This window comes from Aeromonas sp. 600724 (genome assembly GCF_049175135.1).
GTDB classification, from domain to species: domain Bacteria; phylum Pseudomonadota; class Gammaproteobacteria; order Enterobacterales; family Aeromonadaceae; genus Aeromonas; species Aeromonas veronii_A.
The window spans coordinates 57,672-115,342 of record NZ_JAAKUM010000017.1; the positions used below are offsets into that span (position 1 = coordinate 57,672).

At 57.5% G+C, this 57,671-nt stretch carries 55 protein-coding genes and 2 pseudogenes (2 of these 57 cut by a window edge); 40 read left to right on the forward strand and 17 right to left on the reverse strand.

The features are described 5' to 3' along the window. Positions 1-190: the 5' portion of a multidrug effflux MFS transporter gene (locus tag G5168_RS16210; protein ID WP_421252454.1), read on the reverse strand. The gene continues 938 nt to the left of window position 1, outside the view; 190 of the gene's 1,128 nt are visible here — the first part of the coding sequence; the start codon lies at positions 188-190; its stop codon lies off the left edge, out of view. Positions 191-282: 92 nt separating this feature from the next. On the opposite strand from G5168_RS16210, the gene G5168_RS16215 reads away from it, so the two are divergent. Then, positions 283-1,107 carry an AraC family transcriptional regulator gene (locus G5168_RS16215; protein WP_421252455.1) on the forward strand — a complete coding sequence of 275 codons (825 nt, stop codon included), beginning with the start codon at positions 283-285 and terminating at the stop codon, positions 1,105-1,107. Here G5168_RS16215 and G5168_RS16220 read toward each other — a convergent pair. Beyond that, on the reverse strand, positions 1,037-1,270 hold the full coding sequence (locus tag G5168_RS16220) for a hypothetical protein (RefSeq protein ID WP_058056555.1): 234 nt from the start codon (positions 1,268-1,270) through the stop codon (positions 1,037-1,039). The genes G5168_RS16215 and G5168_RS16220 overlap by 71 nt on opposite strands. A 293-nt stretch (positions 1,271-1,563) precedes the next feature. Between G5168_RS16220 and G5168_RS16225 the strand changes: the two genes are divergently transcribed. Further along, a complete protein-coding gene (locus G5168_RS16225; RefSeq protein ID WP_421252456.1) occupies positions 1,564-2,814 on the forward strand; it encodes a valine--pyruvate transaminase in 1,251 nt (416 codons plus the stop codon). Between the two features lie 72 nt (positions 2,815-2,886). Here the strand turns inward: G5168_RS16225 and G5168_RS16230 are convergent, their stop codons facing one another. Both G5168_RS16230 and G5168_RS16235 read right to left on the reverse strand, forming a co-directional pair. Continuing rightward, a complete protein-coding gene (locus G5168_RS16230) occupies positions 2,887-3,327 on the reverse strand; it encodes an Hsp20 family protein (protein ID WP_071914544.1) in 441 nt (146 codons plus the stop codon). Positions 3,328-3,419: 92 nt separating this feature from the next. Then, positions 3,420-3,833: an Hsp20 family protein gene (locus tag G5168_RS16235; protein ID WP_005339298.1), complete on the reverse strand. Its 414-nt coding sequence runs from the start codon at positions 3,831-3,833 to the stop codon at positions 3,420-3,422. 280 nt (positions 3,834-4,113) lie between these two features. On the opposite strand from G5168_RS16235, the gene G5168_RS16240 reads away from it, so the two are divergent. The 4 genes and pseudogenes from G5168_RS16240 (at position 4,114) to G5168_RS16255 (ending at position 7,149) form a co-directional block, all read left to right on the forward strand. Next, entirely contained in the window at positions 4,114-4,884 is a 771-nt protein-coding gene (locus G5168_RS16240) for an MBL fold metallo-hydrolase (protein ID WP_421252457.1), read from the forward strand. A gap of 91 nt (positions 4,885-4,975) precedes the next feature. After that, positions 4,976-5,935, forward strand: a complete 960-nt coding sequence (locus G5168_RS16245) for a helix-turn-helix domain-containing protein (protein WP_421252458.1) — start codon at positions 4,976-4,978, stop codon at positions 5,933-5,935. A 65-nt stretch (positions 5,936-6,000) separates the two neighbouring features. Beyond that, positions 6,001-6,705: pseudogene (locus G5168_RS16250) on the forward strand (helix-turn-helix transcriptional regulator). A 66-nt stretch (positions 6,706-6,771) separates the two neighbouring features. Continuing rightward, positions 6,772-7,149 carry a VOC family protein gene (locus G5168_RS16255; protein ID WP_227341697.1) on the forward strand — a complete coding sequence of 126 codons (378 nt, stop codon included), beginning with the start codon at positions 6,772-6,774 and terminating at the stop codon, positions 7,147-7,149. 100 nt (positions 7,150-7,249) lie between these two features. Here the strand turns inward: G5168_RS16255 and gyrB are convergent, their stop codons facing one another. The 4 genes from gyrB to dnaA form a co-directional block, all read right to left on the reverse strand. Beyond that, positions 7,250-9,661: a DNA topoisomerase (ATP-hydrolyzing) subunit B gene (gyrB, locus tag G5168_RS16260; protein ID WP_158114267.1), complete on the reverse strand. Its 2,412-nt coding sequence runs from the start codon at positions 9,659-9,661 to the stop codon at positions 7,250-7,252. After that, positions 9,658-10,761 (reverse strand): DNA replication/repair protein RecF, encoded by a 1,104-nt coding sequence (recF, locus tag G5168_RS16265; protein ID WP_005339305.1) that lies wholly within the window; start codon positions 10,759-10,761, stop codon positions 9,658-9,660. The genes gyrB and recF overlap by 4 nt, the downstream gene beginning before the upstream one ends. A gap of 2 nt (positions 10,762-10,763) precedes the next feature. Next, the gene (gene dnaN / locus G5168_RS16270; RefSeq protein ID WP_005339306.1) at positions 10,764-11,867 is read right to left on the reverse strand and encodes a DNA polymerase III subunit beta; all 1,104 of its coding nucleotides are present in this window, start codon (positions 11,865-11,867) and stop codon (positions 10,764-10,766) included. Between the two features lie 83 nt (positions 11,868-11,950). Further along, positions 11,951-13,321, reverse strand: coding sequence for a chromosomal replication initiator protein DnaA (dnaA, locus tag G5168_RS16275; RefSeq protein ID WP_005339307.1), 1,371 nt, complete (start codon positions 13,319-13,321; stop codon positions 11,951-11,953). Between the two features lie 311 nt (positions 13,322-13,632). On the opposite strand from dnaA, the gene G5168_RS16280 reads away from it, so the two are divergent. From G5168_RS16280 to G5168_RS16320, 9 genes are all read left to right on the forward strand, one after another. Beyond that, complete coding sequence (locus G5168_RS16280; RefSeq protein ID WP_005339308.1) at positions 13,633-14,391, forward strand: amino acid ABC transporter substrate-binding protein; 759 nt, start codon at positions 13,633-13,635, stop codon at positions 14,389-14,391. Further along, complete coding sequence (locus G5168_RS16285; RefSeq protein WP_019445518.1) at positions 14,392-15,060, forward strand: amino acid ABC transporter permease; 669 nt, start codon at positions 14,392-14,394, stop codon at positions 15,058-15,060. 12 nt (positions 15,061-15,072) lie between these two features. Further along, positions 15,073-15,807 (forward strand): amino acid ABC transporter ATP-binding protein, encoded by a 735-nt coding sequence (locus G5168_RS16290; protein WP_005339311.1) that lies wholly within the window; start codon positions 15,073-15,075, stop codon positions 15,805-15,807. A 270-nt stretch (positions 15,808-16,077) separates the two neighbouring features. Further along, positions 16,078-16,212, forward strand: coding sequence for a 50S ribosomal protein L34 (gene rpmH, locus G5168_RS16295; RefSeq protein WP_005307156.1), 135 nt, complete (start codon positions 16,078-16,080; stop codon positions 16,210-16,212). Further along, positions 16,212-16,571 (forward strand): ribonuclease P protein component, encoded by a 360-nt coding sequence (rnpA, locus tag G5168_RS16300; protein WP_005342318.1) that lies wholly within the window; start codon positions 16,212-16,214, stop codon positions 16,569-16,571. The genes rpmH and rnpA overlap by 1 nt, the downstream gene beginning before the upstream one ends. Then, a complete protein-coding gene (gene yidD / locus G5168_RS16305) occupies positions 16,538-16,786 on the forward strand; it encodes a membrane protein insertion efficiency factor YidD (RefSeq protein ID WP_075116235.1) in 249 nt (82 codons plus the stop codon). Before rnpA ends, yidD begins: the two co-directional genes overlap by 34 nt. 5 nt (positions 16,787-16,791) lie before the next feature. Beyond that, on the forward strand, positions 16,792-18,438 hold the full coding sequence (yidC, locus tag G5168_RS16310) for a membrane protein insertase YidC (RefSeq protein WP_088868083.1): 1,647 nt from the start codon (positions 16,792-16,794) through the stop codon (positions 18,436-18,438). A 99-nt stretch (positions 18,439-18,537) separates the two neighbouring features. Continuing rightward, positions 18,538-19,899, forward strand: a complete 1,362-nt coding sequence (gene mnmE, locus G5168_RS16315) for a tRNA uridine-5-carboxymethylaminomethyl(34) synthesis GTPase MnmE (RefSeq protein ID WP_139459600.1) — start codon at positions 18,538-18,540, stop codon at positions 19,897-19,899. Positions 19,900-20,061: 162 nt separating this feature from the next. After that, complete coding sequence (locus G5168_RS16320) at positions 20,062-20,253, forward strand: hypothetical protein (protein WP_227341694.1); 192 nt, start codon at positions 20,062-20,064, stop codon at positions 20,251-20,253. Here the strand turns inward: G5168_RS16320 and G5168_RS16325 are convergent. The 9 genes and pseudogenes from G5168_RS16325 to G5168_RS16365 form a co-directional block, all read right to left on the reverse strand. After that, positions 20,206-21,186 (reverse strand): hypothetical protein, encoded by a 981-nt coding sequence (locus G5168_RS16325; RefSeq protein ID WP_216952506.1) that lies wholly within the window; start codon positions 21,184-21,186, stop codon positions 20,206-20,208. The genes G5168_RS16320 and G5168_RS16325 overlap by 48 nt on opposite strands. A gap of 16 nt (positions 21,187-21,202) precedes the next feature. Next, positions 21,203-22,477, reverse strand: coding sequence for a hypothetical protein (locus G5168_RS16330; protein WP_227341693.1), 1,275 nt, complete (start codon positions 22,475-22,477; stop codon positions 21,203-21,205). A gap of 40 nt (positions 22,478-22,517) precedes the next feature. Beyond that, entirely contained in the window at positions 22,518-24,392 is a 1,875-nt protein-coding gene (locus G5168_RS16335) for an HAD-IB family phosphatase (RefSeq protein WP_227341692.1), read from the reverse strand. A gap of 189 nt (positions 24,393-24,581) precedes the next feature. Then, positions 24,582-24,815: pseudogene (locus tag G5168_RS16340) on the reverse strand (IS3 family transposase); the annotation flags it as partial. A gap of 24 nt (positions 24,816-24,839) precedes the next feature. Next, a complete protein-coding gene (fhuB, locus tag G5168_RS16345; RefSeq protein ID WP_421252459.1) occupies positions 24,840-26,822 on the reverse strand; it encodes a Fe(3+)-hydroxamate ABC transporter permease FhuB in 1,983 nt (660 codons plus the stop codon). After that, on the reverse strand, positions 26,819-27,745 hold the full coding sequence (locus tag G5168_RS16350; protein WP_227341690.1) for an ABC transporter substrate-binding protein: 927 nt from the start codon (positions 27,743-27,745) through the stop codon (positions 26,819-26,821). The genes fhuB and G5168_RS16350 overlap by 4 nt, the downstream gene beginning before the upstream one ends. 18 nt (positions 27,746-27,763) lie before the next feature. Continuing rightward, the gene (locus G5168_RS16355) at positions 27,764-28,528 is read right to left on the reverse strand and encodes an ATP-binding cassette domain-containing protein (protein WP_421231430.1); all 765 of its coding nucleotides are present in this window, start codon (positions 28,526-28,528) and stop codon (positions 27,764-27,766) included. Beyond that, positions 28,516-30,210: a multidrug ABC transporter permease/ATP-binding protein gene (locus G5168_RS16360; RefSeq protein WP_421252460.1), complete on the reverse strand. Its 1,695-nt coding sequence runs from the start codon at positions 30,208-30,210 to the stop codon at positions 28,516-28,518. The genes G5168_RS16355 and G5168_RS16360 overlap by 13 nt, the downstream gene beginning before the upstream one ends. Positions 30,211-30,289: 79 nt before the next feature. Beyond that, the gene (locus G5168_RS16365) at positions 30,290-32,386 is read right to left on the reverse strand and encodes a TonB-dependent siderophore receptor (RefSeq protein WP_227341687.1); all 2,097 of its coding nucleotides are present in this window, start codon (positions 32,384-32,386) and stop codon (positions 30,290-30,292) included. 396 nt (positions 32,387-32,782) lie between these two features. Here G5168_RS16365 and mioC point away from each other — a divergent pair, with 396 nt between their 5' ends. The 25 genes from mioC to G5168_RS16490 all read left to right on the forward strand — a co-directional run. Beyond that, positions 32,783-33,232, forward strand: coding sequence for an FMN-binding protein MioC (mioC, locus tag G5168_RS16370; protein ID WP_227341686.1), 450 nt, complete (start codon positions 32,783-32,785; stop codon positions 33,230-33,232). Between the two features lie 508 nt (positions 33,233-33,740). After that, a complete protein-coding gene (mnmG, locus tag G5168_RS16375) occupies positions 33,741-35,630 on the forward strand; it encodes a tRNA uridine-5-carboxymethylaminomethyl(34) synthesis enzyme MnmG (RefSeq protein WP_227341685.1) in 1,890 nt (629 codons plus the stop codon). A gap of 8 nt (positions 35,631-35,638) precedes the next feature. Then, positions 35,639-36,265, forward strand: a complete 627-nt coding sequence (gene rsmG, locus G5168_RS16380; RefSeq protein ID WP_227341684.1) for a 16S rRNA (guanine(527)-N(7))-methyltransferase RsmG — start codon at positions 35,639-35,641, stop codon at positions 36,263-36,265. A 26-nt stretch (positions 36,266-36,291) separates the two neighbouring features. Further along, a complete protein-coding gene (locus tag G5168_RS16385; protein ID WP_216952494.1) occupies positions 36,292-37,095 on the forward strand; it encodes a ParA family protein in 804 nt (267 codons plus the stop codon). After that, positions 37,092-38,000: a ParB/RepB/Spo0J family partition protein gene (locus G5168_RS16390; RefSeq protein ID WP_227341683.1), complete on the forward strand. Its 909-nt coding sequence runs from the start codon at positions 37,092-37,094 to the stop codon at positions 37,998-38,000. Before G5168_RS16385 ends, G5168_RS16390 begins: the two co-directional genes overlap by 4 nt. Positions 38,001-38,190: 190 nt before the next feature. Continuing rightward, a complete protein-coding gene (locus G5168_RS16395; protein WP_216952492.1) occupies positions 38,191-38,601 on the forward strand; it encodes an ATP synthase subunit I in 411 nt (136 codons plus the stop codon). 8 nt (positions 38,602-38,609) lie between these two features. Then, complete coding sequence (gene atpB, locus G5168_RS16400) at positions 38,610-39,392, forward strand: F0F1 ATP synthase subunit A (protein ID WP_421252461.1); 783 nt, start codon at positions 38,610-38,612, stop codon at positions 39,390-39,392. 58 nt (positions 39,393-39,450) lie between these two features. Further along, positions 39,451-39,693: a F0F1 ATP synthase subunit C gene (atpE, locus tag G5168_RS16405; RefSeq protein WP_005307205.1), complete on the forward strand. Its 243-nt coding sequence runs from the start codon at positions 39,451-39,453 to the stop codon at positions 39,691-39,693. Positions 39,694-39,748: 55 nt separating this feature from the next. Next, positions 39,749-40,219 carry a F0F1 ATP synthase subunit B gene (gene atpF / locus G5168_RS16410; RefSeq protein WP_204480536.1) on the forward strand — a complete coding sequence of 157 codons (471 nt, stop codon included), beginning with the start codon at positions 39,749-39,751 and terminating at the stop codon, positions 40,217-40,219. 13 nt (positions 40,220-40,232) lie between these two features. Continuing rightward, entirely contained in the window at positions 40,233-40,766 is a 534-nt protein-coding gene (atpH, locus tag G5168_RS16415) for a F0F1 ATP synthase subunit delta (RefSeq protein WP_204480539.1), read from the forward strand. A gap of 15 nt (positions 40,767-40,781) precedes the next feature. Further along, positions 40,782-42,323 carry a F0F1 ATP synthase subunit alpha gene (gene atpA / locus G5168_RS16420; RefSeq protein ID WP_216952485.1) on the forward strand — a complete coding sequence of 514 codons (1,542 nt, stop codon included), beginning with the start codon at positions 40,782-40,784 and terminating at the stop codon, positions 42,321-42,323. 42 nt (positions 42,324-42,365) lie between these two features. Continuing rightward, positions 42,366-43,232, forward strand: coding sequence for a F0F1 ATP synthase subunit gamma (atpG, locus tag G5168_RS16425; protein ID WP_041210471.1), 867 nt, complete (start codon positions 42,366-42,368; stop codon positions 43,230-43,232). Between the two features lie 33 nt (positions 43,233-43,265). Next, positions 43,266-44,654, forward strand: a complete 1,389-nt coding sequence (gene atpD, locus G5168_RS16430; RefSeq protein WP_026455856.1) for a F0F1 ATP synthase subunit beta — start codon at positions 43,266-43,268, stop codon at positions 44,652-44,654. 18 nt (positions 44,655-44,672) lie between these two features. After that, positions 44,673-45,101, forward strand: coding sequence for a F0F1 ATP synthase subunit epsilon (locus G5168_RS16435; RefSeq protein ID WP_005339345.1), 429 nt, complete (start codon positions 44,673-44,675; stop codon positions 45,099-45,101). Positions 45,102-45,194: 93 nt separating this feature from the next. Beyond that, positions 45,195-46,562, forward strand: a complete 1,368-nt coding sequence (gene glmU, locus G5168_RS16440; protein ID WP_227341682.1) for a bifunctional UDP-N-acetylglucosamine diphosphorylase/glucosamine-1-phosphate N-acetyltransferase GlmU — start codon at positions 45,195-45,197, stop codon at positions 46,560-46,562. Between the two features lie 20 nt (positions 46,563-46,582). Beyond that, on the forward strand, positions 46,583-47,986 hold the full coding sequence (locus G5168_RS16445; RefSeq protein ID WP_216952480.1) for an undecaprenyl-phosphate glucose phosphotransferase: 1,404 nt from the start codon (positions 46,583-46,585) through the stop codon (positions 47,984-47,986). Next, on the forward strand, positions 47,970-49,289 hold the full coding sequence (locus G5168_RS16450) for an outer membrane beta-barrel protein (RefSeq protein ID WP_227341681.1): 1,320 nt from the start codon (positions 47,970-47,972) through the stop codon (positions 49,287-49,289). Before G5168_RS16445 ends, G5168_RS16450 begins: the two co-directional genes overlap by 17 nt. Before the next feature lies 1 nt (position 49,290). Next, positions 49,291-49,830, forward strand: coding sequence for a polysaccharide biosynthesis/export family protein (locus tag G5168_RS16455; RefSeq protein ID WP_201963337.1), 540 nt, complete (start codon positions 49,291-49,293; stop codon positions 49,828-49,830). Between the two features lie 15 nt (positions 49,831-49,845). Beyond that, the gene (locus G5168_RS16460) at positions 49,846-51,987 is read left to right on the forward strand and encodes a GumC family protein (protein WP_227341680.1); all 2,142 of its coding nucleotides are present in this window, start codon (positions 49,846-49,848) and stop codon (positions 51,985-51,987) included. Further along, positions 51,984-53,198 (forward strand): lipopolysaccharide biosynthesis protein, encoded by a 1,215-nt coding sequence (locus G5168_RS16465; RefSeq protein ID WP_227341679.1) that lies wholly within the window; start codon positions 51,984-51,986, stop codon positions 53,196-53,198. The genes G5168_RS16460 and G5168_RS16465 overlap by 4 nt, the downstream gene beginning before the upstream one ends. Beyond that, positions 53,195-54,574: a capsular biosynthesis protein gene (locus G5168_RS16470; RefSeq protein ID WP_227341678.1), complete on the forward strand. Its 1,380-nt coding sequence runs from the start codon at positions 53,195-53,197 to the stop codon at positions 54,572-54,574. The genes G5168_RS16465 and G5168_RS16470 overlap by 4 nt, the downstream gene beginning before the upstream one ends. Next, entirely contained in the window at positions 54,571-55,581 is a 1,011-nt protein-coding gene (locus tag G5168_RS16475) for a glycosyltransferase family 2 protein (RefSeq protein WP_227341677.1), read from the forward strand. The genes G5168_RS16470 and G5168_RS16475 overlap by 4 nt, the downstream gene beginning before the upstream one ends. After that, positions 55,578-56,795, forward strand: a complete 1,218-nt coding sequence (locus G5168_RS16480) for a glycosyltransferase family 4 protein (protein ID WP_421252462.1) — start codon at positions 55,578-55,580, stop codon at positions 56,793-56,795. The genes G5168_RS16475 and G5168_RS16480 overlap by 4 nt, the downstream gene beginning before the upstream one ends. Beyond that, a complete protein-coding gene (locus G5168_RS16485) occupies positions 56,792-57,283 on the forward strand; it encodes a serine acetyltransferase (RefSeq protein ID WP_421252463.1) in 492 nt (163 codons plus the stop codon). The genes G5168_RS16480 and G5168_RS16485 overlap by 4 nt, the downstream gene beginning before the upstream one ends. Further along, on the forward strand, positions 57,270-57,671 hold the 5' end (the start) of the coding sequence (locus G5168_RS16490; RefSeq protein ID WP_421252464.1) for a glycosyltransferase family 4 protein. Its footprint extends 726 nt past the window's final position; only the first 402 of its 1,128 coding nucleotides appear in the window; the start codon lies at positions 57,270-57,272; its stop codon lies off the right edge, out of view. The genes G5168_RS16485 and G5168_RS16490 overlap by 14 nt, the downstream gene beginning before the upstream one ends.

The window sequence follows — 57,671 nt, forward strand, 5'->3', positions numbered from 1 at the left end:
GCCGTCCCCAGCAGACCACGCCCACCGCAAACGCCAGAAAATAGACCGACAGGGTCTGGGATGCCTGCCCCTCGCTCACCTGAAACTGGGTAGCGATGTGGGTCAGGACCGGGCTGTAGATGGTCTCCACAATCTGGGGAAACATCATCAATCCCACCACCAGCCAGAACGGTGGCAACTTGTTGTTCATGACAAACCTCCTTCACAAGAGGTCGTCATTCTAGAGAGATGCCGTTTGTCTGATTACAATAAGCAAGACTATAAACATCAAAAATCGGACATATGGCCTTTATTCTTCCCGATCACCCTTTTGACCCCGACCAGCTGACCGGCAGCGTGATCGGCATCGCCTCCGCGCTCGGCTGGCACGACTCGGGCCTGCATCAACATCAACGCCATCAGCTGCTGTTCGCCCAATCCGGCTGCATGACCATGGAGCTGGAAGGTCGGGTCTGCCTGCTGCCGCCCACCCGCGCAGCCTGGCTGCCAGCGGGCACTACCCACCGGGTACTGATGCGTGGTGTGGTGGCCTACCGCTCACTCTACTTCCAGCCGTATCCCGAGTTGCCCGGCACGGTGGAGGTGCTGGCGGTCAATCCGCTGCTGCACGAACTGATCGAGCGGATGGCGCTCTGGCCGTGGGACAAACCGCAAGAGCAGCAGCAACGGACGGTGGCACTGTTTATGGAGGAGTTGGGGCAGGCGCCACGGGAGTCGTGGCAGTTGCCGCTGCCGACGGATCCCAGACTGGGCGACTGGCTACAGCAGTTGAAACGGGGGAATGCCCTGCCCGATCGGCTCAACCGGCTGGCCGAACGGGTGGGTGCCAGTGACAAGACCATTGGCCGCATCTTTATGCGAGAGACCGGCATGAGCTATCAGGCGTGGCGTCAGCAGTGGCGGCTGTTGCGTGCCATGGAGCTGCTGGCAGAAAGCGAGTCCATCAGCCGGATTGCCGCTGCGCTGGAGTTCTCCAGCGACAGCGCCTTTATCAGCTTCTTCAAACAACATACGGGACAGACCCCCCTGCGCTACCTCAGCTCTCGGGGTGAGTCGCCACAGCCTGGCTCGCCTCCACCACCAGGGTATCCAGCGCCAGCGGTTTGAGGTTGTGCAGCGCATCCTGCACCACGGCATGGGATGCCTGTTGCAACTCGCTCTGCACATCCAGCTCCAGCTGGGCACTCTCCAGCTCAGGCCGCGGGTTTTCGTTGGCCATCACGTTCAGGCTCAGGGCACTCACAATCAGGGTAGCGATCAGGCTTTTCATCTGGTTTTCTCCGGTATGGTTGAGATGACCAGATAGCTATTCCAATAGTTGTGCCAATCCTCATACAATTCATAACATGATGATTTTGTTTAAATTAACTATCTTGCGATACCAAATTGAGTCGCAAAATGCATCCCGCCCAGTCATTTTTAAACCAACAGTTGGTGATTTTAACCACGCTTGATTTTTGCACCATGTTCCACGTGGAACGTCCCATCATTTTGATCGACACCCGCTTTTAAACTGAGCTATGGTGCTACATCCCCGTAACTCAAATCTGGATCTGTCACTGAATGGAATTTTCCTTGTTCGGCGAGAAGTTCACTCGCCACGCCGGCATTACCCAACTCATGGATGACCTCAATCAGGGGCTGACCAATCCGGACGCCATCATGCTGGGTGGCGGCAATCCGGCCCCGATCCCCGCCATGCTGGAGCGCTTTCAGGCCGAGGCCAAAACCCTGCTCGACAACGGCGAGCTGGTCAAAGCGATGGCCAACTACGATGGCCCGCAAGGCAAAGACAGGTTCACCAGGGCGCTGGCAGCCCTGCTCAGCAAGGAGCTGGGCTGGGATATCTCGGCCCGCAATATCGCCCTGACCAACGGCAGCCAGAATGCCTTCTTCTACCTGTTCAACCTGCTGGCCGGTGAATTTGCCGATGGCAGCAAGAAGAAGGTGCTGTTCCCGCTCGCCCCCGAATACATCGGCTATGCCGACTCGGCGCTGGCCGACGACTACTTCGTGGCTTACAAGCCCACCATCGAGAAGCTGCCCGATGGCCAGTTCAAGTACCACGTGGATTTCGAGAGCCTGCAGGTGGGTGACGATATCGGGGTGATCTGCGTCTCTCGCCCCACCAACCCCACCGGCAATGTACTGACCGACGAAGAGATCGAACACCTCGATCAGATCGCCCGCGACAAGGGGATCCCGCTGCTGATCGACAACGCCTACGGCGTCCCCTTCCCGGGCATCATCTTCAGCGAAGCCAAGCCATTCTGGAACACCAACACCATCCTCTGCATGAGCCTCTCCAAGCTGGGCTTGCCGGGCACCCGCTGCGGCATCGTCATCGCCGGCGAGAAGATCATCCAGGCCATCACCAACCTGAGCGGCATCATCAATCTGGCGCCGGGCAGTCTGGGACCCGCCATCACCATCCCGATGATCGAGAGCGGCGAGATCATCGCCCTCAGCGAACAGGTGGTGAAGCCCTTCTATCAGCAGAAGGCGGAGCTGGCGGTGCAGCTGCTGCGCGAAGCGATCCCCGACCCGCGCTTCCACATCCACAAGCCGGAAGGCGCCCTCTTCCTCTGGCTCTGGTTCGAGGGTTTACCGATCCACTGTCAGGAGCTGTACGAGCGATTGAAGGCGAAGAACCTGCTGATCGTGCCGGGGCACTACTTCTTCCCCGGCATTGATGACCCCGAGTGGCGCCACAGCCAGGAGTGCATCCGCCTCAACTACTCCCAAAGCGAGGAGCTGGTTCGCCGCGGCATCGCCATTCTGGCCGATGAAATAAACGCCCTCTACGCCGGCTAAGTCAGTCCGGCCAGCCAAAAACAGAAAGGCCTGCAGATGCAGGCCTTTGTTGTCTGTCGCGATCCGGTTTACTTAGCCGGGCAGCGCCAGCTGCTCGGGTTTGCCGATCGGGATGGCGCGGGGCTTGAGCGCCTCCGGCAGTTCGCGTGCCAGATCGATGGTCAGCAGACCATGCTCCAGCTTGGCGCCCTGCACTTCCACGTGCTGGCTCAGCTTGAAGGCGAGCTCGAAGTCACGCTCGGCAATCCCCTGATGGAGGAACTGACGCTCACCGGCCGCAGCCCCTTTGCGCCCCTTCACCTTGAGGGTGCCGTTTTCGGTCTCCAGCTCCAGCTCTTCGCGCTCGAAGCCAGCCACGGCGACCGTGATGCGATAGCCATCCTGATCGCGCTTCTCAATGTTGTACGGGGGGTAAGCGGCGGTCTTCTGCTCAAACAGACCTTCCAGCTCACGGGCCATCCGCTCGAAGCCGATGGCGTTGGAATAGAGATGAGAAAAATCGAGGTTACGCATAATCCTATCCTTCTAATAAGCAACAGGTTCAACTCTCCACAGGCCCGTCATCGGCACCCGGGAAATTTTAAAATTTCAGTGAATTCAGGCTATCAGCCGTTGATCTCGATCTTGCGCGGCTTCATCGCCTCAGGCACTTCACGTACCAGCTCGATGTGCAGCAAGCCGTTTTTCAGGTCGGCCCCTTTCACCCGCACATAGTCGGCCAGCTGGAAGCGGCGCTCGAAACCACGTTCGGCAATTCCCTGATAGAGATAGTTGCGCCCGGTGTCGGCCTGCTTGTTGCCCTTCACCGTCAGCAGATTTTCCTGGAAGCTCAGCTCCAGCTCTTCCTGGGTAAAGCCCGCCACCGCCATGCTGATGCGGTAGTCGTTGTCACCCAACTGCTCGATGTTGTAGGGGGGATAACCGGCATTGCCATTGCTGGCCGCAGATTCGATGAGATTGGCCAGACGATCGAAACCGATGGCAGAACGATAGAGCGGAGAAAAGTCGATAGAACGCATAGTATTACCCTCTTGTGAGCGATAACGGATTTTTTGCCCTCCTTATGGACGGGCGCCTGGTCGAAACCTCTGTCGAGCGTTCCGGCCTTGTTACCTATATAGGGGCTCACTTTTTCCTTTCAAGGGGATTTTTTCAAATTTTTTAAATGGCCGCGCCGACCTGTAGAACATCAACCTGTTGGCCCGATAGTGATGATAATCGACCCGTGGGCCACTGATGGCAACTCGCTCCGTCTCCCATAATTGGTTGCATATCCACCAGCCAACATGGAGCCATCCCATGAAGATTACCCAGGTTCGCAACGCTACCTTGCTGCTCGACTATGGCGGCACCCGCTTTCTGATCGACCCCATGCTCTCGGCCAAAGGGGTCTTCCCCGGCTTTGAGGGCACCGCCAACAGCCAGCTGCGCAATCCGCTGGTCGAGCTGCCGCTACCGATCGATGAGCTGGTCGATGTGGATGCCGTTATCATCACCCACAACCATCCCGACCACTGGGATGACGCCGCCAGAGCCCTGATCCCCAAGCATCTGCCGCTCTTGGTACAACATCAGAAAGATGCCGATGCCATTCGTGCCAGTGGCTTTGAGGATGTGCGCCTGCTGAGCGACCAGCCCGAGTTTGCCGGCATTCGCCTGCAGCAGACCGGTGGTCAGCACGGCAGCGACCAGTTGATGGCGGTACTGGGCGAGCGCATGGGAGAAGTGTGCGGCGTGGTCTTCTCCCACCCCGATGAGCAGTGCCTCTATCTGGCCGGTGATACCATCTGGCATCCCCGGGTCGAGCAAGCCCTGCAACAGCATCAGCCCGAGGTCATCATCCTCAACTGTGGCGATGCACAGGTGCCCGGGCTCGGTTCCATCATCATGGGCAAGGAGGATGTCGCCGCCGTTTATCAGGCCGCACCGCAGGCCACGCTGATCGCCAGCCATATGGAGGCGGTTAACCACGCAGTGCTGTCGCGCCAGGAACTGCGCGACTATCTGGCGGAACGGGGCATGATGGATCGGGTACGGGTGCCGCAAGATGGCGAGGAGATATCGCTGTGACCCGCAGGAGGGCCCATGCCAGACATGGCCCTTCGGCTTTCACAGCCTGACGTTTATGATGAGTGTCTGCGCGCAGAGAGGAGCCAACATAATGCCCACCCCGATCGTTGCCGTGGTGACCTTCGATCACTTCAGTCCTTTTCACTTCGCCGTCCCCTGCCTCATCTTCGGCGACATCCTGCCGGGCCAGCCGCTGTTCGAGCTCAAGATCTGCTGCGGCGATGGCAACCACCACGCACACTCGGCGCATGGCTTCACCATTCAGGCTCCCTATGGGCTGGAGGTGCTGGCCGAGGCGGAGATCATCGTCATCCCCTTCTGGTACGACCCGGCAGCCCGACCACCCGCAGCGCTGCTCGATGCCCTTATCGCCGCCAGAGCCAGAGGTGCCCGACTGGTCGGACTCTGCCTCGGCACCTATGTGCTCGCCTACGCCGGGCTGCTCAATGGTCGCAAAGCGTCGACCCACTGGGAGTACGAACAAGATTTCTGCCGCCGCTTTCCCTGCGTGCAACTCGATACCAATGCTCTCTATGTGGATGACGAGGGGCTGGTCACCTCGGCAGGCACTGCCGCCGGGCTGGATTGCTGCCTCTATCTGGTACGCCAGTACCACGGCTCGGCCATCGCCAACAAGGTGGCGCGGCGGCTGGTGATCCCGCCTCACCGGGAAGGGGGCCAAGCCCAGTTTATCGAACAGCCGGTGCCCGCCTCCACCCGCGATGTCAGGATGAACCAGTTGCTCGATCACCTGCGTGCCCATCTGGCCGAACCCCACACCCTGGATTCTCTGGCGGCCCACACCCTGATGAGCCGCCGCACCTTTACCCGCCGTTTTCATCAGGCTACCGGCCTCTCGGTGGGTGAATGGCTGCTGGCGGAGCGGCTCAGGCGCAGTCAGGAGCTGCTGGAGGTAAGCGGTCATTCAATCGATCGCATTGCCGAGCTGGTTGGCTTCAAGAGTGCCACCTCTTTGCGCAACCACTTCCGCGGCCGCTTTGCCATCTCCCCCAGCGAGTGGCGACGATCTTTTCGCGGAAATAATGTCTGATGACATCCTCTATACCCGCTCACTCCGCTATGGCAGGCTAACCAGAAATCCCGAGGAGTCATCCCATGTCCCGTTCCGAACGCCTGCTGGCCCTGCTCCAGCTGCTGCGCGGCCACCGTTACGCCATAACTGGCGCGGAGCTGGCCAACCAGCTTGGCATCAGCCTGCGCACCCTCTATCGGGATATCGCCACCCTGCAGGCGCAAGGTGCCCATATCGAGGGTGAACCGGGGATCGGCTATGTGCTGCGTCCCGGCTTCATGCTGCCGCCATTGATGTTCAGTGAAGAGGAGCTGGATGCGCTAGTGCTGGGGTCACGTTGGGTCGTCGCCCACGGTGACGGAGCCTTGAGAGCATAGGCCAGCAGTGCGCTGGCCAAGATAGAAGCCGTACTGCCAGCCGACTATCGCCAGCAGCTCCAGAGCAATGCCCTGCTGATCGGCACCTCCCGCAGCGACCGCCTCACCGATGAAGCCCCGCTGCGCTGCGCCATCCGCCAGCAACGCAAGGTGACCCTGAGTTATCGTGACCTCAAAGATAAGGCCTCTGAGCGTACCGTCTGGCCCTTTGCCCTCGGCTACTTCGAACAGGTGCGGGTACTGGTAGCCTGGTGCGAACTGCGTAAGGGCTTTCGCCACTTTCGAGTCGATCGCATCACCCGAATGCAGCAGGAAGAGAGCCGCTACCCCAAAAGCCGGGAGAGCCTGCTGAAAGAGTGGCGCGCCACCCAGCAGATCCCGCAGCCGAAATTCATTGCTGACAGAAACTGACAGCAGGTAGCGCCATGCTGACAGGGTCGGCGCCAATGCGCCATCTCATCAGCAAGGAGCATCACCATGTTAGTCCCCCAATTCACCATCCTCTACGTTGCCAACCCGACCCGCAGCGCGCTCTTCTACCGCGAACTGTTCGGTCGCCAGCCGGTGGAGGAGTCACCTACCTTTGCCATGTTCGTGTTCGAATCGGGCGCCAGACTGGCACTCTGGTCCAGCGCCACAGTTGAACCTGCCGTGACCCAAACGGCCGGAGCGATGGAGCTGGCCTTCGCCCTCCCCGATGATGATGCCGTCGTTCGCCTGTCTGCCGAATGGCTGGCGCGCGGGCTCCCCCTGATCCAGGCGCCGACCAAGATGGAGTTTGGCTACACCAGCATGGCCCTCGATCCGGATGGCCATCGTCTGCGCCTCTACTGCCCGGCACCTGAGCTTGGTTAATCGGGTTCAATGTTCCACGTGGAACGTGCAACTCCTTCCGCCCAAAAACAAAAAGCCGCTCACAGGGAGCGGCTTTTTTATATCGGGCTGACAGCGTCGATTAGACGTCGAGGTTGGCTACGCGCAGAGCGTTGGTCTCGATAAAGTCACGACGGGGCTCAACGGCATCACCCATCAGGGTGGAGAAGAGCTGGTCGGCACCGACGGCATCGTCGATGGTGACGCGCAGCATGCGGCGGGCTTCCGGATCCATGGTGGTTTCCCACAGCTGGTCCGGGTTCATCTCGCCCAGCCCTTTATAGCGCTGGATGTAGATGCCGCGCTTGCCTTCGCCCATCAGCCACTCGACCGCTTCGACGAAGCTGGAGACCGGCTTGACCTTCTCGCCACGCTTGATGTAACCGCCTTCCTCGATCAGGTTGGCGATCTCCTTGCCCAGCGAGACCAGCTGACGGTACTCGGAGGATTGCAGGAAGTCGTAGCTGAGCGGATATTCGCGATCGACACCGTGCTGACGTACCACGGCGTGCGGCACGTACAGGCTGCGCTCTTCGTCACGACGAACCTGGATCTGGTACTGGATACCGTGGTTGCTCTCGTTGAGCACGGCTTCCATACCCTGACACCAGGCCAGCAGATCGCTCTCGCTGTTCAGCAGCGCTTCATTCAACTCCGGCTGATAGATCAGTTGGGTCAGCACGGCTTCCGGCGCACGACGAGACATGCGGGTGATCAGGTGAGTCACCGAGCGGTGCTGGTTGACCAGACGCTCCAGTGCCTCGCCACCGATGGCCGGGGCAGACTCGTTGACGTGCAGGGTGGCACCGTCCAGCGCCATGGCGGTCTGGTACTGCAGCAGCGCGTCTTCGTCTTTCAGATACTGCTCCTGCTTGCCCTTCTTCACTTTGTAGAGCGGCGGCTGGGCGATGTAGACGTAGCCACGTTCGATAATTTCCGGCATCTGACGATAGAAGAAGGTCAACAGCAGAGTTCGGATGTGCGCACCATCGACGTCCGCATCGGTCATGATGATGATGTTGTGATAACGCAGCTTGTCCGGATTGTACTCGTCGCGACCGATACCGCAGCCCAGTGCGGTGATCAGGGTGCCCACCTCTTGCGAGGAGATCATCTTGTCGAAACGGGCCTTCTCTACGTTCAGGATCTTGCCCTTGAGCGGCAGGATGGCCTGGTTCTTCCGGTTGCGACCCTGCTTGGCGGAACCGCCAGCAGAGTCCCCTTCCACTATGTAGAGTTCGGAGAGAGCCGGGTCTTTTTCCTGACAGTCAGCCAGCTTGCCGGGCAGACCGGCGATATCCAGCGCGCCTTTGCGGCGGGTCAGTTCGCGAGCCTTGCGGGCCGCTTCACGGGCACGGGCCGCATCGATGATCTTGTTGACCACGATCTTGGCATCGCCCGGGTTTTCCAGCAGGAAGTCAGCCAGCTTCTCACCCATCGCCTGTTCAACGGCGGTCTTCACTTCGGAAGAGACCAGCTTGTCCTTGGTCTGGGAGGAGAACTTGGGATCCGGCACCTTGACGGAGATAACGGCAATCAGACCTTCACGCACGTCGTCGCCACTGGCGGCAGACTTGGCCTTCTTGCTGTAGTCCTCTTTGTCCATATAGGAGTTCAGAGTACGGGTCAGTGCGGTACGGAAGCCAACAAGGTGAGTACCACCATCCCGCTGCGGGATGTTGTTGGTGAAGCAGTAGACCCCTTCCTGATAGGCGTCGTTCCACTGCATCGCCACTTCAACGCCGATACCATCCTGCTCGGTGGTGAAATGGAACACCTTCGGGTGGATCGGGGTCTTGTTCTGGTTCAGGTACTCAACGAACGCTTTGATGCCGCCTTCGTAACAGAAGTGCGCCTCACGGCCGTCACGCTCATCCATCAGACGGATGGAAACACCGGAGTTGAGGAAGGAGAGCTCGCGCAGGCGCTTGGCCAGGATCTCGTAGTGGAACAGGGTGTCGCTGAAGATGGTCGGGCTCGGCCAGAAGCGAACTTCAGTACCGGTGCCGGTGCTGTCGCCAATCTGCTTGAGCGGCGCTTGCGGCTCACCCAGATGATAGGTCTGTTCGTAGACGTGGCCGTTACGACGAATGGTCAGCAGCAGCTTGTCAGAGAGCGCGTTAACAACGGAGACGCCGACGCCGTGCAGACCACCGGAAACCTTGTAGGAGTTGTCATCGAACTTACCGCCAGCGTGCAGCACGGTCATGATGACTTCGGCAGCGGATCGGCCCTCTTCCGGGTGAATATCGACCGGAATACCACGGCCGTTATCGCGCACGGAGACGGAGCCATCGGAATGGATCTTGACCTGAATATCGGAGCAGTAGCCAGCGAGCGCCTCGTCAATGGAGTTATCGACGACCTCGAACACCATGTGGTGCAGACCCGAGCCATCATCCGTATCGCCGATATACATCCCCGGGCGCTTGCGGACCGCATCCAGGCCCTTCAGCACCTTGATATTCGAGGAGTCGTAAGTATTTTCACTCATAGCTTACTCTCTGCCTTCTCTAACGTTTCGGAGATTTTACCCTGTTCCACGTGGAACAACTTGCAGTCATTCGCATCCATCATGTCTGCGAGCTGACCGGTGTCGATGGCGGTGATAAACACCTGGGACGCACACTGCTTCAGCCTTGCGGCCAGCAAGCGGCGCTTGTCGACATCCAGTTCAGAGGCAAAATCGTCAATTAAAAAAATACAGCCACGGCTGCTATGTTGATTCAAATAGAGCCCTTGGGCCAGTCGCATGGCGCAGACCAGCAACTTCAGCTGACCCCGGGACAAAATATCCTGAGCGGGCACCCCGTTCGCCTTGAGACGCACATCGGCTTTCTGTGGACCGACACCGGTATAGCCCAGCGCCCGATCCCGCTCAAACCCCGCCTCCAGCAGATCGCCGAGGGGAGTATCTTTCTCCCAGCCCCGGTAAAAGCCGAGACTGATATCGAATTCCGGCAGAAAATCCGCCGTCATCTCCTTGATCAGGGGCGTAATGGCCTGACAATAACTGGCGCGAAACTCGGCCAGCTCACCACCCAGCCGCACCAACTCCTGATCCCAGAACGCCAGCTGGCGGTATTGGGTGCTCTGGCGCAACAGCGCATTGCGCTGTTTCAGCAGCCGCCGCACTCGTCCCCACAGGGCAAAGAAGGTCGGCTCCTGATGGAAGACACCCCAATCGAGCCAGGCGCGGCGAGCCTGAGGCCCGCCCGTCAGCAAGTTGAAACCATCGGGATGGATCAACTGCACCGGCAACAGCTCCGCCAAATCGGCAAGCCGCTGGGCCTGTGCCCCGGCAATCTTGAGCTGGGTCTCGCCACTCTTGTCTTTGGCAAGACCGATCGGTACCTGACGCCCCTCCAGCTCGCACTGGGCAAACAGGGTAAAGGCCCTCTCCCCCTGGCGGATGACCCGCCCGGTCAAATGAGTGCGAAAGGAGCGCCCCAGACCAAGGTAGTGAATGGCTTCCAGCACACTGGTCTTGCCGCTGCCATTGCACCCGACCAGAATGTTGAGGCCGGGCGACAGCTTGAGACTGGCTTGCTGGATATTGCGAAAGTCGCTGAGCTGGAGTTTGACCAGGGACACGACTAGATCCGCATCGGCATCACCACGTACTGAGCATCCTGATGTTCAAAATCCTCAATAATGGCACTGCTGATGGAATCGCTCAGGCTAATCCGAATTTGGTCACATTTTAACGTATTCAGCACGTCGAGCACATAAGAGACGTTAAAGCCGATCTCCATCTCGCCAGCGGCATATTGTACGTCAAGCAGCTCTTCGGCTTCTTCCTGTTCCGGGTTGTTCGCGGTGATGCGCAGCAGGTTTTCCTGCAGATTGAGACGCACCCCACGGAATTTCTCGTTGGAGAGGATGGCGGCGCGGGCAAACGCCTGACGCAGATCCTCACGGCCGGCGATCAGGGCCTTGTCGCTGTTGCGCGGAATGACGCGGCGCCAGTCCGGGAAGCGGCCATCCACCAGCTTGGAGGTGAAGATGAAGCCGTCCAGCGCAGCGCGCAGGTTGCTGCGACCGATCTGCAGACGTACCGGCTTGTCTTCCGCCTCCAGCAGACGCACCAGCTCCAGTACCCCTTTGCGCGGCAGGATAACCTGATGATCGGGCAGCGATTCCCCTACTACCTCGCGGCGGCAGGTGGCCAGACGGTGACCGTCGGTCGCTACGGTGCGCAGACCGTGACCTTCGCTCTCGAACAGCATGCCATTCAGGTAGTAACGCACATCCTGGCTGGCCATGGAGAACTGGGTCGCATCGATCAGCTTCTTCAGCTCCAGCTGGCTGATATCGAACTCGAGCACGGATTCCCAATCCTCGATGTTCGGATACTCGGTCGCCGGCAGGGTCGAGAGGTTGAAGCGGGAACGACCGGACCGGATGATCAGGCGCTCGCCTTCGGTATTGAGACGGATCTCGGCGCCTTCCGGCAGACCACGGCAGATATCCAGCAGCTTGCGCGCCGGTACTGTGGTGCGGCCATCTTCGCTGGCCCCGTTCAGATAGACCTGACCGATCATCTCTACTTCGAGATCGGTACCGGTCAGTGACAGCAGACCGTTGCTGACATCAAGCAGCACGTTGCCGAGTATCGGCAGGGTCGGTCGGCCGCCGAGGGCGCCGGACACCAGTTGCAGAGGACGTAACAGGGCCTCACGGCTAATTTCGAGCTGCATCTGTGCTCTCCGTTGTGATTAGGAGGAAAAGATTCGGATCAGGTTGGAATATTCGCGCTGCATCTGTCCACTCGATTCCGTTATCAGGAAGAAAGGGTACGGATCAGGTTGGAATAGTCCTCCTTGATGTCGTGACTCTCCTCCTTCAGCTGCTCGATCTTGCGGCAGGCATGAAGAACGGTAGTGTGGTCACGGCCACCAAAGGCATCACCTATCTCCGGCAAACTGTGGTTGGTCAGCTCCTTGGCCAGTGCCATCGCCAGTTGGCGCGGACGGGCAACAGAGCGGGAACGACGCTTGGAGAGCAGATCCGCCAGCTTGATCTTGTAGTACTCCGCCACCGTCTTCTGGATATTGTCGATGGTGACCAGCTTCTCCTGCAGTGCCAACAGGTCGCGCAGCGCTTCGCGCACGAAATCGATGTTGATGGCACGGCCGGTAAAGTTGGCGTTGGCTATCACCCGGTTGAGGGCGCCTTCCAGTTCACGGACGTTGGATCGCAGACGTTTGGCGATGAAGAAGGCCACTTCGTCCGGCAGATGGATCTGGTTCTCGTCTGCCTTGCGCATCAGGATCGCGACGCGGGTCTCCAGCTCCGGCGGTTCGATCGCCACGGTCAGGCCCCAGCCGAAGCGGGACTTGAGGCGATCCTCGACACCGTTGATCTCCTTCGGATAGCGATCCGAGGTCAGGATGATCTGCTGGTTACCTTCCAGCAAGGCATTGAAGGTATGGAAGAACTCCTCCTGGGAGCGCTCCTTGTTGGCGAAAAACTGGATGTCATCGATGAGCAGGGCATCGACGCTACGGTAGTAACGCTTGAACTCTTCAATAGCGTTGTTTTGCAGCGCTTTCACCATGTCCTGAACAAACCGCTCGGAGTGCATATAGATGACTTTGGCATCTTTTTTACTCTCCTTGATGGCATTGCCAACGGCGTGCAGCAGGTGGGTTTTACCCAGGCCGGTGCCGCCATAGAGGAACAGCGGGTTGTAAGCACCACCCGGATTGTCCGCTACCTGACGGGCAGCCGCACGCGCCAACTGGTTGGACTTACCCTCGACGAAATTCTCGAAGGTATAGTTCACGTTGGTGTTGCTCTTGTGGTTCGGCTCGGGCTTGGCTTCAGCCTTGCTTTCCCAGCTCTTCTGCAAGTTATTCACAGGCGCGGCACCCTGTACCGGCGCTCTGGCGACAGCAACAGGATGGGGACGATTACCTATATCAAAACGCAGGGCGGGGCCGTCGACCCCGCAGAGTTCGTTGATGATGCCGTTAACCCGGATGAGATACTTGTCTCGTACCCAGTCCAGAACAAAGCGATTCGGTGCATACAGGGTCAGAGTATTGTCACTCAACTCCGCTTGAAGCGGCCGGATCCACATGCTGAATTCTGCCGAGGGCAACTCATCTTGCAGCCGGTTAAGGCACTGCTGCCATAGCGAAGCAGTCACTCTAAACTCCTGTCGATTGATTAACTAAAGACCGGCTATTCTACGTTTTTAGCCGCCGGATCTCCAGCCATCGCCCGGTGGATCCAGCAAATAAGATCCTTGACTTTCAAGGATCCAGCGCCTTTGGATCGGATTTCATCCCCAAAGTTACCCACAGCTTGATCCACCGTCCGGATTGGTCGATCCCGTGCTTCTCTCCTGTTATTTCATATAACCAAATGTCATTTATTTTTTAAATTTTATTCCAATAACATCAGGGCCAAACCAGTTATTACAACTACAAATACAAGACATTGAGAGAGAGAAACACCATGAAAACATCCATCAAACTGATTTCCGGCGCAGCCATCCTGCTCGCCACCCTGTCCGGTCAGGCCATCGCCCAGGAGACCATCAAGGTCGGCATGTCTGGCAAATATTTCCCGTTCACCTTCGTCAAGCAGGACAAGCTGCAAGGCTTTGAAGTGGATATGTGGAACCAGATCGGCGAGCGCACCGGCTACAAGGTCGAATTCGTGACCGCCAGCTTCTCCGGCCTGTTCGGCATGCTGGAAACCGGCCGCATCGACACCATCTCCAACCAGATCACCATCACCGACGAGCGCAAGGCGAAGTACGACTTCTCCCAGCCTTACGTCTATGACGGCGCCCAGATTGTGGTACGCAAGGGCAACAGCACCATCCACGGCATCAAGGATCTGGAAGGCAAGAAGGTGGCCGTGAACCTGGGTTCCAACTTCGAAGAGCTGCTGCGCAAGAACGACCCGAACAAGAAGATCGACATCCGCACCTATGACTCCGCCTTCGAGCAGGATGTCGCCCTGGGTCGCATCGATGCCTTCGTGATGGACCGCGTCTCCACCGCCCAGCTGATCAAAGAGTCCAAGCTGCCGCTGCAACAGGCTGGCGCACCGTTCGAGACTATCGAGAACGCCCTGCCCTTCCTGAAGACCCCGGAGAAACAGGCGCTGCTGAAGAAGGTCGACGAGGCTCTGACCGCCATGCGCAAGGATGGCTCCCTGCGTCAGATCTCCGAGAAATGGTTCGCTTCCGACATCACCGACAAATAAATGATGGAATTTGACCTCGAATACACGCTGGGGCTGTTTCCCATCCTGCTCAAATACCTGGGCACCACGATGGAGATGGCCCTGTGGGGATTCGTGCTAGCACTCGTACTCTCGCTGGCCCTGGCGATAGTACGGGTGTTTCGCGTCCCTGCGATTCACTGGCTGGCGATGCTCTATATCTCGTTCTTTCGGGGTACACCGCTACTCGTTCAGCTGTTCCTGCTCTACTACGGACTGCCGCAACTGTTCCCGATCTTCGTGGGGATGGATGCCTTTACCGCCGCCATCGTCGGTCTGACCCTGCACTTCGCCGCCTACATGGCCGAGTCGATCCGCGCAGCCATCCTCGGCATTCACAAAAGCCAGATGGAAGCGGCGCTCAGTATCGGCATGAGCCGTTATCAGGCGATGCAGCGGATCATCCTGCCGCAGGCGGCCCGCATCGCCACCCCGTCGCTGATGAACTACTTCATCGACATGATCAAAAGCACCTCACTGGCCTTCACCCTGGGAGTGGCCGAGATCATGGGCAAAGCGCAGATGGAAGCCTCCTCTTCCTTCAAGTTCTTCGAGAGCTTTATGGCGGTGGCGCTGATCTACTGGGTGGTGGTGATCTTCTTTACCCGCTTGCAGCATCTGCTGGAAGTCCGTCTCAACCGTGCCTATTAAAGGAGGGCGTTCATGATCAAGCTAACCGGCCTCTCCAAGGCATATCACGGCAATCAGGTGCTCAACGGCATCGATCTGGAGGTCAAAAAGGGGGAAATTGTCGTCATCATCGGCCCCTCCGGCACCGGCAAGTCGACCCTGTTGCGCTGCCTGAACCTGCTGGAGACCCCGGATGCGGGCACCCTTGCCATCGACGATCTCGAGCTGAATCTGGCCAAGGCCAGCGAACAGCAGGCGATCGAGCTGCGTAAACGAGCCTCCTTCGTGTTCCAGAACTACGCCCTGTTTGCCAACAAGACGGCGCTCGACAACATCGCCGAAGGGCTGATCACCGTCTGGAAGCAGCCAAAAGCGGAGGCCCGCGCCACAGCGCTCGGCATCCTCAAGGATATTGGTCTTGCCGACAAGCAGGATGCCTATCCGGCGTCTCTCTCGGGCGGCCAGCAGCAGCGGGTCGGCATTGGCCGCGCCATGGCGGCCCACTCCAAGGTGATCCTGTTTGACGAGCCCACCTCGGCCCTCGATCCCGAGTGGGTCGACGAGGTTTTGGGACTGATGAAAGAGTTGGCCCGCCAGCACCAGACCATGGTGGTGGTGACTCATGAGATTGAATTTGCTCGTGATGTTGCCGATCGGGTGATCTTCATGGAAGGAGGGCGGATCGTCGAGCAGGGCCCGCCGGATCAGATATTGGTCGATCCCAAGGATCCCCGTACCCGGGAGTTCTTGCGGAAAGTCCTTAAATAGCTCTCTCTTTGGCGGCCTGGCCGCCTTTTTTATTGAGGGATCCCTTGTTTAACCCCGGGTTGCCAGTATAATCCGGAGCCCTTGATCCTCTGGATCCTCACGCTCGGCAGTGGCCTTTTCAAGACCATGGCAGGATGAGAGGGAACGGCGGATTGACTAAAAGCCGAACTCTGTTTAGAATTCGGCCTCTTTTGCTAGTCGTCACACGCTATAGCTGGCGCGTCGGCTAAGTGTGACAATCAAAACTGTACAGAAATACGGAATCGAATCATGAAACGTACTTTTCAACCGTCCAACCTGAAGCGCAAGCGCTCTCACGGTTTCCGCGCCCGCATGGCAACTGCCAACGGTCGTAAAGTTCTGGCCGCTCGTCGTGCCAAGGGTCGTGCCCGCCTGGTAGTCTAATGCCTACCCAGCACACCTTCTCTCGGGAGTTACGTCTGTTAACTCCCGAACACTTCAAACGCGTTTTTGCCGAGCCTGTCCGGGCCGCCTCTCCGCAGATTACCCTTCTCGCTTCTCCCAATTCGCTCGAACACCCTCGTCTTGGTCTCGCTGTGCCCAAAAAAGCACTCAAGCGTGCCGTCTGGCGTAACCGTGTCAAACGGGTGGTTCGGGAAAGTTTCCGCCTCAAACAACATCAGCTGCCCGCTATCGACATCGTGGTGATCGCCAAGGCCGGTGTGAAAGAGATGGATAACGAGGAACTGTTCAAGTTACTGGAAAAGCTATGGCGCACCCTGTCACGCCGTTGCAATGGGTAGCTATCAAACTGATACGCCTGTATCAGCTAATCATTAGCCCTCTGCTCGGGCCGCGCTGCCGTTTTACCCCGACTTGTTCCCAATTTGCGATAGAAGCCATCCGACTTCACGGTTTCATAAAAGGCGTTTGGTTAGCCAGCAAACGTCTATTAAAATGCCATCCCTTATCCGAGGGTGGTTATGACCCGGTTCCGCAACCAAAGCGAAGAAACTGAAAACTATGGAATCACAACGCAATCTACTCCTGATCGGTTTGCTGTTCGTGAGCTTTCTGCTCTGGCAACAGTGGGAGTCCGACAAGGCTCCGAAGCCGGCCCCGACTACCGTGGCCCAAACCGAACATTTCGTACCTGAAGCCGGTCAGACCGGTGATATTCCTCAGGTTTCCGAGCAAGCCAACGCGACTGCCGCACGCAAGCTGATCACAGTCTCCTCTGACGTGCTCAAGCTGACCCTGGATACCCAGGGTGGCGACATCGTGTCTGCCGAACTGCTGTCTCACAAACTGGAAGAGGGCAAGGACCAACCGTTCGTGCTGCTGACCAGCAAGCCTGAGCACCTCTATATCGCCCAGAGCGGTCTGGTGGGTCGCAACGGTCCGGACAGTCAGGCCGAAGGTCGTCCTACCTATGAAGCCGCCCAGACCAGCTATCAGCTGGCCGATGGTCAGGATCAAGTCGTCGTTCCGATGACCTGGACCGACAGCAAAGGCGTGGTCTTCACCAAGGAGTTCATCCTCAAGCGTGGCGACTATGCCGTTGGCGTTGATTACAAGATCGACAACAAATCTGCCGAGCCGGTTCAGGTGCAGTTCTATGGTCAGCTGAAGCAGACCGTAGCAACGCCGAAGGATCAGGAAGGTCATGCCATGGTAGCCAGCGCTTACCGTGGTGGTGCCTTCTCCACTGAAGATACACGCTACAAGAAGTACACCTTCGACGAGATGAAGGATGCCGACCTGAACAAGACCACCAAGGGTGGTTGGGTCGCCATGCTGCAACACTACTTCGTCTCTGCCTGGGCTCCGAATGCCGACGATACCAACAGCTTCTACAGCCGCGTGATCCCGGGTAAAGGCCAGGCCATCATCGGTTACAAGGCGCCAATGGTTGACGTGGCTGCCGGTCAACAGGCCGAAGTGACCAGCAAACTGTGGGTCGGCCCCAAGCTGCAAGACCAGATGGCCAAGGTAGCTAACCACCTCGACCTGACTGTCGACTACGGCTGGCTGTGGTTCATCGCCCAACCGCTGCACTGGCTGCTGACCGTGTTCCACGGTTTCGTCCAGAACTGGGGTCTGGCCATCATCATGCTGACCCTGCTGGTGCGCGGCATCATGTTCCCGCTGACCAAGGCCCAGTACACCTCCATGGCCAAGATGCGCATGCTGCAACCCAAGATTGCGGCCCTGCGCGAGCGCTTCGGCGATGACCGCCAGAAGATGTCTCAGGGCATGATGGAGCTGTACAAGAAGGAGAAGGTCAACCCGCTGGGTGGCTGCCTGCCGATCCTGGTTCAGATGCCCATCTTCATTGCCCTCTACTGGGCACTGATGGAGTCTGTTGAGCTGCGCCACGCGCCGTTTGCCCTGTGGATCACTGACCTGTCAGTGAAGGACCCCTTCTTCGTGCTGCCAATCCTCATGGGTGCCTCCATGTGGTATCTGCAGAAGATGAGCCCGACCACCGTAACCGACCCGATGCAGCAGAAAGTGATGCAGTTCATGCCGATCATCTTCACTTTCATGTTCCTCTGGTTCCCGGCTGGCCTGACTCTCTACTGGCTGGTGAGCAACGTCATCTCCATCATCCAGCAGACCATCATCTATCGTCAGCTGGAGAAGAAAGGACTGCATTCACGCAGCTAATCTTCCCGTGATGACAAAAGAGGCGGCCTTCGGGCCGCCTTTTTTATTACAATGTCCCCCACTACGTTTTCCTATCAGCGAACAAACGAGCCAAGCAAGATGACAACAGATACGATCGTGGCCCAGGCCACCGCGCCAGGCCGTGGTGGCGTCGGCATAGTCCGGGTCTCCGGCCCCGCCGCCGAACAGGTCGCCGGGATAGTGCTCGGCAAGCTCCCTCGGGTGCGCTACGCCGAATATCTGCCGTTCAAGGATGAGCAAGGCCAGGTACTGGATCAGGGCATCGCCCTGCTGTTCAAAGCCCCCAACAGCTTCACCGGCGAGGATGTGCTGGAGCTGCAGGGCCACGGCGGCCCCGTCATCATGGACATGCTGATCCGCCGCATTCTGAAAATCGATGGCATCCGCCCTGCCCGCCCCGGCGAGTTCAGCGAGCGCGCCTTCATCAACGACAAGCTGGATCTGGCCCAGGCCGAAGCCATCGCTGACCTTATCGAAGCCTCCAGCGAACAGGCCGCTCGCAGCGCCATGCACTCCCTGCAGGGGCAGTTCTCCAGCAAAATCCAGCAACTGGTGGAGAGCCTGATCCGGCTGCGCATCTATGTGGAAGCGGCCATCGACTTCCCGGACGAGGAGATCGATTTCCTCTCTGACGGCAAGGTGGCGGGCGACCTCTACAGCATCATGTCCGAGCTGGACGACGTGCGCAGTGAAGCCAAACAGGGCGCTCTGCTGCGGGAAGGGATGAAGGTGGTGATCGCAGGTCGTCCCAACGCCGGCAAATCGAGCCTGCTCAACGCTTTGGCAGGGCGCGAGTCAGCCATCGTCACCGAGATTGCCGGTACCACCCGCGACGTGCTGCGCGAACACATCCATCTCGATGGCATGCCGCTGCACATCATCGACACCGCCGGTCTGCGCGACACTCAGGACAAGGTGGAGCAGATCGGTATCGAACGCGCCTGGGCCGAGATTGAACAGGCCGATCGGGTGCTGTTTATGGTGGATGGCACCACCACAGATGCGGTTGACCCGCGGGAGATCTGGCCGGAATTTGTTGATCGGTTGCCAAAAAACATCGGCCTCACCGTCATTCGCAACAAGGCAGACCTGACCGGCGAGGATCTGGCACCGAGCCAGGAGCTGGGCCACGCCGTCTACCGCATCTCCGCCAAAACCGAACTGGGGCTGCCCGCCCTGCGCGAACACCTGAAAGCCTGCATGGGCTTCCAGGGCAACACCGAGGGGGGCTTTATGGCCCGCCGCCGCCATCTGGATGCACTGGAGCGCGCCGCCGAGCGCCTGCTGGTGGCCAAGGAGCAGCTGGAAGTGTTCGTGGCCGGCGAGCTGGTGGCCGAAGAGTTGCGCCTGGCGCAGGAGTCCCTCTCCGAGATCACCGGCGAATTCAGCTCCGACGATCTGCTGGGCCGCATCTTCTCCAGCTTCTGCATCGGCAAGTAATGTGGTGAAAAATCAGCAATAAAAAGCAGCCAGCGAGAATATAAGACATTGTAAATATTGAACTTTGTTTTTTACTGACTATTCTTGCCTGATCTTGTTTCGTGAGAATTTACCCCGAGAGTACCCCGAAGTAACCTCTCGGGGTACTTTCGGGGGACAATTATGAAGATCAGCATCGAATTCCGCGAACCTGACGCCGAAGGCAAGCGCGCTCTGCGCTTAACCTATTACGCCGGCTCCTACCTTGAACCAACCACGGGCATCCGCAAGCACAAACGCCACTGCGCCATCACAATGACCACAGCATCACTTGCTGATGATGTTTTCCACTACACCATAATCAAAGTGGGCTGACGGGAAGTTGCTGTGATATTTCATCGCCTGCTCGACAAACTCATCTGCCAATGGTGCTCGTTGCCGATAGTCATGAAACAGAATGGCCTGGAGATGTCCCAGCTTGCTGCGCTGCTCATCGGAGGGCAAGCCCTCATCATCCAACAGGCAGACTGTGGGCCGCCCCATTAGAATGGACTCGGCGTGTATGGAGGAAGCACCGTTGCACAACACAACATCAGCCTCCTGAATCGCTCGGATCGAGCACTCCTCAGCGGGAATGATGCAATCGGGAAAACGATTATTGAATAATTTCTCTACCTGCGCCACGTCCCGCCAAGCAGGTAACTTGACTCTGACATTTTCCGTTATAAGCGGAGCAAAGTAATCGACTATTCCTGAATCACCAAATCTCAGACGCAAGTGTTCAAACATACTGATGAACAGTACAATCCTCGGTTTATTTTTTTGGGCTGGCTGGCTAGGACGAGCACTTTTTGTATGCTTTATCCATCCACTTTCTATGACTTTCGTATGACGACCCAAGGTCGCCTGGAGTGCAGAGGATGAAAAAGGCGTAAGTATGTAGTCAAAAAGATCCAAAAACCTTAGTTCATTGAGATTTTTATCTCCAAAAGGAGTAAGAAGATCATGTGGAATATATATGGATTTCTTAGGTTTTAATTTTTGAATTATTTCTAATGGCGATAAATAATTTGGGTAGTGTTCATTAAATTTTGGCGCCAAAAACTTTGCAACATCTCTAGTTAAATTAGTATGTGCTGATGTAATGTAGACAACATCCTCACCAATAAAGGGGGCAAGTAAATCTTCATCCTGCGCTGTGAGTTGGCCAAAATCCAACTCTGTGACATCATAACCAACCGCCCTAAGGTATTTGCATAAATCAGCCAACACATACTCAGAATCTACGCCTGAGGTAACAATTTTCATGAGGTCTGGCCTTTTATTATGTGGTAATTTGAGAAACAGCAAACTGATTATCGCTTGCTCTTATCCCCACTCGCGGTGTACGCGTCAACTTGGTGTCAATGACATCAATAATGAGAGTGCTGCCAACCTCAACCATTACCTTGGTAGACATGACAGAGAGTGCAATAATAGTAGAGTACTGCCCAGCGGTAACATTCACCTCTTCACATGGTATAAATTTAGGCTCACTTATTATCCTCCAACTACCATCATTAACCCATAATGTGATAACAGGCATATCTGCCGTGGATGCCTGAAGCATACAGGCATACATATGACTATCTTGCGGGCCTGAATAGCAAGCGACCAGAGAAGCATGTCCACTCCCAGCCCCCAACCACGAAAATTTAGCCTTTATACTAATCACATCATCTACAGCAGTTTTTGCCTGAGCAATGGCCAGAGAAAAACCATCAGCTGGCGCCATAAAACCAATCTTGGTCGAATCAAATGGTGTTATCATCAAATTCTCCCAATAGAAATTTTCGGTATTGCAAATTGGGAGTCTAGCCGCCCTAAGTGTTACACAGCTGGGCGACTCAGTATAAATCGCCGGTGCAGAACCAAATACAGAATAAGAACCATCAGGCAAACATCCAATAGAGACAAAATCACATTTTTGATTTTCCGAAAGCTGTGCTATCTCATAGAAACCAACCTTATGAAGACGTTTTCTAGTGTTCTTGCTATGTACCACAAAATGGCAATTATCGATATATAAAATATGACTTTGACAAGCCCTCAGAAGTAGATTTAGGATATGTCGCTCACCAATAAAATCCTGCATCAGCCAAGGTGATGTGATACCAATACTTGTTACATGACGATCTTTCAAATGCAATACAAAATCGTCAACATTGCGAACATAAATAACTTCCTGATCTTGCAACAGTAACGAGACACCATCATGTAGCACTGGACATGCAAAAACTATATTGCACTGCTGCCAACTCTTGATATTTTTAGAAATACCAACAAAAACATCTTCAAGCTCAGCCGCTGTAACTATCACATCGTGGACATTGGCTGATGACATCACCGGTAATGAACTGACTTTCTCGCACAGAAGTTCTGTTATAGCCTGAAGTCTGGAGATATCATCACGCAGAGTTAGCTGCACCTCTGACAGTTGCTGGTTACCTTGCTCAATCCCCTGACTCAGATTAACCAGCTGTTCTGAAAAAATGAGATCAGCATCGCACTTTCCTGAACGCCTCAGGAATGATTGGAGAAAACGCGTAAATCGACTCATGGTATCGTCATCCAATAATTATTATTCAGTACAGTTTTGCCTAACTGCTCTCTTCAGGTATACAGACAAGGGCATAGAAATGGGTGTTATCCCATCGGTTGTACTCTTTTGGATAAATATCAACAACTTCCTTAATGCTGAAACCGGCTTGACGTATAAGATCTATCTCATGCTGTAGCCATCTATATTCAGAGTAGTAATCTGTTCCTAGCTCTTTGGAGTAACCATCAACAATGACATCTTCAGTACACCCCATCTGATGCTTGACTATCAAAGTACCAGCAGGTCGTATCCATGAGCGAGCCTTCTGATAAATCCGTTCCGCCTCTGTTCTATTAAAGAAATTCATCACACCAAAAATGGTAACAAGATCAAATTTCTCTGCCACATCAAATATATTGAGATCTTCATTAATAACTTTCAGGTTGTCCGTTCTTTTTATAAAATCGCTAAAGTTAGAATATTTTTCTACAGCGACTATTTTAGAGAAATCTTCTGTAAGGTGATTAACAAGCAGCCCAGTACCAGCACCAAGATCAAGCAGGGTTTTACTTTTATCTGAGAAACGTTTGACTAACTCAATATCAAAAATAGAAAAATCGGGGGCTTTATTTCTAGTCTCTATTGGTGATTTTATTTTGCTGGCTAGTTTTTCATAATAACTATTTATTTTATGATTACCACTACTCCACGAGTCCACAAAATCAACAGCTTTCTTATAGTCTTCATAAGTGTCAATATCTTGCGCTCGTATTATCTTCGCAGACATTGGCAATAATGGTTCTAAAAGATTGTAAAGATGGCCCGAGGTAAATCTTATATTTTCCCTGCGGATGGCAGCAGGTCCAGACCACTCGTAATCACCATCATCTCTGGAAAATGAAACAACTTGTTCTTGTTCATTAAGCTTCACAAAAACTGCGTCTTCGCTCACTTTTTGACTCACCCCAATAAATTCTTGCTCTGCTTCAATGCACTGAGCAATATCATCTGGGTGAACTAATAGATCCCCATCCCAAGCAATAATCATTTCATTAGCATGTTTACCACCAAGATAGAGACTAGCGCCAGTTTTAGAGTGAAAATAATCGTGATTGAAAACAAAAATAATATCTTTTCTGATCGAGCATACTTCATCAATAAGACTGCTAGCCTGAAAACCAACAACTATTCTAAGATCACTTACATGCCGGAATTGTTCTAGCTGTAGATGAATAAGTGGCACCCCTTGTAGCTTAATAAGCGACTTTGTTTGTCCCAGCCCAAGGCGCGAACCAACCCCCGCAGCACTAATTACCACTGACCTTCCATTTTGAGGTGATTTTATCTGTTGCAGTAACCTGAGCATAGCAACAGAATCATATACTGCATAATCTGCAACTTGCATGACCGTATTTGCCGGTTGGTGAATCAAGCCGCAAGCAATAGAAACATCAGCGATCCTCATGGCCTCAGCATCATTATTTCCATCACCGATGAAAACGACTTGCTCACCTTGCGCTTGATACTCTTTAACAATATCTTCTTTCTTTAGTATTTTGGTTAATCGAACCTTGCCATTGGCATCAACTTCCCCTTCTGATGAACGAATTACGCACTCTATTTTTTTGGCTAATTCTGCGATCCAGCCATTATAATTTCCAGTGGCAATAATACAGTCATCACGGTTACTATTGATAAAATCGAGCAGAGACTGGTTAAGGGGAATATCCGCTACGATGCGAGCAACTTGAGCCACATCTAGGTGACCAAGTATGTCAACCCGCTTGATGAAACTTTCCATGAATGGGATCTGACCATTAATAGTCTGGGCAGTTAACTCTTCTATTTGCGTAGTGACATTGAAACTTTTAGCTATGATAGGCAATGTTTCACAGCAGCTAAGAGTTCCGTCGAGATCGAAAATAAATTTCATCCTTTGCCTCGCTAGATTGGCAATATCTAAACGTTTGTATTTATAAGACAATAAGCAAGTGAAGTCGAGACAATCTGGCGCAGGATCATACCCAGATCAGATGGACTTAGCCCACGATGGTAGACATATTCTGTTCTCACGACGAGACTTATTCGAAGACCTCTGGTGTGACGCGCATCCAAGGTGGCTCTAGCGTCGCACTCTGTAGTAGAACGCTTCAATGCAATCGAAGATTTCGGCGCGGACCAGATCGTGGGTTTTGTTGATCCTTTTTATGATGCGATCTTTTTTTCAGCGAACTGAAGAACGATTCAGAGACAGCATGATCCCAACAGTTGCCACGTCGGCTCATATTGGGGGCCAAGTTATTGGCCCCAAAAAACACTGCCTATCGTTACTGCCATATTGGCAACCCTGATCCGACTACACGATAGCCAATCCACAAACCTAAAGGCGGCGCAGGCACCACATGAAGTAAGCGCCCCCTAATAGGGTGGAGACCAGCCCGACCGGCACCTCCTGCGGGAAGAGGATCTGCTGGCCGACCCAGTCCGCCGATACCATCAACAGGGCGCCGGAAGCGGCGGCCCCAAGCAGGTGCCAGCGTGCCCGCACCAACCCCATCAGCTTGGCCATATGTGGTGCCAGCAGACCAACGAAGGAGAGCGGCCCCACCACCAGTGTGGCGCTGGCAGTGAGCACGGCCACCAGCAGCAGGATGGCGAGCTGGGCACTGTTGAGGCGAATGCCCAGCGCGGTCGCCACCGCACTCCCCATTGGCAGCAGATCGAGCCAGCGGCTGACAAGCAGGCAGGCGGCCAGCATCAACAGCGCCAGCCCCACCAGCCCATAGGCCACCGGCAGGGTGACGTAGTAGGTGGAACCGGACATCCATGAGAGCAGTTGCTGCACCCGCAGGTCACCGTTGGCCAACGCGATGGCCTGCAGCGGCTCAAACAACGCCGTGATGGCGATACCTGAGAGCAGGATCCGCTCCGGCTGGAAGCCGTGCTTGCGATTGACCACTCCCAGCAGCAAGAGACAAGCGAAGGCCCCGATCAGGCCGCCCAGCAGCATTATGGGCAACGGCAAAGCTGGCAGCAGTAAGGCCGTCGCTATCACCCCCATAAAGGTGCCGCCGCTCACCCCCAGCAACTCCGGGCTCGCCATCGGGTTGTTGCTGACCCGCTGCAACAGGGTGCCCGCCAGCGCCAGCAGCACGCCAGCAGCCCCCGCCGCCAGAGTGCGCGGCAGCCGCCACTCCAGCTGGGCCTGCCAGCGCAGCCAGCTTGGCCAACTCCAGCCCATCATCCCCTGTCCAACCAGCAGGGAGGCGACCACGGCCAGCATCAGCCCGACCAGCAACAGGCCAATAAGGCGAGCCGGTGCCGGATGGCGGGCCACCAGCAGGCCGGCGTTTGCCTTTGGCGTACCCGACTTGATGCCAAGGCGCGGGATCAGCCAGAGCAGCAGCGGCGCGCCCAGCATGGCGGTCATGGCGCCAGTGGGGATCAAGACTGGCCAGAAGCGGCTCAGACTCTGCAGCAGCAGATCGGTCGCCGCCAGCAGCAGGGCGCCGAGGATCGGTGTCCACAATAGCCGTTGGCCAAGCTGACGGATCCCGAGCAGCCGCACCATGGCGGGCGCTGCCAATCCGATAAAGCCGATTAGCCCAACCACGCTCACCACGCAAGCGGTGACAAATACCGCCAAGCCAAGCCCCGCCAGTCGCAAGTGTTGGAGGGAGACCCCCAGACTGCGGGCGCTGGCATCATCCAGCTCCAGCACCGCCAGCGGGCGCACCAGTACTGCGGCCAGCAAAGCGGCTGCCAGCAGGCGGGGCAACAGATAACTCACCCCGCTCCAGCTGTTCTGCACTAGCGAGCCACTGCCCCACACCAGCAAGCCTTTCAGCTCCTCCTGAAAGAACAGCAAGAGCCCCATGCTGATGGCCGCCAGATAGAGGTTGATCACCAGCCCGGCAAAGACGATGACCACCGGATTGAGCTGGCGACGCCAGGCCAGGGCAAACACCAGTGCCATCGCAAGGCTGCCGCCGGCCATGGCGATCCACTCCCGCCCCAGCAGCAACCAGGAGGGGGCAAATAGGGTCACCATCATCAACGCCAGTTGAGCGCCGGAGGCTACCCCCAAGGTGGTCGGAGACGCGAGCGGGTTGCGCAGCACCTGCTGCATCAGGGAGCCCGCCAGCCCGAGCGCCGCTCCGGCCAGCAGGGTGACCACCAAACGGGGCAGCCAACTGAAATGCACCACCGCCTGGCTGACGTCATCCAGATTGGGGGCGAACAGGCTCTGCCACCAGAGCGCACCGGGCAGCTGGCGAGCCAGCTCCCAACATCCGAGCGAGAGGGTCAACCCCAGCAGGATCGAGACCGGCCGCAGCAGCGGCGATGTGAGCAGTCGCTTCATCGGTTAGCCTCCATACGCTCGGCATCTTGCAGCAATGCATCGCTGAGCAGACCGGCGAAACGGCGGGCGGCAAGTACGCCGCCAAAACTCCAGACCGCAGGCAGATGCAGCACGGGCGCCTGCCGTACCAGCGGCAGATGCTGCCACAACCCCGGCTCCTGAAGCCGTTCACTCACCCCGACCGGAATGGGATCGACCACCACCAGCCGCGCGGTTGGCAAGGTCATGAACTGCTCGATGCTGACCACCGAGAAACCCCAGTCATTGGTCTGCTCCTGCCAGCCATTTTGCAGCCTGAGCCGCGTTATCACCGCATCGAACAGGCTGTGGCGACCAAACACCCGCACATGGCGCTCATCGATAAACTGCACCACCAGCAGGGGCGGCAGATCCGCAGGCAATCTGACCTGCATGCTGGCGAGATCCCGATCCAGCCCCGCCAGCAGCCGTTCGCCCTCGGCGATTTTACCCACCATACGAGCGAGGGTCAGGGTCACCTCGTGCAGCCGCTGCCACAGATCGGTTTGCCCATCATAGAGGGCGATGGTGCTCACCGGCGCGATGCGGGAAAGAGTTGGCGCCAGCGGGGCCGCCAGCGGCGAGATGAGGATGCGATCGGGTTTGAGCTCCGCCAGCAGCTCGCGGTTGGGCTGGGTGCGCAGGCCGATATCCACCACCCCGGCGGGTAGCCGTGGCTCGCCGACCCATGCCTGATAGGGACCTGCATCCCCAACGGCCAGCGGAGTCACCCCGAGCGCCAGCAGGGTCTCGGCTATGGTCCAGTCAACGGTGGCGATACGGGGTAGCGACTTCACAGCATCGGTTTGAGGGAGCTCTGCAGCGGCAGGCATCGTTGGCTCGGCCTGCAACATAAACGGAGCCAAGAGGCAGCAGAACCAGCCAACTTTCTTGAATAAAAGCATCGAGGTAACAAGCCTTATCTAAACGATGGCGATGGGATGGGCATGAGCCGGGTGGCGAATGACCTCCATCGGAATGCCATAGATGGCGTGCAGGGTCTCGCTGGTCATGATCCCCTCAGGTTCGCCGTGGGTGAGCAGGCGGCCGGAGTGAAGTGCCACCAGCCGATCGCAGAAGCGGGAGGCCATATTGATGTCGTGAATGACGATGATGACCCCGAGGTTAAGCTGACGACTCAACTGCTTGACGAGCGTCAGCACCTCCACCTGATGGGCCACATCCAGCGCGGCCAGCGGCTCGTCCAGCAGGATAAAGCGGCTCTCCTGCGCCAGCAGCATCGCCAGCCAGACCCGCCCTCGCTCGCCGCCGGAGAGGGTATCCACCAGCCGATCGGCAAAGCGTTCGGTATGGGTAAGGGCGATAGCCCGATCGACCTGACGGTGATCCTCCGCCCCCATCCGGCCCAGCAGACCGCGCCAGGGGTAGCGGCCCATCTCCACCAGCTCCCGCCCGAGCAGATTCTCGGCGCTCGGCAGATGCTGGGGCAGATAGGCCACCTGACGGGCGAACTCCCGGTTGCCCCAGTCGTGCAGCGGCTTGCCATCGAACAGGATTTCGCCATCGCTGAGCGGTTGCTGGCGAGCCAACAGCTTGAGCAGGGTCGATTTGCCCGAACCATTGTGGCCGATGAGGCCATAGACCTGTCCCTGCTCGAAACGCAGGTTAGTGGGGTGCAGCAGCGTGCGGTCATTGACCGTAAAGCTGGCTGATTTCATCTCGAACATAAGCAATTCCTGTGCTGGCTTGTCGCCAGTCTCATCGGTGCCGGCACCTCGCAATCCAGGTGGGCGATCGCATCGCGGCTCACTGCGGCGCGGCGCGCGCCGGTCAGTTCGGTGAGCTGGCCCTGACGCATCTCCAGCAGGCGATCGGCCAGCGCGAAGTAGTGATCATCGTGACTGATAGCAATCACCGTCTTGCCCATCTCCTTGAGGCGCGGCAACAGCAGCTGATAGAAGATGCGGCGGAACTGGGGATCCTGATCCGCGGCCCACTCGTCAAACAGCATCACCTCGCGCTGCTCGGCCAGCGCCAGCAGCAGGGCGACTCGCTTGCGCTGCCCCTGGGAGAGCTCGATATCGGTGATAAAGCCATCCTCGATGGTGAGCTTGCTGCCCATCTGCAACCGCTCCAGCCACTCGGCGACCAGCTCATCTTTGGGGTCTGGCCCCAGCAGATGCTGGAACAGGTGATAGTCGGTGAAGATGGCGGAGAAGAGCGCCAGATAGCCGTTGCGATCGGTGACGGGTTCATCATCCAGCAGGATCCGGCCCGATACCGGCTGGTAAAGGCCGGTCAGCAGCATGGCCAGCGTCGACTTGCCGGAGCCATTGCCGCCGATAATGAAGATCTGCTCCCCCTTTTCGATGACCAGATCGATGGGGCCAACGGCAAAGCCGCCCTCTCCCTGATAGTGAAAGCTCACCTGCTCCAGCTCGATACGCTGCCAGGGGCGGATGGCGGGCGGCAGTGGGAAGTCCGCATCCGGCTCGGCCAGATTGAGGGCGGCGATCTTGTCGAACGCCACCTGAGCGGCAAGCAGGGTCGGCAGGGCGCCAATCCCCTGCAACAGCGGGGTGCGCAGGAACAGCAGGGTCAGCGCGAAGGTGGCGGCCACATTGGTGTTGGCCCAGCCAAGGCCGTTGGCCAGAAAGAAGACCAGACCGATCGCCCCCAGCATCATGATATTCGACCAGTTCACCGCGCTCAGGTGATAGGTGTCGGCGCGAATGATCTGCTGGCGGTAGTCACGGGCATCTTGCTCATAGAGCTGGTGGTAAACGAAGTGAGCCCGCTCGCGGTTGAGCGCCAGCTCCTTGCTGCCCGCGATGATGGCCTGATAGTTCTGATAGAGCCGATCTTCGGCCTGACGCATGTGGGAGAGATGGCGATAAACACGGTTCACCAGCAACCAGCCCACCACCATGGTGACGGTGACCCAGAGCGCAGTCACCCCGAGCAATGCAGGAGAGAGCCAGCCAAGGTAAAGGGCAGAACCCAGCGTGAGCACCAGCCCCTGCACCAGCTCAGGCAGGCGCACGAAGGCGATGGTGATCTGGCCGATATCGCTGGAGAGGGAGGCCAGCAGTGGCCCCTGACCAATCTGGCGGATGCGGGCGACATCGGTATCCAACAGTTGCTTGAGCAGACGGCCACGCAACCGGTAGACAAAATGGTGACCGAGAGTGGTCAGGGCCAGCTGAGATCCGAGAGTGATCACCAGCAGCAACACAATCAGGCCGACCAGCTGACCGAGGATCGGCAGCGGATCACCTATAGATTCGATAAGAGACTGATTGATAAAAGCAATGACGCCAATCCCGCTGACGGCACTGAGCAGACTGAGCAGGGTGATGGCGATAAAGGGCCAACGATATTGGCGATAAACCAGAGACAAGAGTTCCATAACGGACCGGTATTCCAGAGAGATCAGAACAACTGCGGGTGAAAAGAAGGGCGGGAATCCGGTTCCCGCCCGACTTCGATTACCAGCGGTAGTTGATGCTGCCCACTACGCTGCGCGGCTCGCCGTAGTAGCAGTAGTAGTCACAACTGGCCACGTAGGTTTCACCCAGCAGGTTGTTGACGTTGAGCTGGGCACGCCAGTTCTTGGCAAAGTCATACCCGATCATCGCATCCCAGACGGTATGGGCCGGCACCTCGGCAGAGCCGTAGATGGGGGTGTAGTCCGCATTCACGGCGCCAATACCCACGCTGGAACCGATATAACGCACACCGGTACCCAGCTCCAGACCCGAAGCCACCCCTTGCTGCACCTTGTAGTTACCCCAGAAGGAGGCCTGGTGGCGCGGGATCAGGCTGGCACGGCGATCGCTACTGCCTGTGTCGTTGGTTTTGGCATCGGTGTAGGTATAAGCAGCGGTCAGACGCAGCGCATCGGTCACCTGCACGCTCCCTTCCAGCTCAACCCCCTGAGAGGTCACTTCACCCGCCTGGGTCTGCTGGCCGGAACCGGTAGAGACCAGCGAGTTGGTCTGGGCCAGATCGAACAGCGCCAGATTGATGTAACCGTCGAGGAAGGCAGGCGCATACTTCACGCCGGTCTCGTAGAGCTTGCCCTTGAGCGGCTTGTAGGAACTCTTGGTGTTGGGATCGATCCCCGGCAGCACCTCGAACGACTCGGCATAGGCAAAGTAGGGAGAGAGGCCGTTGTCAGCCAGATACATCAGGCTGCCCGAGAGGGAGAGCTCGTGATCGTACTGGCGCTCGTCCTTGCTGGTATTGGTGTTGTGGGTCTCCACATAGTCAAAACGGCCACCGGCAGTCAGCAACCAGCGATCGTCCCAGCGGATCTGGTGCTGGGCATAGAGACCGCTCTGGCCCTTGCTGCTCTTCTGGTGAGTAGCAGTCGACTCATCAAAACCGGGGAAGCCGCTGTAATCCGGGTTCATGGTATTGATGGAGCCCATGGCGTAGTTGTCGGCCTCGACCCCTTCATTGACGTGACGCTGCAGATCCACCCCCAGCAGCAAGGTCTGCTCGGTGCTGTCGGTGTTCCAGTAGCCCACCATCTGGTTGTCCATAGTGGCACTCTTGGTATTGCCATCGCGGTAAACCAGGCCACGACTGGCGGTTGTGCCTTCATAGGTCGGGAAGATATAGGTCTGGCGCAGCAGCAGATCGTTGTAGTTGAAGCGGACGTTCTGCTTGAACTCCCAGGTCTGGTTGAGCTGGTGGGCCAGCTCGTAACCGGTGGAGATCTGGGTATTGCGGTTGCGATCGTAATCCGGCTGGCTCAGGTTGGTGGAGGGATCAATCTGGCCACCTGACGTATTCAGGGTGCCATAGACCGGGAAGAAGCCGTTGGTCGGGACCCCTTCGTCGTGCAGAAAACTGGCCAGCAGGGTCAGGCTGGTACGATCCGAAAGATCGAAGGTGACGCTGGGCGCCAGATAAACCCGATCGTTGTAAGTACCGGTAAGCACCCCATCACGCTCTTTATAAAGAGCAACCATGCGGTAGCGGCTGTTGTCGGAGAGCGCGTCAGAGACGTCCACCCCGACTTGACGATGATCCCGGCTGCCAAGCTGCAGATCCACCTGCCCTTGCGGCGTGGCGGTCGGCCGCTTGCTGATGGCATTGATCACCCCGCCCGGAGGCGCCTCACCGTAAAGGATCGAGGCTGGCCCTTTCAGCACTTCCACACTCTCCAGACCGAACGGTTCCGGCGTCCAGACGTAGTAGCCGGTGCCAAACAAGCGGTTGCCATCCAGATAAGAGGCGGCATCGAAGCCACGCACCTTGAACCAGTCGGTGTTGTTGTCGGAACCATAGAGACCGGTCAATACGCCGGAACGGTAGCGAATCGCTTCATCCAGCTGCAACACGGCGTGCTGATCCAGTTCCTCGCGATTAACCACGGAGACGGCGCGAGGGGTCTCGGCCATCGGCACTTCCACCTTCATGGCCGTACCGGTCACCACCATGGTTTCGCTGGCTTTGGGCAGCTCAGCGGTGGTTTGTTCGGCCATCAGCGGCAGGGAGACGAGCAAACCGGAGAGCGAAAGCACGCCGAAGGCGCCCTTCTTGCCGGGTCCTGTAGTGTATTTTTGCGCAATCATATTAAAGTCTCGTTTATCAATGAGTTATGTTGTTTTAATTGTTATTTGTGGTCGTTTGTCACGACATCACCCTGTTCCATGGGCGAATAAAGCAGCGCAATCCTACTACAGGAGCCGTGATCGAATCGATTCAATAATTGCCAATCATTTGCATCTACATTGTTATCTAGCTGCATCATTGGCAGGATCTCGCAGGGGATGGGAGTCATCAGGAGAGCCATGAGCGGAGAAGACAATGGAGAGGAATATAAAGAAGCAGAAAAAAGATCGGCAGGATGGATCCGGTGGCATTATCTGACTGGATCCATTATCCCCAAGCTTTATCCATATTTATCCACACCCTTTGGCGGTAGAATCCGGCTTTCCGTTTCTTTGTCTGAAATCAGGATCCATTCCATGGCCAAACTCAATCTCGTCGTCGGCTCCATGCTGGGCGCCGCCGAATATGTCGCAGACCACGTCGCCAACCTGCTGGAACAGGCTGGCCACCAGACTCGGATCCACAACCCGGCCAAGCTGGCAGAGGTGCTGGATGATGCGGGATCCATCCTGCTGGTGGTCACTTCCACCCATGGTGCCGGGGATGTGCCCGACAACCTGCAACCCTTCGCCAAGGATCTTGCCGAGCAGCATCCGGATCTTAATTCATTGAAATATGGAGTGATTGCCCTTGGTGACAGCAGTTATGACACCTTTTGCCAGGGTGGCAAGACGCTGGATCGGCTGCTGGCCGAATGCGGTGCCAGCCGGATCGGCGAGCGGCTCGACATAGATGTGACCCAACACGAGATCCCCGAAGATGCCGCAGAAGTGTGGATCCGCGACTGGATGACGATGATCGTCTGATCAGCGTGCGGGAGATCCTGAAAAAAAGCTTGATCTCCCCACTTATCCCCAGATCGACTATCCACCGTGTTATTAACAGATTGATCCGGGGGAGTTGTTCTACAAGGTTACCCACAACGCCCAGGGGTAATGTGCATAACTACGGTGTAAAGCTCTGCAAAACCTATAGTTATCCATGTATTAGATCCAGACCGACAGACCTCTGTGTATAAAAGTCCTGGTTATCCCCTCGTTCACCGAGCCAGGATCCAAGCTTTTCCACAAGCTAGGATCGTCCTTAAATTAATGATCTTTATGATCAAAAAGTGCTTATCAACAGAAAGGGCGGATCCTAATAAGAGATCCAGTAAAAGATCGATCTAAAGATCCTTAAGATCTAATTAGTGGATCCTCCCTTCATACTGAACGTTAAGTAGACGTTCCCCTCAGGACGCGAAACAGATAGAATGTTCCGCCCTTTAGCCCAGGCAAATAAAGATCTTCAGGCGTGCAGATCAAGGTGATCCCAATGCAATACCATGAACAATTTGATGTGATCGTCGTCGGTGGCGGTCATGCCGGAACCGAAGCAGCAACAGCGGCAGCCCGTATGGGCATGAACACCCTGTTGCTGACCCACAATATTGATACGCTGGGACACATGTCCTGTAATCCGGCGATCGGCGGGATCGGCAAGGGACACCTGGTCAGGGAAGTTGACGCACTCGGCGGGATCATGGCGCGTGCCATCGATCTTGGCGGGATCCAGTTCCGCACCCTCAACTCCTCCAAGGGCCCGGCAGTACGAGCCACTCGTGCCCAGGCGGATCGCCTGCTCTACAAGGCTGTCGTTCGCCAGATGCTGGAGAACTACCCGAACCTGAAGATCTTCCAGCAGGCTTGTGACGATCTGATCATGGATGGGGATCGTGTTGCCGGTGTGGTCACCCAAAGCGGGATCCGCATCAGCGGCAAGACTGTGGTGCTGACGGTCGGTACCTTCCTGAATGGTTTGATCCACATCGGGATGGAAAACTACAAGGGCGGTCGTGCCGGGGATCCTCCCTCGATCGCTCTGGCCCAGCGCCTGCGTGAACTGCCGCTGCGCATCGATCGTCTCAAGACGGGTACGCCGCCGCGCATCGATGCTCGCAGCGTCGATTTCTCTGTGATGCAGGCCCAGCACGGCGACGATCCGCGCCCCGTCTTCTCGTTTATCGGCGATGCCAGCCAGCATCCCCGTCAGGTGCCCTGCTACGTCACCCACACCAACGAGCGTACCCACGAAGTGATCCGCAATAACCTGGATCGCAGCCCCATGTACGCCGGGGTGATCGAGGGGATCGGCCCGCGCTACTGCCCGTCGATCGAAGACAAGATCACCCGTTTTGCCGACAAGACGGCGCACCAGATCTTCGTCGAGCCGGAAGGCCTGACCACCCACGAGCTCTACCCGAACGGGATCTCTACCAGCCTGCCGTTTGACGTGCAGGTGCAGATCGTTCGCTCCGTGCGTGGCTTCGAGAACGCCCACATCACTCGCCCCGGCTATGCCATCGAATATGATTTCTTCGATCCGCGGGATCTCAAGGCCAACATGGAGAGCAAGTGCATTCCAAACCTGTTCTTCGCCGGCCAGATCAACGGGACGACCGGTTACGAAGAGGCGGCGGCACAAGGCCTGATGGCCGGTCTGAACGCGGCCTTGCGTGCCCAGGACAAGGATCCCTGGAACCCGCGTCGGGATCAGGCCTACATGGGTGTGATGATGGATGATCTCTCCACCCTGGGGACCCGCGAGCCTTACCGCATGTTCACCAGCCGCGCCGAATATCGCCTGCTGCTGCGGGAAGACAACGCCGATATCCGCCTGACTGCCATCGGTCGCGAACTGGGTCTGGTGGATGACGAGCGCTGGAGCAAATTCAACGCCAAGATGGAACAGGTCGAGCTGGAGCGTCAGCGCATGCGTTCAACCTGGATCCACCCGCAACATCCGTCACTGGAGGCAGTCAACGCTCTGGTCAATACCCCGCTGACCCGCGAGCAGAGTCTGGAAGAGCTGTTGCGTCGTCCCGAAGTAACCTACGATGCCCTGATGGCCATCGACGGGGTCGGTCCGGCCATCGCCGATCCGGCCGCCGCCGAGCAGGTGGAGATCCAGATCAAGTACGCCGGTTACATCGAGCGCCAGCACGACGAGGTGGAGAAGCAGCTGCGCAACGAGAACACCCTGCTGCCGCTGGATCTCGACTACCGCGATGTGAACGGCCTCTCCAACGAGGTGAAAACCAAGCTGAACGATGCCAAGCCGCAGACCATTGGTCAGGCTTCCCGCATCTCCGGCATCACCCCGGCGGCCATCTCCATCCTGCTGGTTCACCTGAAAAAACACGGCCTGCTGCGTAAAACCGCCTGAGGAATCCCATGTTGGAAAGATTGAACGGCCTGCTCAAGCAGGCCGAAATTGTTATCACCGATACCCAAAAGAGCCAACTGGTGCAGTTGGTCGAGTTGCTGCACAAGTGGAACAAGGCTTACAATCTCACCTCGGTGCGAGATCCGGACGCCATGCTGGTCAAGCATATCCTCGATAGCCTGGTGGTAAGCCCCCACTTGCACGGTGAGCGCTTCATCGACGTGGGGACCGGTCCCGGCCTGCCGGGATTGCCGCTGGCGATCATCAATCCGGACAAGCAGTTCGTTCTGCTAGACAGTCTGGGCAAACGGATCAACTTCATCCGCCAGGTCATTCTGGAGCTGGGGTTGACCAATGTGACGCCGATCAAATCCCGGGTGGAAGAGTATCAACCCGAAGTCGGGTTTGATGGTGTACTCAGCAGAGCGTTCGCTTCGCTAGAGGACATGCTGAGCTGGTGTCACCACCTGCCGTCAGAACAGGGCTGCTTCCTCGCGCTCAAGGGACAATATCCCGCAGAGGAGCTGGCCCAGTTGCCTGCCAATATCCGTCTGGTAGCCTGTCATGAGCTGCGGGTGCCGGAGCTGGAAGGCGAACGTCATCTGCTGGAATTCAAACATATCCAGCCCGAATAGGGTCGCAGTTTCATTTAGGGGATAGTGTGGGAAAAGTCATTGCCATAGCCAACCAGAAGGGTGGAGTGGGTAAAACCACCACCTGTGTGAACCTGGCCGCCTCCATGGCCGCCACCCGGCGCAAGGTGCTGGTGATCGATCTGGATCCGCAGGGCAATGCCACCATGGGCAGCGGCGTCGACAAGTACGAAGTCGAGCGCACCGCCTATGAGCTGCTGATCGAAGATGCTCCCATCAGCGAGGTGATCATACCCGAAACTTCCGGTGGTTATCACCTGATCGCCGCCAACGCCGACGTGACCGCAGCCGAAATCCGCCTGATGGAGTTTTTCGCCCGCGAGATCCGTCTGCGCAATGCGCTGGCCTCGGTGCGGGACAAGTACGACTACGTCTTCATCGACTGCCCACCTTCCCTCAACATGCTGACCGTGAATGCCATGGCCGCCGCCGACTCCGTGCTGGTGCCCATGCAGTGCGAATACTATGCGCTGGAAGGGCTCACCGCCCTGGTCGACACCATCAGCAAGCTGGCCGCCGTGGTCAATCCCGATCTCAAGATCGAAGGTGTGCTGCGTACCATGTACGATCACCGCAACCGGCTGGCCAATGATGTGTCCGATCAGCTAAAACAGCACTTTGGCGACAAGGTCTACCGCACCATCATTCCCCGCAATGTTAGACTGGCTGAGGCCCCGAGTTTCGGTGCCCCGGCCATGCACTATGACAAATCATCGGTGGGCGCCAAGGCCTACCTGGCACTGGCTGGCGAGATCCTGCGCCGCCAGGAGCAGGAACGTCAGGCGACCATCGCAGACCGAGAGAGCATATGACTCCGAAAAAACGTGGACTGGGCAAGGGGCTGGATGCCCTGCTCAGTACCAGCACGGCTGCCCGCCAGAAACAGGTGATGAGCGATCAGCGCACCGAGCAGGCCATGGCCCCCGCCAACCAGGGGGAGCTGCGCAAGCTGCCGGTGGAGTGGTTGCAGTCCGGCAAGTACCAGCCCCGCAAGGACATGTCCCAGGATGCACTGGAAGAGCTTGCCAACTCCATCCGCGCCCAGGGGGTGATCCAGCCCATCGTGGTACGCCCTCTCGGCGAACAATCCTTCGAAATCATCGCCGGTGAGCGGCGCTGGCGCGCGTCCCAGCTGGCGCGGCTCGAGGTGGTGCCCTGCATCGTCAAGGATGTACCCGACGAGGCTGCCGTTGCCATCGCGCTGATTGAGAACATCCAGCGGGAAGACCTCAATGCCATCGAAGAGGCGGTCGCTTTACAAAGACTACTGACCGAATTCGAACTCACCCACCAGCAGGTGGCCGAGGCGGTGGGCAAGTCCCGCACCACGGTGACCAACCTGCTGCGTCTCAACCAGCTCAACGACGACGTGAAGCGTTTCGTCGAGCATGGCGACCTCGACATGGGTCATGCCCGAGCCCTGCTGGCCCTGAGCGGTCAGGCTCAGTCCGAACTGGCCAAGCTGGTTGCCCAGAAAGGGCTGACTGTACGCGATACCGAGAAGCTGGTGCAAAAAGCGCTTGAACCGGCAAAAGCCAGGGTCGAACCGGCCCGTGATCCGCAGATCGGCTACCTGGAGCGCCAACTGGCAGAAAAAATTGGCAATCAGGTGCAACTTCAGCCTGGCAAGCGGGATAGCGGAAAGTTAGTAATAAGTTACGAGAATTTATCCGATTTGGACCGTATATTGGGCTATTTTGGCGTGTCAGAATCGTGATTCTTACGCTTTTTGTAGTAATAAAACATCCATTCCTTTTGATATGGCCATAACCTTGATTTGCCGCGGAAAGCCGCAAAAATTAAGGATTTTTGTCATATTGCAATAGCGGCCCTCAAGGGTATAATTTGACCGGCTTTAAGAGCTGTTAACATGGGGTCTTCGGATCCCGATTTTTTACAGTTCTGTAATGTTCAGGGGTAGGTTGGTGAAGCAGAAAATAGCCTTGGAAGGTTTTACGCTAGCCTGGGTTATGCTCGTTTGTCAGCTCATCCTGATCCTGGCGATGAGTGCTGTCTGGTTTTATCAGATTAGTGCCAGCGCCGGTTATTCCGCCCTTTACGGAGGGGGGATGTACTGGGTTCCTCAAGCCTTGTTTACTGTCTGGGTGCTGCGCCGCAAGGTGACAACCGAGAGTGTGGGCCTGGTTTTGCGGGACTTTTATGGTGGGGCTGGGATTAAGCTCGTTTCGACAGCAGGTCTGTTTGCTCTGTTGTTTGGTGCGAAAGTCGAGGTCGTTACCGTCTCGTTTTTCGCCACTTATATCCTCGCCCTCGTTGTACAGTGGATAGTCTCATTCACGCTTAACAACCACTATTAGGAAAACTCATGTCTGCAACCGGAGAAGTCCTGACTCCTCAGGGATATATCTCCCACCACCTGACCCACCTTCAAGCCGGGTCCGGGTTCTGGACGGTGAATATCGACTCAATGGTATTCTCCGTCGTGCTAGGCGCCCTGTTTATCCTGCTGTTCCGCAAAGTAGCCGTTAACGCTACCAGCGGGGTGCCGGGTAAGCTGCAGTGCTTTGTGGAGATGCTGGTCGAGTTTGTGAATGGTAACGTCAAAGACATCTTTCATGGTCGCAACAAGGTCATCGCACCTTTGGGGTTGACTGTGTTTGTCTGGATCTTCCTGATGAACCTGATGGATCTGATCCCCGTTGACTTTATCCCTCACGCTGCACAATTGATGGGTATTCCCTATCTGCGTGTGGTTCCCTCTGCTGACGTTAACATCACCATGTCCATGGCTTTGGGCGTGTTCTTCTTGATCCTGTATTACAGCATCAAGGTCAAGGGTATCGGCGGGTTTGTGAAGGAGCTGACGCTTCAGCCTTTCAACCACCCGGCGGCCATCCCGGTTAACCTCATCCTGGAAACTGTTACGCTGGTATCCAAACCGGTCTCTCTGGGTCTTCGACTGTTCGGCAACATGTATGCTGGCGAACTGATCTTTATCCTGATTGCGGGTTTGCTACCCTGGTGGTCACAGTGGATCCTGTCCGTGCCTTGGGCAATTTTCCACATCTTGATCATCACTTTGCAGGCATTCATCTTCATGGTTCTGACCATCGTCTATCTGTCGATGGCACAGGAAGACCATGGTTGATGCGACTCAAATAATCCTTTTTATACAATCAATTACATCTAAATAAATGGAGATCCTCATGGAAAACTTGAACATGGACCTGCTGTACATCGCTGCTGCAATGATGATGGGTCTGGCTGCTATCGGCGCTTCCATCGGTATCGGTATTCTGGGTGGCAAGTTCCTGGAAGGTGCTGCTCGTCAACCTGATCTGATCCCTGTTCTGCGTACCCAGTTCTTCATCGTAATGGGTCTGGTGGATGCGATCCCGATGATCGCCGTTGGTCTGGGTCTGTATGTGATGTTTGCGGTTGCTGGCTAAGTCGTTACGACATCTCCAGGCATAACCCATTAACTAACTAAAGAGGACATCGGCTGTGAATATCAACGCCACCCTCCTCGGCCAAGCAATTGCTTTTTTCTTCTTCGTTGTGTTTTGCATGAAGTATGTATGGCCGCCGCTGATGGCTGCCATCGAAGCCCGTCAGAAAGCTATTGCTGACGGTCTCTCTTCTGCCGAACGAGCCAAGAAAGATCTGGATTTGGCCAAGGCCAACGCCGTCGATCAGCTGAAAGAAGCCAAGCTGCAGGCTGCTGAAATCATTGAACAGGCCAACAAACGCAAGGCCCAGATCATTGATGAGGCAACTGTCGGTGCTCAGGCTGAGCGGGAAAAAATCCTGGCTCAAGGCCGTGCCGAGATTGAAGCTGAACGTCATCGTGCCAAAGAGGAACTGCGCAAGCAGGTTGCTGCTCTTGCCATTGCGGGTGCAGAGAAGATCCTGGCGCGCCAAATCGACCAGGCTGCCAACAGCGACATCGTCGACAAACTGGTAGCTGAACTGTAACGGGAACGGGGCTATGTCTGAACTGACTACAATCGCTCGCCCCTACGCCAAGGCTGCTTTCGAGTTTGCCGTTGAGCACAAGGCGGTTGATCAGTGGCTGGGGATGCTCAGCTTCGCTGCGGAAGTAGTGAAGAACGAGACCATCCACTCCCTGGTTAACGGCTCTGTGGCTGCCGACGAGCTGGCAAAACTGTTTGTCAGCATCTGCGGGGAGCAACTCGACGAGCATGGCCAGAACCTGATCCGGGTAATGGCAGAGAATGGTCGCTTGGGTGTGCTGCCGGCGGTCGTTGCCGAATTTGTGGTGTTCAAGTCTGAACTGGACAAAGAAGTTCAGGCTGACGTGATTTCGGCGATTGCACTGACCGACCAGCAGAAAGCCAATATTCAGGCTTCTCTGGAACAACGTCTCGCGCGCAAAGTGAAGCTGAATTGCAGCATCGACGCGTCCTTGATGGCCGGGGTGCTCATCAAGGCCGGTGATCTGGTTATCGACGGAACTGTCCGCGGCAAGCTGGATCGCATGGCTGACGCGCTGCAATCTTGATTGGGGTATTAGAGCATGCAACTGAATTCCACTGAAATCGCCGAGCTGATCAAGCAGCGCATTGCGCAGTTTGATGTAAAGAGCGAAGCGCGTAACGAAGGTACCATCGTCTCCGTGAGTGACGGTATCATTCGTATCCACGGCCTGGCCGATGCCATGCAGGGTGAGATGATCGAGCTGCCGGGCAACCGCTACGCTCTGGCATTGAACCTGGAGCGTGACTCCGTTGGTGCCGTAGTGATGGGTCCCTATGCCGATCTGGCCGAAGGGATGAAAGTAAAAGGTACTGGCCGCATTCTGGAAGTGCCGGTCGGTCGTGGTCTGCTGGGCCGGGTGGTCAACACCCTGGGTCAGCCTATCGACGGTAAAGGTCCGGTCGAGCACGATGGCTTCTCTCCGGTAGAAGTGATTGCCCCGGGCGTTATCGAGCGTAAGTCTGTTGACCAGCCTGTCCAGACCGGTCTGAAAGCCATCGACTCCATGATCCCTATCGGTCGTGGCCAGCGTGAGCTGATCATCGGTGACCGCCAGGTAGGTAAAACTGCCATTGCGATCGACACCATCATCAACCAGAAAGACTCCGGTATTAAGTGTGTCTACGTTGCGATTGGCCAGAAGGCCTCCACCATCGCCAACGTGGTGCGCAAGCTGGAAGAGCACGGCGCCCTGGCCAACACCATAGTAGTGGTTGCCTCTGCTTCCGAAGCGGCTGCCCTGCAATACCTGGCTCCGTATTCAGGTTGCTCCATGGGTGAGTACTTCCGTGACCGCGGTGAAGATGCCCTGATCATTTATGATGACCTGTCCAAGCAGGCCGTTGCATATCGTCAGATTTCCCTGCTGCTGCGCCGTCCGCCAGGACGTGAAGCATTCCCGGGCGACGTATTCTATCTGCACTCCCGTCTGCTGGAGCGTGCAGCTCGCGTCAACGACGAGTACGTAGAGAAGTTCACCAAGGGTGAAGTGAAGGGCAAAACCGGTTCTCTGACCGCGCTGCCGATCATCGAAACCCAGGCGGGCGACGTATCCGCGTTCGTTCCGACCAACGTGATCTCCATCACCGATGGTCAGATCTTCCTGACTTCCCAGTCTTTCAACGCCGGTATTCGTCCTGCGGTTGATCCGGGTATCTCCGTATCCCGTGTGGGTGGTGCCGCCCAGACCAAGATCGTCAAGAAGCTGTCCGGTGGTATCCGTACCGCGCTGGCCCAGTATCGCGAACTTGCTGCCTTTGCCCAGTTCTCTTCCGACCTGGACGATGCAACTCGCAAGCAGCTGGACCACGGTCAGAAAGTGACCGAGCTGATGAAACAGAAGCAGTACTCTCCGATGAGCGTGGCTCACCAGTCTCTGGTGCTGTTCGCCGCGGAAAAAGGCTATCTCTCTGATGTCGAGTTGAGCAAGATCCTCGACTTCGAAGCCGCTCTGCTCTCTTTCGCCGATACCCAGCATGCTGAGCTGATGGCTGAAATCAATGCCAAGGCTGACTACAACGACGCGATCGTTGGCAAGCTGACTGCGTTGCTGGATGACTTCAAGGCAACCCAGACCTGGTAAGCGAGTGTGGCAGCGCAAGCTGCCACCTGATGGAGAGAAGAGATGGCCGGCGCAAAAGAGATACGTAACAAGATCGGGAGTGTTAAAAACACTCAAAAGATCACCAGCGCTATGGAAATGGTGGCAGCAAGCAAGATGCGCCGTGCGCAGGATCGCATGTCTGCCAGCCGTCCGTACGCTGAAACCATGCGCAAGGTGATCGGCCATATCGCTCAGGGGAACCTGGAATACAAACACCCCTACCTCATCGAACGTGAGGTCAAGCGAGTGGGTTACATCGTCGTCTCCACCGACCGTGGCCTGTGTGGTGGTCTGAACATCAACCTGTTCAAGGCTGCCCTCAATGATATGAAGCAATGGAGCGCGAAAGGTGCCAAGGTTGACCTGGCTCTGATCGGCAACAAAGCCTCCAACTTCTTTGAACGGCACGGCGCCAAGGTGAAAGCTCACGTCGCAGGACTGGGCGATAACCCGAGCGTCAATGACCTGATTGGTTCAGTCAAGGTCATGCTGAAGGCTTACGACAACGGTGAGATTGACAAGCTGTATCTGGTGTACAACAAGTTCGTCAACACCATGGTGCAGCAACCACGGGTCGATCAACTGCTGCCTTTGCCCGTAACTGAAGACAGCAAGCTGGCCAAGAAACACCACTGGGATTACCTCTATGAGCCGGATCCCAAGAAGCTGCTGGATACCCTGCTGGTTCGCTATGTCGAATCTCAGGTCTACCAGGGTGTAGTGGAAAACTTGGCCAGTGAACAGGCAGCCCGAATGGTTGCCATGCAAGCCGCGACTGACAACGCCGGTAACCTGATTAACGATCTGCAACTGGTATACAACAAGGCCCGTCAGGCCAGTATTACCCAGGAGCTGACAGAGATCGTATCCGGTGCTGCTGCGGTGTAAGGCAAGGGTTATCAAAGGTTTAGAGGATTTGACATGAGTAACGGTTTCATCGTCCAAATCATCGGCGCTGTAGTGGACATCGAGTTCCCGCAGAATGCCGTGCCCCAGGTGTACGATGCACTGAAGGTCGTTAGCGAAGGTCAAGGCCAGGGTCTGGTGCTGGAAGTTCAGCAACAGATCGGTGGCGGCGTCGTTCGTTGCATCACCATGGGTTCCTCCGACGGTCTGCGTCGTGGGTTGGAAGTAATGAATAGCGGTAAATCCATCCAGGTTCCGGTCGGTACTGCGACACTGGGTCGGATCATGAACGTACTGGGCGAGCCAATCGACGAGAAAGGCCCGATCGGTGAAGAAGAGAGCTGGTCAATCCACCGTGAAGCCCCCAGCTACGAAGATCAGTCCAACAGCACCGAGCTGCTGGAGACCGGCATCAAGGTTATCGACCTGGTATGTCCGTTCGCCAAGGGTGGTAAGGTTGGTCTGTTCGGTGGTGCCGGTGTAGGCAAAACCGTAAACATGATGGAGCTGATCCGTAACATCGCGATCGAACACAGTGGTTACTCTGTATTCGCCGGTGTAGGTGAGCGTACCCGTGAGGGTAACGACTTCTACCACGAGATGATGGAGTCCAACGTACTGGACAAAGTATCTCTGGTTTACGGTCAGATGAACGAGCCGCCCGGAAACCGTCTGCGCGTTGCGCTGACCGGCCTGACCATGGCCGAGAAGTTCCGTGACGAAGGTCGTGACGTGCTGTTCTTCGTGGACAACATCTACCGTTACACCCTTGCCGGTACTGAAGTATCCGCACTGCTGGGCCGTATGCCTTCCGCAGTAGGTTACCAGCCGACCCTGGCCGAGGAGATGGGTGTTCTGCAAGAACGTATCACCTCCACCAAGACCGGTTCCATCACCTCCGTACAGGCCGTTTACGTGCCTGCGGATGACTTGACTGACCCGTCTCCGGCGACCACCTTCGCCCACCTGGATGCGACCGTCGTACTGTCCCGTCAAATCGCGGCACTGGGTATCTACCCGGCCGTTGACCCGCTGGACTCTACCTCTCGTCAGCTGGATCCGCTGGTGGTTGGCAAAGAGCACTACGAGACCGCTCGTGGCGTTCAGACCGTACTGCAGCGCTACAAAGAGCTGAAGGACATCATCGCCATCCTGGGTATGGATGAACTGTCAGAAGAAGACAAACTGACCGTAGCCCGTGCCCGTAAGATCGAGCGTTTCCTGTCCCAGCCGTTCTTCGTAGCAGAAGTGTTTACCGGTTCTCCGGGTAAATACGTGCCGCTGAAAGAGACCATCCGTGGTTTCCAGGGCATCCTGAAAGGCGAGTATGACGATCTGCCCGAGCAGGCGTTCTACATGGTTGGCGGTATCGACGAAGTCGTCGAGAAATCCAAGAAACTGTAAGCCTCGACAGGAGGGCCCATGGCAGAGATGATCTCCTTTCACCTGGACGTGGTGAGCGCCGAAGGAAAACTGTTTTCCGGTCGCGTGCAATCCGCTCAGGTATCAGGCTCCGAAGGTGAGTTGGGTCTCCGCCACGGTCATGCTCCGTTGCTGACTGCCATCAAGCCGGGCCTGGTCCGCTTGGTGAAGCAGAACGGAACTGAAGAGGTGCTGTACATCTCCGGCGGTATGCTGGAAGTACAACCTGAATCCGTGACCGTGCTGGCGGACACCGCGATTCGTGCTGACGACTTGGATGAGGCGAAAGCCCAGGAAGCCAAGCGCGCAGCCGAAGAGCGGATCCACAGCTCCCATGGTGATATCGACTACGCCCAGGCCGCCACCGAGCTGGCCAAGGCGATGGCTCAACTGCGAGTCATCGATATCGTCAAAAAGAATTACCGCTAATAACGGTGATGTAAAAAGCGACCTTCGGGTCGCTTTTTTTTTACCCGTTGGATAGACTCCGCCGAGTATTTCTCATGTTCCAAAGGCCAATTTATGTCCCTCAACGTCGTGATCCTGGCTGCGGGTAAAGGTACCCGTATGCGTTCCATTCTGCCCAAGGTACTGCACCCGGTAGCCAACAAACCCATGGTTTCCCATGTGATCGATACCGCTCGTCAGGTCGGTGCCGAGCAGCTGCATCTGGTCTATGGCCACGGTGCCGAGCTGCTGAAAGAGCGGATCGTGGCGGCCGATGTGAACTGGGTGCTGCAAGCTCAGCAGCTGGGAACCGGTCATGCCGTCGCCCAGGCCATCCCGTTCTGGAAGGATGAAGACGATGTGCTGGTGCTCTACGGCGATACCCCGCTGATCCAGCCCGAGACCCTGCAGCGCTTGCTCGCCGCCAAGGCTGAAAACGGGATGGCACTGCTGACCGTGGTGCTGGACAACCCCACCGGCTATGGCCGCATCGTCCGTGAAAATGGTCAGGTAGTCGGTATCGTCGAGCAGAAGGATGCCAATGCCGAACAGCTGGCCATTCGTGAGGTGAATACCGGCGTGCTGGTGGCCAATGGGGGCCAGTTGCGTCAATGGTTGTCTCGTCTCGACAACAAAAACGCCCAGGGCGAGTTCTATCTGACCGATGTGATCGCCATGGCTCACAGCGATAATTGCCCGATTGCCGCCGTTCATCCGGAGCGTGCCGCCGAGGTGGAAGGGGCCAACAATCGGGTGCAATTGGCTCAGCTTGAGCGCAGCTATCAGCAGATGCAGGCCGAGAAACTGATGATTGCAGGTGCAACCATGATCGACCCCGCACGCTTTGATTTGCGTGGGGTTTTGGAAATTGGTGAAGAGGTTGTTATTGATGCAAACGTCATCATTGAGGGCAAGGTGACTCTCGGCAATCACGTTCGTATCGGAGCCGGTTGCGTACTGAAAGATTGTGTCATTGGCGATCACACCGAGGTGAAACCCTACTCGGTTATCGAGGGTGCACAGGTGGCAGATCAGTGCTCAGTGGGTCCGTTTACCCGCTTGCGTCCGGGGGCGGTTCTGGAGCAGGATGCGCACGTTGGCAACTTCGTCGAGATGAAGAAGGCCCGTCTGGGGGTTGGTTCCAAGTGCGGTCATCTGACCTATCTGGGTGATGCCGAGATCGGAGCCGGGGTGAATATCGGTGCCGGTACCATCACCTGCAACTACGACGGGGTCAACAAATTCCAGACCATCATCGAGGACGATGTGTTCGTCGGTTCTGATACCCAACTGGTAGCGCCTGTTCGCATCGGCAAGGGGGCCACCCTGGGTGCCGGCTCTACTATTACCAAGGACGTGGGTGAAAATGAACTCGTGATTACCCGGGTACCCCAGCGTCACATCAAGAACTGGGCTCGTCCGGTCAAGAAAACTGATAAGTGATATCAGTATGAAGGCGACCCATGAACAAGCGAATCATCAAGCTCGCAGACGCGAGCCACAGTCTGTTTTCCCGCTTTGTCGATCTGGTGGGAATTTCAGTCTCAATGGTGCTGCTCGCACGGCACTTTGGCTTGTTTCATGGGTTGGACGAGATGTCCCTGGTCACGCTGGGCATGGTGGTCTTCTTTCTGGTCTCCCAGAATACCGGGCTCTATTGCAGCCGGGTTCGTAAACATCTGGCGCAGTCTCTGCTGCGCCTCATCTTCTCCTGGTTGGTAACTGCTACCCTGCTCTACCTGCTGGTCTATCTGGTTCCCATCTTTAAACCCTACCACCCCTTCCCGCTGGAGCTGGCGGTGCTCTGGCTTGCCATGGCCTGCCTCATTTCCACCGGCTATCGGGTGTTGTACCGACTGGTGACCCTCTGGTTCAGCGATGCCTCCTGCTGTCGGCGTGTGGCCATCATTGGCGTGACTCCGGCCGGACTGGCGCTGGAAAAATCCCTGTGGGAGAGCCCGCGTCACGATATTCAGATGCTCGGATTTTTCGATGCCCGTAGCGAAGAGCGCTTCGGTTACCCGACTCGCAGTCCTCTGTTGGGTGATGTCGATGAGCTGCTCGAGCTGGCACGCAAAGGGCTGGTCGACGAAATCTATCTGGCGCTGCCCCTGACCGCCCGGGAGCGTATCAATCACTACCTCTACGAACTCTCCGACACCACGGTTAATACCTATCTGGTTCCCGATTTCTACGAGTACGGCCTGACCGTATCCCACATCGATCGGGTGGGCGATATCTATACCTTCAGCTTTTTCGATTCCCCGTTCGAAGGGGGCGCCGCCCTGCTCAAACGCATTGAAGATCTGGTGTTGGGTTCACTCATCCTGCTGCTCATCTCTCCGGTTATGGCGCTGGTGGCTCTCGGGGTGCGTCTCTCTTCCCCTGGACCCGTGCTCTTCAAGCAGGATCGCTACGGCCTGGGGGGGAAACGGATCCAGGTCTGGAAATTCCGCTCCATGCGCGTCATGGAGAATGATGCCGTGGTGACTCAGGCAACCAGAGGCGATCCCAGAGTGACGCCATTCGGTGCGTTTTTGCGTCGTACCTCGCTGGATGAGCTGCCGCAGTTTTTCAATGTGATTCAGGGCTCCATGTCGATCGTGGGGCCACGTCCCCATGCCGTGGCGCACAACGAGCAGTACCGCTCACTGGTGGAGCGGTACATGCTGCGCCACAAGGTCAAACCGGGGATTACCGGGCTGGCCCAGATAAATGGATTTCGTGGTGAAACCGACACCCTCGACAAGATGGAGATGCGGGTCAAGTTCGATCTCAAGTACATCCAGTACTGGTCGCTCGGACTGGATTTCAAAGTCATTTTCCTGACTGTATTCAAAGGGTTTGTCGGTGCATCCGCTTACTAGCCTCGTTTGCGCCGGACTGCTGCTCTCCCCCTCTCTTTCAGTCCGCGCCGAGGTCACCCCCGTATCCCATCAGGGGCCGCTTGGTCTGGAGATCCAAACCAAGGTGGAGAGCCGTTACGGCCACGACAGCAACCTCTTGTGGCAGCGTGACAGTGGTCAGGCGATTGGCTCCGATTTCGTCGGGATCACCCCGGAATTTCGCTTGGTGGGCGAACGCGGCCTGGATCGCTATCAGTTCAGCTATCTGGGTGATTATCGTCGCTATGGCAGCAGCCATACGGATGACTATGCAGATCACCAGTTCCAGTTTGACGGCAGCTGGCGCTTCTCCCTGCGCAACGCCTTCCAGCTGATGTACCAGTATCGGCTGGGCCATGAGGCGCGTGGCGAGGGGCTGACCGAAGGCTTTATGTTGCAGGGGGATGAGAAGGCTGGCGGTGATGCCACTTTCGGCTGGTTCAACATTGCCGAGCCGCTGCGCTTCAAACGCAGCGAAGTGGGTGGCCGCTACAGTTACGGCGCTCCCGATGCCAGAGGCAAGCTGGAGCTGGCGCTCTCCCACAAGGAGCTGGGCTATCTCGACAAGCACCTCTACCTGCATGACTTTGAACGCTATATGGCCGAGCAGGAGTGGCAGGAGAACACTGCCATTGTCGAGCTGTTCGATCAGGTGACCCATGTCAGCCGTTTTCGTTACACCCTGCAGACCAATCTGCGACGCTATCCGGCCAATCCGCGCAAGGATTCCGACGAGTTTTTTCTCATCACCGGGGTGATGAGCCAGCTGACTGGCAAGACCCGGATCGATGCCAATATCGGCGGGATCTACAAGCGTTTCGTCAACGATCCGCATGCAGAGAGTTTCAAAGGGCTGAACTGGGATCTACGTCTGGAGTGGCAACCGCTCGATTACAGCAAGCTCGCGCTGCTCTCCAGCCGGACCATTCGTGATCCGGGTGGTGACGGCGGCTATGTCAGCAGCCAGCTATATGGCGCCGAGTGGCAGCACCACTGGTCACCCGGAGTTGCGACCACGCTCTCTTATCACGATATCCGGGATGATTATCACCAGTCGGTGGTCTGTGGTAACGACAACCGCCACCGTCAGGACGATATCCATCGCTGGGGCATGGGCATCAGCTACGACATTCGTCCCTCCGTCAATCTGGGGCTCCACTACCAGCAGGCCGACTCCGGCTCCAGCTTTGCCGGGCAGCCCATCGACATCGGCGGCAATTGCTATGGCCGTGCCCTCGGTTACGACAAACAACAGCTTTCTCTTTCACTCAAGGTAGCCATTTAACATGAACAAAAGCGTGATGGTGCTTCTGCTTGGCTGGTTGTTCAGCCTGTCGGTCTGGGCTGGCCAGAGCCCGCAAGGCAACGATTCCGCCTACCGGTTGGCGCCGGGGGATGAGGTCGAAATCCGGGTGTATGGCGAGCCGGATCTGTCGATGAAGTTCAAGGTCGATACCAGTGGCCACGTCAATTACCCCTATCTGGGTCAGGTGCTGCTGATGGGCCATACCACCACTGAGGTGGCCGAGCTGCTGACCAGAGGGCTCAAGCACGGCGTGCTGCTCGACCCCATGGTGACGGTCAACGTGACCACTTTCCGCCAGGTGTTTGTTGCTGGCGAGGTGGCTCACCCAGGTGGCTATGAATACCAGCCCGGCCTGACGGTGGAGAAGGCCGTCGCGTTGGCGGGTGGTTTCACCGATCGCGCCGCCAGACGGGATATCAGCCTGCGCCTCAATGGCAGCGATCAGTTGCTGGAAGAGGTGAGCCTGCAACGGCAGCTAAATCCCGGCGACATCATCACCATCGAACAAAGTTTCTTCTGATCCAGGACGCTCTTCATGACTTCATTGTTGGTTGAAAATGGCCGTGCGCTAGAGAGTCGCCTCGATTTCAGCGGCCCTTGGCGGGTGCTCAAGGCAAACTGGTGGAAGGTGGTGCTGTTTGCCGCCGTGGTGACCCTGGCTGCAGCCCCCTTTATCCTCAGCATGCCGCCCTACTATCAATCCAGTGCGACCCTGCTGCTGAAGGCAGATGCGAACAGCGCTTCCCCTATCGAGCCCGTCTATCGGGTCGATACCAGCCGCCGCGAGTACTACAACACCCAGTTCGAGCTGCTCAAGTCACGCCGGGTGGCCGAGAAGGTGGTTACTCATCTGGGCTTGGCTGAGCTGCCGGAATTCAACGGGCAGCCCAATCCGGACAGCTGGCTGAGCCGCATCAAGGGGCTCTGGAGTGCCGGACATCAAGAGGATGCCTCCTCACGCCACCAGCATGCGCTGGAGTATCTGGCCAGACACCTGACCGTCTCGCCGGTGCGCGATACCCAGCTGGTCAGCATCGGGTTCGAATCCCGTTCTCCCGAGCTGGCCGCCAGCGTCGCCAATGAGGTGGCCCAGACCTACATCGATCTCAATGTGGAGGAGCGGGTCGATGCCAACACCACGGCATCGCACTGGAACCAGAGCCGGCTGGTGGAGATAAAGGCCAGTCTGGAGAAGCAGGAGAAGCAGCTCGGCGATTTTCTTGCCCGCAATGATCTGCTGACGTTTCGCGGCGTAGATGGTCTGCAAACCGAAGAGCTCGGTATCATCACCAACAAGTACGCGGATGCCCGCGAGCGGCGGCTGGCGGCGCAGGCCGAATTCCAGTCCATTCAGGAGTACGGCCGCAATCCGGCGGCGCTGGCTTCCCTGCCCGAGGTCTCCAACCACCCCCAGATGCAGGATCTGCGCATCGCCCTCATCAAGGCCCAGCAGGAGCTCTCCGAGCTGGCCAAGCGTTATGGCCCCAAGCATGACCGTATTCTGCAGGCCGAGGCACGCATCAAGGCGCTCAATACCCAGTCAAACCAGCTGATGCGGGAGATTGCCGACGGTATCGAGGATCGCTACCAGAGCAGCCAGCGCAAGGAGCAGGAGTACCTCGCCCAGCTTGACGAGAAGAAGCGGGAGTTCTCCTCGCTGGCAGTCAAGAAGGATGAGTACAACAACCTGAAGAACAATATCGACAAGACCCGTCAGCTCTATAACGAGCTGTTTCGCCGTCAGGAAGAGACCCGCCTGAACGCTCAGCTGCACGAGTCGAATGCCATCCTCTACGACGCGGCATCGGTGCCCTTGCTGCCTGCCAAACCAAACAAGATGCTGTTTCTGCTGATGGTGGTGATCATGGCGGGCATGGTTGCCGTGCTGGTAGTCATCACTGCCGGAGCGCTGCGCAATACCCTGGATCGTCTGAGCCAGCTGGTCTCCCAGCTCGGTGGTCGGGTGCTTGGTGAAATCCCGCGGCTGGCGGCCCTGCAGGATCAGAGTGCCCTGCTGCGGGTGGGGGCGGTCAATCCCAGAGTAGGTGCCAGTGCCGATGACCTCTACGCCATCATGCGGCTGGAGCCGGGTCAGCTGCAGCGCATCATGATCACCTCGACCGGTGCTGGTGAGGGCAAGTCGACGCTGGCGGCTCTCTGTGCCGCCAGCTTTGCCCGCCATGAGCGAGTGCTGCTGGTGGATGGGGATCTGCGCCGGGGCTCCCTTGGTCGCCAGTTGCTGGGGCAGGCAGCCAGACCGGGGTTAGCCGAGCTGCTCGCAGGCGAAGCCGATTTGGCTGCCTGTCTGGTGCCAAAAGAGGGATTGACCCTGCTGCCGGCTGGCCAGCCGGTCTCCTCCCCGCTGGCACTGCTTGGCTCGCCACGCTGGAGCGAACTGCTGGCAACCCTTGCCGGGCAGTTTGACCGCATCATAGTGGACACCCCTGCGCTGGAAGTCGGCAAGGATGCCCTGCTGCTGGGGCAACCGCTGGATGGTGCCATTCATGTGATCCAGTCCGGCCAGCTGCCGGCCAGTCGGGTGCTGAGCGTGCTGGCACAGCTGCGGGATGCCAGAGTGGCGGTGTTGGGGACAGTGCTGACCCAGGTCGCCGAGCGCGATCTGGAAGGGGCGGAGAACCTGAGATTCTGTGGTGCACCCACCTGGGGCGCGCTATGAAACTGCTGCGCAGCATCACCACCATAGGGGGTGCTTCCGTGTTATCCCAGCTGATCGGGGCGTTCTCGGTCTGGTCACTGTCGCACAAGTTCGACATGGCTGCGGTCGGGCTCTATGCCCTCAGCTACAGTCTGGTGCTGATCGGTGCCCAGCTTGCCACCTTTGCCTCGCAACTGCTGTTGCCCAAGCTGGAGGAGGCCGAGCTGCCCGGCAACCTGATCTTTTCCCTGTTGCAGGTCTGGCTGCTCCCCATCCCCTATGTGCTGGTGGTGGTCTGCTTTTTCTCGCTGCCGCTCTGGCCGCTCTACCTGCTGACCGTGACCCACGGGCTGCTCCTCATCGCCGAGAATCTGGCCCTGCGGGCCGGCCACTACCAGCGGCTCGGTCTGCAGCGTATCTCGGCCTCTGCCGTGGTGCTGCTCTGTCTGCTGTTGGCCCCTGACATGGCGCACTTCTATCAGTTATGGGCCTGTCTGCTGCTGGTGGTGATCGGGGGCTGGTTGTGGTCTGCCTTTACCTGGCACAGTGCCATGCTGAGGGAGGCTGCCCCGCGCCGCTTGCAGCACTTCTTCTCCCGCCATAAAGCGCATCTGGCTGGTGTCGGCAGTGCCGAGGTGCTGGCGATGGTGACGGCCAATCTGCCGACCGTGTTGATCAACTTCTGGTTTTCCCCTCTGGTGGCGGGCTACTTTGCCGTGGTCAACCGCTTCTGTCTGGCGCCCGTGGTGATTGTTGGCAACGCCATCCGCCACTCCATCTTCTCGCGATGGTCGGAGGATTTTCGCCAGCGCCGTTTCAACGGGGAGGAGTTTCGCAAGGTGAAGCGGCTGCTGCTGGCGATGGGCAGTGCGGCCACCCTCGGGATCCTCATCTGCTATCCGCTGGTGATGAAGTGGTTCTTCAATGCGGAGTGGATCGCCTCCATCGATACCTCCCGCTACATGTTGCCCTATGTCTTTACTGCGGTGGCCATCTGCCCGCTGACCGTAATCGAGCTGGTGTTCGGCTCGCCCCGCTACTTTTTGCAGATCCAGCTTGAGCAGCTGCTGGTCGTGGTGATTGCCTTCGTGCTGTTGCCCTGGTTGCAGCAGGAGTACGAGCTCTGCGTGCTGGCCTTCTCTCTGCTGACTGCGGTGCGCTACGGCTTCGTCTTTTTGCGGGTCAACCGCCGGGCTGCCGAGTTGCAGGGGCGGATGGAGCTGCCCTCGTGAACAGTGCCCTCATCATGCAGGCCAATCTGCTGCTGTCGCTGGTGATCTGCGGCCTGGCCCAGTACGTCACCGGCATTACAGCCTTCCTCTGGCTGCCCTTCCTGCTGGCCATTGCCACCTTGATGTTGCTGCCGCTGCAGACGCGTTACAGCCCGCTGCGGCTCGACTATCAGGAGAAGGTGCTGCTGCTGCTCTACTGTGGCTTGCTGGTGCTGGCGCTGCTGGGCACCCTGCTTCAGCAGGGGGGCATGGTGACTATCATCGGTTTCAAGAACGAGCTGGCGCTCTCTTTGCTGCTCCCCTGCCTGTTGCTCGGCTTCTGCCGCGAGTCACAGATTTACCGCATCATGAAGCTGGTGGAGTGGGTCTTCTACCTGCAGATCCCGGTGGTGCTGTTTCAGGTGCTGGTGGTGGTGCCGAAACGGGTGGCAATGCGCGGCGAGTTTGAGAAGTGGGACTCGGTGGTCGGCACCTTCGGGGGGGACCCCATGGGGGGCGGCAATACGGGTGCACTCGGCTTCTTCTGCCTGCTGGTGATGCTGATTAAGCTCTCCGAGTTTCGCCACGGCCTCATTTCGCGTCGTTTGGTCGCTTTTCACATTCTTGCCGCCTTTGCCATCTGTGTGCTGGCCGAGGTGAAGTTCGTCATCCTGTTGTCCCCCTTGCTGCTGGCCTGGGTCTGGCTCTCGCCCAGCTATGTCAGGGGGATGAAGAGCTATGACCTCAAGCGTCTGCTGCTGATTGCGCTGGCGATGACGGTGCTGGTGGCAGTGGCCGTTCTGGTGCTGGCTGCCTCCTACTCATCCGCGTTCGAGGGGGCCGGACAACAGGGGGCCATTGCGCTGTTTATCGACTCCCTCGGTTATATCTTCGATCCCAACCACATCAACCCGGAAACCGGTGAGCTGGGGCGGGTGACGACGCTCTTTTTCTGGGCCTGCAACGGTGATAACCACGGTCTCAGCAATCTGCTGTTTGGTTATGGCCTCAACACCACCAACCATGGCAGCACCCTGCCCGGTTTTCTCAACCCCCTGTTCAACGTGCTGCTCGACTCCACCTCCCTCAGCGTGTTGCTGTGGGAGGTGGGACTGATGGGCACCCTGATCTTCATCGTGCTGATCGTTCTGCTGCTCTGGTGCTGCCGTCCCCGTCCGTTGCTGGATCGCCAGCTGCTGAGCGCGGCAGATGTGCGTCTGCTCAGCTACCAACCCGCTTTCATCGCGTTCGGGATCGCCTGTCTGCTGAGCTTGCCTTACAGCCAGCTGCTGATGCTGATCCCGGTGCAGCAGTTCCTCTTCTATTTCGTGCTGGGTGCCGCCCTGGTGATCCGTTCTTCGGTTCGGCAGGCCACCAGCTCTTGTGAGGTGTCATGACTCCATCCCCCCTTATCTCTGTCATCATCAAGACCTACAACGAGGAGGCAGGGATTGCCGACACCATTGCCAGCATCAGAAGCGCTCTGGCCGACTACACCCACCAGATTATCGTGGCGGACAGTCTCTCGACTGACCGCACCCAGGCGATCGCCTGCCAGCTGGGAGTGACTGTCGTCAGCCTGACCAACCCGGCCGATCGCTGTTGTGGTGTGGGGCCACAGCTTGGCTACCTCTTCAGTGAAGGGGAATTCCTGCTGCTGCTCGATGGCGACATGAAGCTGGAGCCTGAGTTTGTGCCGGCCGCCCTTGCACACATGCACTCCCACCCCGAATGCGGTGGCGTGGCCGGGCGGGCCGAGATGGATGATGCCCGCAGCTATGAGTTCAAGTCGCGCAAGCAGCGCATCAACCAGATCTATCCGCTGGGCGAGTCGCGCTGGCTGTGTGGTGGCGGTCTGTTTCGACGCAGCGCCATCGAGCAGATCGGCTATCTCACCAATCGCAACCTGCATGGTTACGAAGAGGCGGAGCTGGGTATCCGGTTGCGTCAGGCGGGCTATCGGCTGGAGCGGCTCGATGTCCCCTTCTTCTTTCACACCTCCCACACCATGGACTCCCTTGCCCTGATCCGTTACCGCTGGCGCATGGGGTATCTGTTTGCCAGCGGCGAGCTGGTGCGCTCGGCGTGGGGGCAGCCCTATTTTCGCGAGGTGTTGTCGGTGATCCGCTCCGAGCTGCTGTTCGGGCTCTACCTGCTGGCACTCCTGTTCTGCGTACTGCTTTTCGCAGCCGGGCTGCCGTTCTGGTTGCCGCTGCTGGCGCTGGCACCGCTGGGTGGCTTCATCGCTCTCAAGTGGTTGAAAAACCGCTCCCTGCAAGATGCCCTGCGCAGTGTCATGAACCTCTCCATCTATGCAGCTGGCTTGGTACGCGGCCTGCTGTTGCCCCAGCGCTCCCCGCGCGAGGCGCCCGCCCATCGTCTGATCCAGGAGTCATTGCCGTGAAGGTGCTCTTTGCCAACAAGTTCTTTTTCATGAAGGGAGGTGCCGAGACCGTCCTTTTTCAGGAACGGGAGATGGTGCGTCAGGCGGGTCATCAGGTGATCGACTTTGCCATGCAGCATCCGGATAACCTCCCCTCGCCCCAGAGCGGCTACTTTCCGGCCAACGTCGATTATCACCAGCGGCACGGGCTCTTCGATCGGCTGAAGATTGCCGCTCGCTTCATCCACAATCAGGAGGCCTGTGATCGGCTGGCGGAGCTTATCCGTGCCGAGCGGCCCGATATCGTTCACTTTCACAACATCTACCACCAGCTCACCCCGGCGATCATCCGGGTGGCCAAATCCCTGGGCTGCAAGACAGTGCTGACGGCGCATGACTACAAGGTGGCCTGTCCCAACTACAGCATGCTGGTCGATGGCGAGCCGTTCGATCTGACCCGGATCGAGGGTTCCTGGCTCAAGCTGTTTCGCCATCAGTGGCAGGAGGGGTCGTGGGGCAAGAGCCTGCTGCTCTCTGCCGAGGCGGCCTGGCAACAGTGGCGCCGCAACTATGAGCAGGTCGATGCATTGGTGGCGCCGAGCGCCTTCATGGCCGGGATGCTTCGTACCCGGCTGCCCGCTTCCCGCATCGAGGTGATCCTCAATGGCATAGATGTCGAGTCGAGCCGCGAAAGCGGAGAGGATCGGGGGTACTTTCTGTTCCTCGGCCGCCTGATGGCCGAGAAAGGGGTCGAGACGCTTGCCCGTGCCCATCAGCGCATGACGCGGCCGGCGGGCCTCAAAATTGTGGGCGGTGGCCCGCTGCTGGCACACCTCGGGCAGCATTATCCCAATGCCGAACTGCTGGGGTTCAAGCAGGGGGAAGCGTTGCTCGATCTGCTACGCCACGCCAAGGCCGTGGTGGTGCCGTCCGAGTGGTACGAGAACTGCTCCATGTCGGTACTGGAGGCGATGGCCTACGGCAAACCGGTGATCGGGGCTCGAATTGGCGGGATTCCGGAGCAGATCCGCGACGGTCTCGATGGCCTGCTGTTCGAGGCGGGCAATGCCGACGAGCTGGCCCGCTGCATGGACAGGCTGGTGGCCGAGCCGGAGCAGACAGCGGCCATGGGGCGTTCGGCCCGTCAGCGACTGATCGACAACTACTCCCTCGCCAGCCACCAGCAAGCTCTGCTGGCGCTCTACCAGTCGTTGCTGGAGGAGAAACAGAGATGAGCTTCTGGCACGAGTTGAAAGCCGAACTGGCGCTCAATCCGAGCAAGACGGCGCGCCTGTTCCTGCTCTGCTACCGGTTGGCACAGGGAGGCCGCTTTATGAGGCTGCCCGGCTTGTTGCTGCTCAAGGGATTCAAGCTGCTGTGCGGCCTCGATATCTCGCCAAGAGCCCGGCTGGGTTGGGGTCTGCGCCTCTATCACCCGCAGAATATCGTCATCGGTGACGGTGTGCTGATGGGGCGTGACTGCACTCTGCGCCACAACTGCACCCTGGGCAACAAGCCTGATCGCCAAAGCGGCCAGCTCCTTTCGCCCACCGTGGGGGACGGGGTCGAGTTCGGCACCGGCGCCATCGTCATCGGGGCCATCGCCATTGGTGATCATGCCAGTGTCGGTGCCGGCGCCGTCGTCACTCGTTCCGTCCCGGCTCGCGCCGTTGTTGCGGGCAATCCCGCCAGAATCATTCGAGAAGATCATGAAGCAGATTAGTGTGACCGTGCTCGGTACCCGGGGGATCCCCCATGTACTGGGCGGTGTCGAAACCCATTGTCAGTCCCTCTACCCGGAGCTGCACCGCCAGTTCGAAGTGGCGGCGACCGTGCTGGCTCGCGCCCCCTATGTGAATTACCGAAGCGGCGAGTTTGAAGGGGTGGCTCTCAAGGCGTTGCCCGCCCCCAAAAAGAAGTCGCTGGAGGCAATCCTCCACTCTCTGCTCGCGGCTTTTTACTGCCGCAGCCATGCCTGCGATCTGGTGCATGTCCATGCCATCGGCCCGGGGCTGGTGGTGCCGCTTCTGAGGTTGCTTGGCAAGCGGGTAGTCTTTACCCATCACGGTCCCGACTATGACCGCCAGAAGTGGGGGGCGCTGGCCAAGTGG

Coding starts and splice junctions, on each gene's coding strand:
- atpA (WP_216952485.1), top strand. CDS start 40,782: ATGCAACTGAATTCCACTGAAATCGCCGAGCTGATCAAGCAGCGCATT.
- G5168_RS16355 (WP_421231430.1), bottom strand. CDS start 28,528: ATGTTCGAGATGAAATCAGCCAGCTTTACGGTCAATGACCGCACGCTG.
- G5168_RS16390 (WP_227341683.1), top strand. CDS start 37,092: ATGACTCCGAAAAAACGTGGACTGGGCAAGGGGCTGGATGCCCTGCTC.
- G5168_RS16445 (WP_216952480.1), top strand. CDS start 46,583: ATGAACAAGCGAATCATCAAGCTCGCAGACGCGAGCCACAGTCTGTTT.
- G5168_RS16255 (WP_227341697.1), top strand. CDS start 6,772: ATGTTAGTCCCCCAATTCACCATCCTCTACGTTGCCAACCCGACCCGC.
- gyrB (WP_158114267.1), bottom strand. CDS start 9,661: ATGAGTGAAAATACTTACGACTCCTCGAATATCAAGGTGCTGAAGGGC.
- mioC (WP_227341686.1), top strand. CDS start 32,783: ATGGCCAAACTCAATCTCGTCGTCGGCTCCATGCTGGGCGCCGCCGAA.
- atpB (WP_421252461.1), top strand. CDS start 38,610: ATGTCTGCAACCGGAGAAGTCCTGACTCCTCAGGGATATATCTCCCAC.
- rsmG (WP_227341684.1), top strand. CDS start 35,639: ATGTTGGAAAGATTGAACGGCCTGCTCAAGCAGGCCGAAATTGTTATC.
- G5168_RS16465 (WP_227341679.1), top strand. CDS start 51,984: ATGAAACTGCTGCGCAGCATCACCACCATAGGGGGTGCTTCCGTGTTA.
- G5168_RS16235 (WP_005339298.1), bottom strand. CDS start 3,833: ATGCGTTCTATCGACTTTTCTCCGCTCTATCGTTCTGCCATCGGTTTC.
- atpE (WP_005307205.1), top strand. CDS start 39,451: ATGGAAAACTTGAACATGGACCTGCTGTACATCGCTGCTGCAATGATG.
- G5168_RS16240 (WP_421252457.1), top strand. CDS start 4,114: ATGAAGATTACCCAGGTTCGCAACGCTACCTTGCTGCTCGACTATGGC.
- mnmG (WP_227341685.1), top strand. CDS start 33,741: ATGCAATACCATGAACAATTTGATGTGATCGTCGTCGGTGGCGGTCAT.
- G5168_RS16360 (WP_421252460.1), bottom strand. CDS start 30,210: ATGGAACTCTTGTCTCTGGTTTATCGCCAATATCGTTGGCCCTTTATC.
- G5168_RS16395 (WP_216952492.1), top strand. CDS start 38,191: ATGTTCAGGGGTAGGTTGGTGAAGCAGAAAATAGCCTTGGAAGGTTTT.
- G5168_RS16335 (WP_227341692.1), bottom strand. CDS start 24,392: ATGAAATTTATTTTCGATCTCGACGGAACTCTTAGCTGCTGTGAAACA.
- yidD (WP_075116235.1), top strand. CDS start 16,538: ATGGCGCACCCTGTCACGCCGTTGCAATGGGTAGCTATCAAACTGATA.
- fhuB (WP_421252459.1), bottom strand. CDS start 26,822: ATGAAGCGACTGCTCACATCGCCGCTGCTGCGGCCGGTCTCGATCCTG.
- atpH (WP_204480539.1), top strand. CDS start 40,233: ATGTCTGAACTGACTACAATCGCTCGCCCCTACGCCAAGGCTGCTTTC.
- G5168_RS16220 (WP_058056555.1), bottom strand. CDS start 1,270: ATGAAAAGCCTGATCGCTACCCTGATTGTGAGTGCCCTGAGCCTGAAC.
- atpD (WP_026455856.1), top strand. CDS start 43,266: ATGAGTAACGGTTTCATCGTCCAAATCATCGGCGCTGTAGTGGACATC.
- rnpA (WP_005342318.1), top strand. CDS start 16,212: ATGCCTACCCAGCACACCTTCTCTCGGGAGTTACGTCTGTTAACTCCC.
- G5168_RS16330 (WP_227341693.1), bottom strand. CDS start 22,477: ATGAGTCGATTTACGCGTTTTCTCCAATCATTCCTGAGGCGTTCAGGA.
- G5168_RS16460 (WP_227341680.1), top strand. CDS start 49,846: ATGACTTCATTGTTGGTTGAAAATGGCCGTGCGCTAGAGAGTCGCCTC.
- G5168_RS16225 (WP_421252456.1), top strand. CDS start 1,564: ATGGAATTTTCCTTGTTCGGCGAGAAGTTCACTCGCCACGCCGGCATT.
- G5168_RS16350 (WP_227341690.1), bottom strand. CDS start 27,745: ATGCTTTTATTCAAGAAAGTTGGCTGGTTCTGCTGCCTCTTGGCTCCG.
- atpG (WP_041210471.1), top strand. CDS start 42,366: ATGGCCGGCGCAAAAGAGATACGTAACAAGATCGGGAGTGTTAAAAAC.
- G5168_RS16320 (WP_227341694.1), top strand. CDS start 20,062: ATGAAGATCAGCATCGAATTCCGCGAACCTGACGCCGAAGGCAAGCGC.
- G5168_RS16455 (WP_201963337.1), top strand. CDS start 49,291: ATGAACAAAAGCGTGATGGTGCTTCTGCTTGGCTGGTTGTTCAGCCTG.
- rpmH (WP_005307156.1), top strand. CDS start 16,078: ATGAAACGTACTTTTCAACCGTCCAACCTGAAGCGCAAGCGCTCTCAC.
- G5168_RS16475 (WP_227341677.1), top strand. CDS start 54,571: ATGACTCCATCCCCCCTTATCTCTGTCATCATCAAGACCTACAACGAG.
- G5168_RS16280 (WP_005339308.1), top strand. CDS start 13,633: ATGAAAACATCCATCAAACTGATTTCCGGCGCAGCCATCCTGCTCGCC.
- G5168_RS16285 (WP_019445518.1), top strand. CDS start 14,392: ATGATGGAATTTGACCTCGAATACACGCTGGGGCTGTTTCCCATCCTG.
- mnmE (WP_139459600.1), top strand. CDS start 18,538: ATGACAACAGATACGATCGTGGCCCAGGCCACCGCGCCAGGCCGTGGT.
- glmU (WP_227341682.1), top strand. CDS start 45,195: ATGTCCCTCAACGTCGTGATCCTGGCTGCGGGTAAAGGTACCCGTATG.
- G5168_RS16325 (WP_216952506.1), bottom strand. CDS start 21,186: ATGAAAATTGTTACCTCAGGCGTAGATTCTGAGTATGTGTTGGCTGAT.
- G5168_RS16215 (WP_421252455.1), top strand. CDS start 283: ATGGCCTTTATTCTTCCCGATCACCCTTTTGACCCCGACCAGCTGACC.
- yidC (WP_088868083.1), top strand. CDS start 16,792: ATGGAATCACAACGCAATCTACTCCTGATCGGTTTGCTGTTCGTGAGC.
- G5168_RS16230 (WP_071914544.1), bottom strand. CDS start 3,327: ATGCGTAACCTCGATTTTTCTCATCTCTATTCCAACGCCATCGGCTTC.
- G5168_RS16435 (WP_005339345.1), top strand. CDS start 44,673: ATGGCAGAGATGATCTCCTTTCACCTGGACGTGGTGAGCGCCGAAGGA.
- dnaN (WP_005339306.1), bottom strand. CDS start 11,867: ATGCAGCTCGAAATTAGCCGTGAGGCCCTGTTACGTCCTCTGCAACTG.
- G5168_RS16290 (WP_005339311.1), top strand. CDS start 15,073: ATGATCAAGCTAACCGGCCTCTCCAAGGCATATCACGGCAATCAGGTG.
- G5168_RS16485 (WP_421252463.1), top strand. CDS start 56,792: ATGAGCTTCTGGCACGAGTTGAAAGCCGAACTGGCGCTCAATCCGAGC.
- G5168_RS16365 (WP_227341687.1), bottom strand. CDS start 32,386: ATGATTGCGCAAAAATACACTACAGGACCCGGCAAGAAGGGCGCCTTC.
- G5168_RS16245 (WP_421252458.1), top strand. CDS start 4,976: ATGCCCACCCCGATCGTTGCCGTGGTGACCTTCGATCACTTCAGTCCT.